Raw genomic sequence first — 54,261 nt, forward strand, 5'->3', positions numbered from 1 at the left:
CGATGAACGGGTGGAATTCGCCATGCTACCGGTGGCGGATGGTCTCACTCTGGCCATGAAGCGGTAGGTACGCTGCCAACCCGGGGGTCACCGTTCGCGGCGTCCCCCGGGCCCTTCAGGCATTCACCCGGGCGGGCCACTGCACAACATGTCCAGGGCCAAGCCATCCCTCGATGCCGCCGAGCACCTCCTCCACCCGCTCCGGGGTATCGAAGAACTCCACCACCAGCGGCAGATCGAAGGCGATGTCCACGATGCCCGCCCCGTGGACCTTCCCGGAGCGTCCGAAGCCGGCGGTGCCCCGGAAGACCGTCACCCCCATGACCCGCTCGGTGTCGTGGAGGTGGCCCAGCACCCGGTCGAGGAGCCGGTCGCCCTCGGTAAGGTAGATCCGCACCATGGTGACGTCGGTGTAGCTCATAGCTTGCGCCCCGCGGTTACCCCGGCCCACACGGCCAGGAGGCAGAAGGCCAGATTGGCGACCACGCTGGCCGCCGCCTTGCTGCGCGCGCCCCCTTCCAGGAGGTTCAGGGTCTCCATGGAGAAGCTCGAGAAGGTGGTGAAGGATCCCAGCAGGCCAACCAGCAGGGCCGCCCGCAGCTCGGGGCCGATCCCCGCCCGCTCCAGCAGCACCACGGACAGGAAGCCCATGAGCAGGCTGCCGAGGGTGTTCACCGCCAGGGTCCCGTAGGGGAAGCCGGTGCCCAAAAGGCCGTGGACGCCGGTCACCACCCAATAGCGCAGCAGGGCGCCCACTGCCCCGCCGGCGGCGATTGCCAGGGTTTGGCCCACAAGCTGTCCTTTCCTCGGTTGCCGTTGCCTCGCGATCCCCGACCGGGTCAGGCCTCCTCCAGCCAGACCAGGGTGGCCATGCGGCCGGTTTGGCCGTCGCGGCGGTGGCTGAAGAAGCGTCCCGCGTCGGAGAAGGTGCAGAAACCGCCCCCGGAGATGCGGTGGGGGGCCACGCCAAGGCGCTTCAGCCGCTGACTGGCGAGGATGTACAGGTTGGCGAGCCAGCGGTCGCCATGGGCGTGGAAGGCATGCTGGTCCTCCTCCGCCTGGTCCACGAAGGCGGCGCGCACCTCCTCCCCCACCGCGAAGGCCTCCGGCCCGATGGCCGGGCCGAGGTAGGCGTGCAGGTCGGTGGCGGGCCCCAGGGCTTCGGCCGCCGCCTCCACCACGCCGCCGGCCAGGCCCCGCCAGCCGGCGTGCGCCACCGCTGCTGCGGTGCCGTCGTCGCGGGCGAGCACCACCGGCAGGCAGTCCGCGGTAAGCACCACGGCCACCGCCCCCGGCCCCGCCACCATCCCGGCGTCCGCCTCGGCGTCCTCGGCCCCCTCCGGCCCGACCCGGGTGCAATGGGCGCCGTGCACCTGGGCGGTCCAGGCGGGCTCGGCGGGGAGGCCCAGCCCCGCCCGCAGCCGCCGGCGGTTCTCGGCCACCGCCTTGGCGTCGTCGCCCACGTGCCCGGCCAGATTGAAGGTGTCGTACGGGGGCCGGCTGACCCCGCCCCTGCGGGTGGTGACGAAGGTGCGCACGTTGCCGGGGGCGGTCCAGTGGGGCTCGAAACCGGGGACGGTGGTCATGGGGCGGTGTCCTCCAGAACGGTGAGGAGCCGTTGCAGGTCCGCGGGTGGGGGCTCCTCCCAGGTGAGCTCCTGCCCGCGGACCGGGTGGGTGAGGGTAAGGCGGCCGGCGTGCAGGGCCTGGCGGCGGAAGGCGGCCACCACGGCCCGCCCCTCCTCGTCCAGACCGGCGGGAAGGCGCGGCCTGCCGCCGTACAGCGGGTCCCCCAGCACCGGATGGCCAATGTGGGCCATGTGCACCCGGACCTGGTGGGTGCGGCCGGTCTCCAGCCGGGCCTCGATGCGGGTGGCGCCCCGGAAGCGGCGCTCCACCCGGTAGTGGGTGACCGCCCGCTTGCCACCCTCCACCACGGCGAACTTAGTGCGGTGGCGGGGGTGGCGGCCCAGGGGCGCGTCCACCCGGCCGCCGCTGGTGATCTCCCCCTGCACCACGGCCAGGTAGCGCCGGTCCACGGCGTGGGCCTGGAACTGCTTCACCAGGAGCTCCCGGGCGCGGGGAGTGCGCGCCACCACCAGCAGGCCGGAGGTGTCCCGGTCCAGGCGATGGACGATCCCGGCGCGCTCCACCTCCGCCAGCTCGGGGAAGCGGTACAGCAGGCCGTTCACCAGGGTGTCCTCGTGGTGGCCCACCGCCGGATGGACCACCCGGCCCGGGCCCTTGGCCAAAACGATCAGGTCGTCGTCGCAGTGGCGGATGTCGAGCGGCACCGGCCGGGCCAGCCACTCCTCCGTATCGGGCTCGGGCTCCGGGGGGTCCACCGTCACCCACTCGCCCCCCACCACCTTGGTCTTGGCGGCGGGGCGGCGGCCGTCCAGCTCCACCCGCCCACTGGCCAGCCAGTCCTGGATCTCAGCCCGGGAATGGCCGCCAAACAGGCGGGTGAGGGCCCGGTCCAGGCGCTCCCCGCGCCAAGCCGAGGGCAGCTGGATCCGGTGCGGGGACCGAGCCGGCTGCTCCGGGAATTCAGGGGTATCCACTTTTTCCATGTAAAGGATTCTCGTAAACTGGCCGCTTCCGCCGCCACTCCGCGGCGCCCTTTCCCACAAGGTCGCACGAGTACGCCATGCGCCGTTTTAAACGAATCCTGCTCGCCCTCCTCGCCGCAACGCTCCTCGTCGGCGGCTGTACCACCCTAGAGGTGGCGGAGGACGACGATCCCGAGGAGATCCTGGCAAAGGCCCGGACGGCCATGGAGCAGGGCCTCTACTCCCAGGCCGTCGACAGCTATCAGCGCCTGGAATCGCTCTACCCCTACAGCCGGGAGGCCCTCCAGGCACAGATCATGACCGCCTACGTCTACTACCTGAAGGGCGACTCCCTGGCGGCGGTCAACGCGGCGGAGCGCTTCGTCCGCCTGCACCCCAGCAGCCCGCACGTGGACTACGCCCTCTACCTCCAGGGCATCGCCGAATACCAGAAGATCGGCAAGGCCGACCGCGACCCGGAGCCCGCCCGCAAGGCCATCGAGGCCCTGACCCAGCTCATCCGGCAGCATCCGGAATCGGAGTACGTGGCCGACGCCCACGCCCGCATCCGCAAGGCCCATGAGATCCTGGCCGAGCACCACCTGCACGTGGCCCGCTTCTACATGGACCGGGAGGCCTTCCTGGCGGCGGCCAACCGGGCCCGCACCGTGCTGACCGAGCACCCCACCACCCCCGCGGTGGAGCCGGCCCTGGACCTGATGACCCGCGGCTACACGGAGCTGCGCCTGGAGGAGCTGGCCCGGCAGACCCTGGCCATCCTGGCCCACAACTATCCCGACAGCGACCACCTTCCCGCGGCGCGGGCCATGGTGGCCGATCGCTTCGGCGAACGCGCCGAGGAAAACTGAGCCCTCCGGGGCCAACGAGGAGACGCCCGGCACCATGTGGGACTTCTTCCAGACCGTCCGCCACCGCCACAGCGTCCGCCGCTATCAGAGTGACGTGGCCATCGAGCCCGAGGCCCTGCACGGCGTCCTGGAGATGGCCCTGGCGGGGCCCTCCGCCGGCGACCTGCAGGCCTACCACCTGGTGGTGGTACGGGACGGCGACCTGCGCGGCCGGCTGGCGGAACATTCCGGAGAGGACTTCCTGGCCGAGGCCCCCGTCAACATCGTGGTCTGCGCCGACCCCGAGCGCTCCGCCGCCCGCTTCGGGAAGCGGGGCCGCGAGCTGTTCGCCCTCCAGGACGCCACCATCGCCGCCACCTACATCCAGCTGGCGGCGGTGGCCGAGGGGCTGGGCTCGGCCTGGGCGGGCGGCTTCGAGGCGGGCACCCTGCGTGCGCTGCTGGAGCTGGAGGAGCACCTCCAGCCCGTGGCGGTGCTGGCCCTGGGCTATCCCGCCGAGATCCCGGAGCCCACACCGCGCCGGAAGCTCAACGAGCTGGTGAGCTACCGGTAAAGAGCCAGTCTACGCCGGTTGCATCCCCTGCAGGAGCCCACTTCCGTGGGCGATTGCCCATCAGCCATGGAGGCCTAACGGCGGCTCGCCCGCTGAAGCGGGCTCCTACAAAGGCCTCCGTCTATACACCGGGGCTCCTCAGATCGCCTGCTCGTCCTCCTCGCCCGTGCGGATGCGCACGATCCGCTCCACGGGGCTGACGAAGATCTTGCCGTCGCCGATCTTGCCGCTGCGGGCGGACTCCATGATGGCCTCGATGGCCCGGTCCACCATATCGTCCGCCAGCACCACCTCGATCTTCACCTTGGGCAGGAAGTCCACCACGTACTCCGCCCCGCGGTAGAGCTCGGTGTGGCCCTTCTGGCGGCCGAAGCCCTTGACCTCGGTCACCGTCAGTCCGGCGATGCCCATCTCCGAGAGCGCCTCGCGCACATCGTCGAGCTTGAACGGCTTGATGATGGCCTCGATCTTCTTCATTGATCCGCTTCCTTTCTGGGAGCTTTCCGCCGGGTTTCGCAAGCTCCGAACCCTGTCCACCCCCGGGAACGGTCACCGACCGCCACAGGGGGCTTACGGGGAACCTACCAAACCACGGCTAGAACCGGTACTTATTGGTGATCGGGTAGCGCCGGTCGGTTCCGAAGCCCCGCGGGCTGATGCGCACCCCGGGCGGCGCCTGGCGCCGCTTGTACTCGTTGTTCTCCACCCGGTTCAGCACCCGGCGCACCAGGGCCTCGTCGTAGCCGCGCGCCGCGATGGTCGCCGGGGAGAGGTCCTCCTCCACGTAGGCGTAGAGGATGTCGTCGAGCACCTCGTAGGGCGGCAGGGTGTCGGAATCCTTCTGGTCGGGGGCCAGCTCGGCGGAGGGCGGGCGCTCGATGATGCGCCAGGGTATCACCTCCTCCTCCCGGTTGATGTGGCGGGCGAGCCGGTAGACCAGGGTCTTGGGCACGTCCTTGAGGGCCGAAAAGCCGCCCACCATGTCCCCGTAGAGGGTGGCGTAGCCCATGGACATCTCGCTCTTGTTGCCCGTGGCGAGCACCATGAGCCCCTTCTCGTTGGAGATGGCCATGAGCAGGATGCCCCGGGCGCGGGCCTGGATGTTCTCGGCGGTGACCCCGTGGGGCTCGGCGCCGAACTCCCGCTGCAGGGTGTCGAAAAAGGACCGGTGGATGCCGTCGATGGGCAGCTCGTGCAGGGGGATGCCCAGATTGGCGGCGAGCGTGCGGGAATCCTCCCCGGACATGTCCGCGGTGTAGCGCGAGGGCATGAACACCGCCTCCACCCGCTCCGGACCCAGGGCCTCCACCGCCAGCGACAAGGTGAGGGCGGAGTCGATGCCCCCGGACAGCCCCACCACCACCCCGGGAAAGCCGTTCTTGTCCACATAGTCCCGGATGCCCGTGGTCAGGGCCCCATGGACCCCCTCCTCCAGCCCCTCCGAGGGGAGCAACGCCCGGGCGGCGGGCTGCAGAGCGTGGTCGGTGCGGTTCCACTCGGTGATCCGCAGCCCGGGCTCGAAGGACGGGGCACGGTCCACCACGTCCCCCCCGGCGTCCACCGCGAAGGAGGCGCCGTCGAACACCAGCTCGTCCTGGCCGCCCACCAGGTTCACGTAGGCGATGGGCACGCCCACCTCCCGGGCGCGGTCCCCGATCTCCCGCTCCCGGAGGTGCAGCTTGGTGTAGTCGTAGGGGGAGGCGTTGAGGTTCACCAGGATGCGGGCCCCGGCGTCGACGGCCTCGGACATGGGGCCGTCCTTGGCCCAGGCGTCCTCGCAGATGGTGACCCCCACCGGCACCCCGGCCACCTCCACCACGCAGGGCGCGGTGCCGGTGTGGAAGTAGCGCTTCTCGTCGAAGACCCCGTAGTTGGGCAGCAGGCGCTTGCGGTAGCGGGCCACCACCGCTCCGTTCCGGACCCAGCTGGCGCTGTTGAACAGCCCCTCCTCCGCGGGCTCGGGATGGCCCACCACCAGGTCCACGTCCCGCACCTGGCCCAGCAGACGGTCCAGGGCCGCCGCGCAATCCGCCACGAACTGCTGGCGCAGCAGCAGGTCCTGGGGCGGGTAGCCGGTTACGGCAAGCTCGGGGGTCACCACCAGGTCCGCCCCCGCCTCCCGGGCACCCTCCACGGCGCCCAGGATGCGGTTCACGTTCCCCTCCAGATCGCCCACCACCGGGTCGATCTGGGCCAGGGCGATGCGCAGGGGACGGTCGGTCACAGGTGGCTCCATTCGGACGACAAAATCAATTGTAGGAGCGGCGTCCTCGCCGCGACCTGGGAGCATCCCCCGTAGGGGCCCGCTTTAGCGGGCGATCCGGTTCCGGCATCCAAGCGGGCTCAAGCAATCGCCCGCTAAAGCGGCCTCCTACGGGTCCCAGCCGGCCTAGGCCGTGCCCTCCAGGGCCTCCTGGGCCCGCTTCCCGATCTCCGCCGGGGAGCGGGCAACGGCGATACCGGCGGCCTCCATGGCGGCGAACTTCTCCTCAGCCGTGCCCTTGCCGCCGGAGATCACCGCCCCGGCGTGGCCCATGCGCCGGCCCGGCGGCGCGGTCATGCCGGCGATGTAGCCCACCACCGGCTTGGTCATGCGGTCGCGCACGTACTCGGCGGCCTCCTCCTCGGCGGTGCCGCCGATCTCCCCCACCATGATCACCGCCTCGGTCTGCGGGTCGGCCTCGAACAGGGCCAGCATGTCCACGAAGTCGGAGCCGCTGATGGGGTCGCCGCCGATGCCCACGCAGGTGGACTGGCCGAGGCCGAGCTGGGTGGTCTGGTAGACCGCCTCGTAGGTGAGCGTGCCCGAGCGGGACACCACCCCCACGCCGCCCGGGGTGTGGATGGCCGCGGGCATGATGCCCACCTTGCTCTGCCCGGGGGTGATCACGCCGGGGCAGTTGGGCCCGATCAGGCGCGTGCCGCGGCCCTTGAGGTAGGCCTTCACCCGCATCATGTCGAGCACCGGGATGCCCTCGGTGATGGTCACCACCAGCTCGATGCCGGCGTCCGCCGCCTCCATGACGGCGTCGGCGGCCATGGCCGCGGGGACGTACTGCATGGACACCGTGGCCCCGGTTTCCTTGACGGCCTGCTCCACCGTGTCGAACACCGGCAGATCCAGGTGGGTCTGGCCGCCCTTGCCGGGGGTGACGCCGCCTACCATGCGGGTGCCGTAGTCGAGGGCCTGCCGGGAATGGAAGGTGCCCTGCTCGCCGGTGAAGCCCTGGCAGATGACCTTGCTGTCCTTGTCCACCAGGATGCTCATGCCGCGCCCTTTCCGGCGGTCACCGCCTTCTCCGCCGCGTCCGCCAGGGTGGTGGCGGTAATGAGGTCGAGGCCGCTGTCCTCCAGCAGCTTGCGGCCCTGCTCCACGTTGGTGCCCTCCAGGCGCACCACCAGCGGCACGTTGAGCTCCACCTCCTGCGCCGCGGCGAGGATGCCCTCGGCGATGACGTCGCAGCGCACGATGCCGCCGAAGATGTTGATGAGGATGGCTTCCACGTTGGCGTCGGAGAGCAGGATCTTGAAGGCCGCCGTGACCCGCTCCACCGAGGTGCCGCCGCCCACGTCCAGGAAGTTGGCCGGCTCGCCCCCGTAGAGCTTGATGATGTCCATGGTGGCCATGGCCAGGCCGGCGCCGTTGACCATGCAGCCGATGTTGCCCTCCAGGGCGATGTAGTTGAGCCCGTGCGCGGTGGCCTCGTGCTCCTTGGGCTCCTCCTCGTTGGGATCGCGCAGCTCGGTGAGGTCCTTGTGGCGGATCAGGCCGTTGTCGTCGAGGTTGAACTTGGCGTCCAGGGCCAGCAGGTCGCCCTCGTCGGTGACCACCAGAGGATTGAGCTCCACCAGGGAGGCGTCCTTGTCCACGAAGGCGCGGTAGAGGGCCATGAGGATCTTGGTGAACTGCCGCACCTGCGGCCAGTCCATGCCCAGGCCGAAGCCCAGCTTGCGGGCCTGGAAGGGCTGCAGACCCACCGCCGGGTCCACCGTGACCTTGAGGATCTTCTCCGGATTGGTGCGGGCCACCTCCTCGATCTCCACCCCGCCCTCGCTGGAGGCCATGAAGACGATGGAATCCACGTGGCGATCCACCACCGCGCCCACGTAGAACTCCTGGGTGAAGCCGTAGGCCTTCTCCACCAGCAGGCGCCGCACCAGACGCCCCTTGGTGCCGGTCTGCTCGGTGACCAGGGTCCGCTCCAGCAGGCCCTCGGCGCGCTGGCGCACCTCCTCCAGGGAATCGGCGAGCTGCACGCCGCCCGCCTTGCCCCGGCCGCCGGCGTGGATCTGGGCCTTCACCGCCCAGCGCTCGCCGCCCAGGTGCTCGGCGGCGTCCACCGCCTCCGCCACGGTGAATGCGGGCCGACCTGCGGGCACGGGCACGCCGTGCTCCTCCAGGATGGCCTTGGCTTGGTACTCGTGGATCAGCATATCCGGGTCGGTCCTTTCCTAGGACTGTCTCGCCGCGCGGGCCTCGGCGATCAGGTTGCGCACCGCTTCCACCGAGGCGTCGAACTGCTCCCGCTCCGCCTGGGTGAGGCGGATCTCCACGACGCGCTCCACGCCGCCGGCGCCGATGATCGCGGGCACGCCGATGTAGAGGTCGGACACGCCGTACTCCCCTTGGAGGTGGGCGGCAACCGGCCGGATGCGGCGCTGGTCGCGGACGATGGACTCCACCATCTCGGTAATGCTCGCCCCCGGGGCGTAGTAGGCGGAGCCGGTCTTGAGCAGCTCCACCACCTCGCCGCCGCCGTGGCGGGTGCGCTCCACGATGGCGTCCAGCCGGTCGGCGGGCAGCAGCTCGGTGATGGGGATCCCGCCCACCGTGGAGCTGCCGCGCACCGGCACCATGCGGTCGCCGTGGCTGCCCAGCACCATGGCGGTAACGTCCTTGCCGGAGACCCCCAGCTCCTCGGCGATGAAGCGGCGCATGCGCGCCGAGTCCAGCACCCCCGCCATGCCCATGACGCGGTGGGCGGGGAAGCCGGTGACCTCCTTCACCGTGCACACCATGGCGTCGAGGGGGTTGGTGACCACGATGACGTAGGCCTCGGGGGCGTGCCGGGCCACCTCACGGGCGATGCCGGCCACGATCTCCACGTTCTTGCGCAAAAGCTCGGCGCGGTCCATGCCCGGCTTGCGCGCCATGCCGGCGGTGATCACCACCACCTCCGAGCCGGCGATCTCGGCGTAGTTGTCGGTGCCGGTGACGGCCACGTCGAAGCCGTCCACCGGCCCCGCCTCGGCGATATCCAGCGCCTTGCCCTGGGCCATGCCGGCATCGACGTCCAGGAGCACCAGGTTGCCCAGCTCCTTCTTGGCGATCAGGTGGGCGGCGGTGGACCCCACCTGCCCGGCGCCGATCATGGCGATCTTGGGGAGATGCATCGGCTTGCTCCATTAGCGCGCCGCCCCGACGAGCCGACGAGCGGAGCGGCGGAGCCGCAGGGCGGCGTATAGCAGGGAGAGACCCACCAGGGCGAGCTTGACCGCGGCGTAAGCCAGGACCACGCCCGCCCCCAGCCAGACCGGGTAGTCGAACACCCGATCGTAGGCCCTCATCCATTCGAGCCGCACCAGGAGGCGATCGATCCCGTGGAAGAGCCCGAACACCGCTCCCAGCACCGCCTCCACCGGCCCCTCCCCCAGCAGGGCGGCGGCCCCGTCGTAGAGGGCGGGAAAGCGCAGGGACCGTACCGCCACCGTCCAGACCAGGACGGCCGCCACCGCCAGGTCCGCGACGGTTCCGAAGCGCCAGGCCAGGCCCAGGCGCCGGACCAGGACGAGGGGGCGGTCCATCCAGCCATGGTGCCCGGAACCGGGGTCGTGCCAAAGGGTCCAGGCGCGACGACCGCCGCGGTAGGCCGCCACCAGGGTCAGGCGCTGGCCCTCCCGGGGGACGGCATCGGGAGCCCGGACCGGCAGGTGGCGGGAGCCGGTGTCCAGCGAAAAGCCCCCCTCCGGGGCGCCCTCGCCACCGCGCACCCAGCCCGTCACGCGCCGGAGGTGCAGGCGCCGGCCGAGCACCCGGGTGCGCAGCTCCTTCGCCATGTGGGCTCCGGTCCGGGAACCGCTACATGTTGTCCACCACCGCCCGGCCGAACTCGGAGGTGGACAGCAGGGTGGCCTCGGGCATCTGCCGCTCGAAGTCGTAGGTAACCGTCTTGTTGGAGATGGCCCCCTCCATGCCCTTGATGATCAGGTCGGCGGCGTCGGTCCAGCCCAGAAAGCGCAGCATCATCTCGGCGGACAGGATCAGCGAGCCGGGATTGGCCTTGTCCTGGCCGGCGTGGCTGGGGGCCGTGCCGTGGGTCGCCTCGAACATGGCGTAGTCGTCGGAGAGGTTGCCGCCCGGCGCGATGCCGATGCCCCCCACCTCCGCCGCCAGGGCGTCGGAGATGTAGTCGCCGTTGAGGTTCATGGTGGCGATGACGTCGTACTCCGCCGGCCGCAGCAGGATCTGCTGCAGGAAATTGTCGGCGATGGCGTCCTTGATCAGGATGCGCCCTTCCTCCTCGGCGGCGTCCCAGGCGGCGTCGGCGGCCTCGGCGCCGTCCCGGTCGCGGATGGCCTCGTACTCCCGCCAGGTGAAGGTGCGGTCGCCGAACTCCTCCTCCGCCACCTCGTAGCCCCACTGTTTGAAGGCGCCCTCGGTGAACTTCATGATGTTGCCCTTGTGCACCAGGGTCACCGACTGGCGGTTGTTGTCCAGGGCGTACTCGATGGCCTTGCGCACCAGCCGCTTGGTGCCCTCCTCGGACACGGGCTTGATGCCGATGCCGGAGGTCTCGGGGAAGCGGATGCTCTTGACCCCCATCTCCTCGCGCAGGAACTTGATCAGCTTGCGCGCGTCCGGGGAGCCCGCCGGCCATTCGATGCCGGCGTAGATGTCCTCGGAGTTCTCGCGAAAGATGACCATGTCCACCGTCTCGGGCTTCTTCAGCGGCGAGGGGGTGCCGTTGAAGTAGCGCACCGGGCGCAGGCAGACGTAGAGGTCGAGCTCCTGGCGCAGGGTGACATTCAGGCTGCGGAAACCGCCGCCCACCGGGGTGGTCAGGGGGCCCTTGATGGCGACGCGATAGTCGCGGAGGGCCTGCAGGGTCTCGTCGGGCAGCCAGGTGTTGTTGCCGTAGGTGGCCACCGCCTTCTCGCCAGCGAAGATCTCCATCCAGCGGATCCGCCGCTGGCCGCCGTAGGCTCGCTCCACGGCCCCGTCCACCACCTCCCGCATGGCCGGCGTGATGTCCGCGCCGATGCCGTCACCCTCGATGTAGGGCAGGATGGGCCGGTCGGGGACGTTCCACTGCCCGTCCCCGCCCCGGGTAATGGGTTCGCCGTCTTCCGGTACCTGGATCTTGTCGTACGCCATCGAGCCTCGCACCCCGTCTGCTTTCACCATGACCCGCCGCCCCGGCGTGGGCTACCCCGGGGCGGCGGCTGTATTCGCGCGGCAATCAGGGAAAAGAGGCTACCTCGAACGGCCACTAGGTGCAATTTGAGCGAACCGTTAGGCAACCAGACTTTCCCGCATCGAACATGGGCTGATCCCGCTTGTCCATTTACGGGAGTTGCCTTACCCCCACAGGGAGGACAGGGTTGCATGACAACAAGACGCCTGGATTACCTGGAGCTTACCCTCCTCACCACCGCAGCCACCCTCTGGGCTTTCTATTACTACGTCGTCGGCCACCTCGCTCAGCGCTCCGGCATCGACTTCGGGGAATCCCTGATGACCCCCCTGGACGCGGCCATCCCGCATACTGACCTGTTCCTGCCTTTCTACCTGCTCTGGTACCTGATGCACTTCATCACCGCGGGGATGGTGGTACGGTTTTACGGGCGGGATCTCCCGATGCTCAGGCGCTTCTTCGGGGGAACCATTCTGTTGTGGGGACTTGCCTACGGCGCCTTTCTCCTCTTCCCGAACAGCATCGAGCACCTCCTCCACACCGGCTTCGAGGAAGGCCTGCGGGTTTGGAGCGGGGCCGAGACAGCCTTCTCCCAGCTTGTACCCTTTTGGAACGCCGCCCCTTCCTTGCATGTGGCCGCCGGCTGGTTTTATTACCGGGCCATCTGGCAGCATACCAAGCCAGAATGGCGGCGGTGGTATCTCTTCTGGGTTCTGCTCATGAGCCTCGCCACCGTCACCCTCAAATATCATTACCTGGTGGACGTCCTGGTGGGCGTGCTGTGCGCCGAATTGGCCTTTTCTCTCAGCATTGGCAAAAGGGACATCCTGCGAACCGAGCACTGGGACCGCCTCCCCCGCCGCCAGCTGCTTACCCTGCAAGGTGGTGCCGTCCTGGTCCTCGGTGGCGGGCTCGGGCTTTCGATGGAGGCGGGCTTTTGGCAGTTCTTCCGGGAGTCCCCTTGAAAAGGCGTCAATTCGCCCCATGGGTCCCGCTGGCCCCAGCCGCCTCACACCCGGCGGCAGGCATCAGGTCCGGGCCGACCGGAGCTCCGCCCATAAACCACAGGAGAGCCAGATGGTCACGCTTCCCGAGCGCGAGGAGCAGATCGTTCGCGCCCACGCCGGTCTGATCCACCGCGTCGTCCTGGCCTGCCACGACCGCAGCCAGGTGCCGGATCTGGAGGAGGTTCTGGAGCAGGCGGAGAACAACGGCTGGGTCCAGCTCGTGGTGGCCATCCGCCGCATCCTCGACGGCGCCCGCGGCGAGGACCTCCTGTACGGCCTGGATGACGAGGACCGGGTGGTGGTGGAAGCCATCCTCGGGGGCATCCAGGATCCTTCCGCCCTGCCCGACCCGCAGGCGGGGGCCGACCCCGCCATGGCCGCCAGCGGCCTGGCCTCCATCATCCACGCCGCGGGGACGGGGCAGAGCGAGGCCCTGCAGTGGGCGGCGCAGATGGCCGAACAGATGCACCAGGCCGGCGGCGACATGACCCGCCTCTCCGCCATCATCCGCCCCATGATCAACGGCGAGCGGGACCGCGGCCGACTCACCCGCGGCATGGGGGAGCAGGGCCGCCAGCTGGTGGACGGCATCCTGGAGGAGCTGGCCCGGCTGGAACGGCAGTAGCCGCGCCCGGAAGGCCCTACTGCAGGGGGGCCTCCGGGTCGTCCCCGCCGCCCCGCGCGCGGTCCATCTCCAGCAGGGTGAGCAGCAGCTGCGCCCGCTGGTTGAGGGTCTCCGCCAGGACCAGCCCCTGCTTCTCCCGCGCGCCCAGGGGCAGCATCACCGCCAGGGTGTTGACCAGGGCCTCGGCCCCCGCACCCTCCAGGGATTCCCAGTCCACCTCCAGGGATTTCCGCTCCAGGTAGGCCTCCAGGGCGCCGAACAGGCGCCGCCGATCCAGATCCGGCTCCGGGGCGGCATCCAGGTCCCCGGCGTAGTGGGCCCAGTCCGGGCGGACTTGGCGGAACGGCGTGCCCACCTCCGCCTCCTCCGCCACGGCGAAGCGGCACACTCCGGTCAGGGTGATGAGGTAGCGCCCATCCTCGGTCTCGCTGAAGGCGCTGAGGCGGCCCAGGCAGCCCACCCGCGACAGGTCGGGGTCGGGGGTATCCTCCTCCGCCCCGTTGACGGCGGGCTGGATCATGCCGATCACCCGGTCCCCGGCCAGGGCGGCGTCCACCATGGCCAGGTAGCGGGGCTCGAAAACATTGAGGGGGAGCCGCACGCCCGGCAGCAGGATCACCCCGGTCAGGGGGAAGACCGGGACCACCTCCGGCAGGGCGTCGACATGGGAATAGGGGCCCCGCGTGCTCATGGTCATCCTCGCTGGGGGGGAGGCGGGCCCGGAACGGTCCATTCCCGCCCCCGGTCCGGGATCCGGGCAGGCCGGGCAGCTAGCCGCGCCCACTCAGCAGGGCGGCGGCGATCTCCTCCCATTCCCGGTCCAGGGATTCGCTGGACATGGTCCGGGCCGCCCGGCTGTACCAGTACTGGGCGTTACCGAGGTCGCCCTCCTTGCGGTGCAGGTAGGCGTGGACCCAGGCCCCGTCGCGGTTGGGCTCGGCCTGGGCCAGCCGGTGGGCGCCCTCCCAGTCGCCCTGGGCATCCCACCAGAGAGCCTGCAAGGGGCGCCCCACCCCCTCCGGGGGATTTTCGTCCGCCAGGGTGGCCTTGAAGGCATCGAGATCCATGCTTCCTCCCTGCGAATTTCCTACCCTGGAAGGTGCGACTTGAGCCTCGCGGCCCCCACCCATCCGAGGGAACTGCTATTGTTGCATTAAATAAGAATCTTCAGGGGAGGGCCGCACTTTCCCGCCGGAGCCGCGCGACCCGCAGCCCCTGCCACCGCACCGGGGAGAAGCTGCCATGATGCATTCCGAGGACCGCCAGATGGTCAAGAACCTGGCCGCCGTCCTGGGCGGCCTCATCGGCATCGCCCTCGCCCTGATCATCGTCGCCAACCTCATCGGCTGACGCCCGTTCCGGGCCCCGGCCGCTAGAGAATCGCCCGGACGCTCTCCGGCGGGCGTCCGATGGCCGCGCGCTCCCCGTGGACCACGATGGGGCGCTCGATGAGCTTGGGGTTCTCGGTGAGAATCCGGAGCCACTCCTCGCGGGAGCGGTCGTCCTGCTTGGACAGCCCGAGCTCCTTGAAGAGCTTCTCCTGGGTCCGGGTGATTTCCAGGGGCCCCTTCCCCAGCATGGTGCAGATCCGGTCCAGCTCCTCCGCCGCCGGCGGGGTCTTCTGGTAGTCGACCACCAGCGGCTCCATCCCCTCCTCCCTGAGGAGCTCCAGGGTCTGCCGGCTCTTGCTGCAGCGGGGGTTGTGGTAGATGGTTGTGTCCGTCATGGCATCTCCCTGGCCGATCTCCGGTGTCCGGGACTATAGCATTCCGGTCCGCCCCCCCGAACGGCCCCGCCCATCTCAGACCGCCTCCTCGCCCTCGGGACGCAGGTAGAAGCGGCGCCGGATGCCCCCGTCCCCGGCGAGCTCGTAGATGCGCGGCACGGCCAGGGGGATGTTCAGGTGCGGGATGTCCTCGTCGGAGATGCCCTCCAGGTACTTCACCAGACCCCGCAGGCTGTTGCCGTGGGCGGCCACCAGCACGTCGTCGCCGGCGAGCAGGCGCGGCCGGATCCGCTCCCGCCAGCAGGGAAGCACCCGGTGGACGGTGTCGGCCAGGGATTCGGCGGCGGGGATCTGATCGGCATCCAGGTGGGCGTACTTGGCCTCGAACCGGGCATGGCGGGGATCATCGGGCTCGAGCAGCGGGGGCCGCACCCCGTAGGAGCGCCGCCACTGGTGGAGCTGCTCGGCCCCGTAGAGCCGCTCGAAGGCCGCCTTGTTCTCGCCCTGCAGGGCTCCGTAGTGGCGCTCGTTGAGGCGCCAGTCCTTGAAATCCGGGATCCACATCCGGTCCAGGTGGTCTTGGACCAGCCAGAGAGTGCGGATGGCCCGCCGCAGGTAGGAGGTGAAGGCGAGGTCGAAGGTATAGCCGGCCCCGTGCAGGCGGCGGCCGGCCTCCCGGGATTGCTGCACCCCTTTCTCGGAGAGGTCCACATCCGTCCAGCCGGTAAATCGGTTCTCCAGGTTCCACTGGCTCTCGCCGTGGCGGATCAGGGCGAGGTAGGGCATCGGGCTGGGCCTCCCTGGCTCGGGCGGTACGGGCACCCCGGCCGCCCACGCGTGTCCTATAATCCGGAGACTCTAGCCAATTCCCGGGGCGGACCCAATGCTTCTCCCGATCCTAGCTGCGCTGCTCCTGCTCGCCCTGCTTTTCGGCCCCCAGCTCTGGGTGCGGAGCGTCATGGCCCGATATGGCCGGGATCGGCCCGACTACCCGGGGACCGGCGGGGAGCTGGCGGCCCACCTGCTGGACCGCCTGGGCCTGGCGGACGTGCGGGTGGAGATGGCCGACCAGGGGGACCACTACGACCCCGAGCGCAAGGTGGTGGCCCTGCTCCCCGACCACTACCACGGCCGTTCGCTCACCGCGGTGGCCGTGGCGGCGCATGAGGTGGGGCACGCCCTCCAGGACCAGGCCGGGTACCGCCCCCTCCACCTGCGCGGCCGACTGGTTCGGCTCGCCCAGGGGCTGCAGCGCACGGGCTCGGTGGTGGTGATGGCCGCTCCCCTGTTCGTGCTCGTCAGCCGCTCGCCCTCGGGGCTGCTGCTGCCCCTGCTGGCGGGGTTGATCAGCGTGGGCGCCGCGGCGGTGGTGCACCTGATCACCCTGCCGGTGGAGCTGGACGCCAGCTTCCGGCGCGCGCTCCCGGTCCTCGAGCAGGGCGGCTATCTTCCCGCGGAGGACCGCAAGCCCGCCCGGCGCATCCTGTCGGCGGCCGCCCTCACCTACGTGGCCGCCTCCCTGTCGGGCATGCTCAACCTCTGGTACTGGCTGCGCATGCTGCGCCGCTGAGGTTGACGGTCTCAGTGGAAGAGGTGCCCCCGCCGCAGCTGGCCCTTCCGGTTGAAGTGGTGGTGCCCCTTCCGGCGCAGGAAGAGGCCCTTCTGCGCCCGCCTCGACCGGCGGGACATATACACGGGGATGGCAATGGCGGAGACCAGAGCGACCCCGATGGACCCCAGGTAGGCATAGCGGGGCATCCTGCTGCGTTCTTTCATGGTCCTTCCCCTATGGTTGCCGGACGGCCGAGCACCCCACGTAGGGGTGGAGGGTCCTTCCAGGGCTTCATTCATTGAGAGAATGCGCCCGAGGGGGGAGTTCCGGGTATAGGGGAGGGCGCCTAGGGAACCGGCTCCGGACGTCTCAGGACAGAAGCTCCTGGCCCACGGGCCGGCGGACCGTCGACGGGACCTTCCCTTCCACCAGCTCCAGGAAGCCCGCTCCGAAACGGGCCACCTCCTCCCAGTCCGTGAGCTCCCAGTCCCGGCTGGTGTCGGTGGGGCCGCCGGCCCGGGCGATGATGCGCCGCATCACCCAGCGCTTGAGGCTTCCGTACCGGGTATAGGGGATGGCCCCGGCGAAGGTGGCCCACCGGTCCGGCTGCCAGCCCTCCTCGGCGAGGAAGACCTCCACCAGCTCACGGATCTGGGCCTGGGCGGCGGGGTCGGAGCTGGCCGCCGACCCGCTCACCGAGTAGAAGGCGGAGGGGACGGCGCGCAGGTCCGAGAGATGCCGGCGGATGAAACGCCGAATGTAGGCCTGGTGGTGGCCGGCATGGAGGGAGGCGCCCACCAGGACACCGTCACAGGCGGCCGGGGACAGGCCCTCGGGGAGCTGGTCCCCCCGGTGCACCTCCACATGGTGGTCGGCGCGCCGGATCTGCCCGCCGAGCGTCTCGGCGATCTTGCGGGTCTGTCCCTCGCCGGTGCCGTACACGATCAGGATGCGCATGCCGCCCTCCCCCGCCTCGAACCCTGTTCCCTGGCAACCGGGGCTTTTCGGAGGCCCTGGGAAAACCATTAGCAGAGGTTGAGCGGGGGAGGCATGCGGGGATACCCGTACAGGTCAATAAACGGGCACGAGGTGGTAGCCCTGCTCCTGGTAGCCGATCACGGAGACGAAGCCATCCCCCACCACCTCCAGGCCGGAAAGGAGGCGGTCGGCGTCGGTGTCGGTGACCTCGAGCGCCACGTTGCACACCTCCAGGCGGACGTTGTCCAGGGAGCGCAGCTTGTCGATGCCCTCGCGGACCTTCTCCAGGGCCTCCGCGTGCTCCAGGGCCTCCAGGCTGTCGGGATCCTCCTCGGTAAGGAACTGCACGGAGGGGCCGATGAAGGTAAGGACGAAATCCGGCTCCACTCCCTGCTCCTCCAGGCTCCGGTAGGTATTCGGAATCAGGTTGAGGTAGAGGCCCAGCTTTTCCGGGTTCCCGATGTCGACGAGGAAGACCCCCTTGCCCTCTTCCACCCCCTCCAGGGCGGCGGCGTCATCGAAGTCCGCCGCCCCGGCGGCCGGCACGGCCAGGACCAGGATCCCCGCCAGAAGCGCCCGAACCAATGTCCGCATCGTGTCCTCCTGTAGAAAACCGAATGTGTGTTCGGCGCATTCATACCGGAATTGCTCGGTCCAGGAAAGGAAACACCCGGACACCGCGCGGACGACGAGCATGGGCCCCCAAGGCGCGGAGGGCCGTAGGCGGAGCCCACGCTCGCGTTGTATCCTGGCAGGATGCGCAAGGATCTCGACATCGACGCCCTGCGGGAACGGCTGCGCGCCCGCCTGGCCGAGCTGGAGGCCGGCCATGAGGCCCGCACGGAGGCCTCCCGGACCGTGGACCTGGACCAGGCCCGCACCGGACGGCTGACACGCATGGACGCCCTCCAGCAACAGGCCATGGCCCAGGAGAGCAACCGGCGCGCGCAGCTGGAGAAGCAGCGCATCCGCGGGGCCCTGCAGCGGATGGAGTCCGGAGACTACGGCTACTGCGTCCGTTGCGAGGAGCCCATCGGGGTGGGCCGCCTGGAGGCGGACCCCTCGGTCACCCTCTGCATCGACTGCGCCAGCGGCGAGGATTGAGCCCCCGCCCAGGAGCCCCGGCCGTGTTTCGCAAGGACCTGATCCCGATGCTGCGGGACAACCCCATGGGGGTCGGCGAGCTGGCCCGGACCACGGGACTGCGGCCGCGGGATCTGGCCGGGGAGCTGGCCGGGGAACTGGAGCACCTGCGCCAGAGCCTGCGCAACGAGGCCTGCCGGCTGGTGATCCTTCCGGCCACCTGCCGCAAATGCGGCTTCACCTTCGACGCCGACAAGCTCACCAAGCCCGGCAAGTGCCCCCGCTGCCGGGGGACCTGGATCCAGGAGCCGCGCGTAAAGATCGAAAAGGCCTGATCCCGGCTTGCGGCTTCCCTCTCAGCGGGCCGAAACGGCCCGCCGCGGGGTCCTCCGATTCGGCATCCCGGGCCGGGCACTGCCCGTCCTTCCGCAGGCGCCCTTCCCCGTCCACAAGCGGCAGGTCCCGGATGCGCCGGCCCGTGGCCGCGCACACCGCGTTGGCGGCCGCCGGGGCCAGAGGCGGCACCCCGGGCTCGCCCACGCCGCCCAGATCGCCGCCGCCCTCGAGGATGGCCACCTCCACCGCCGGCATCTCGGGCAGGGTGAGGATGGGCTGGTCCGCGTAGGTGGCCTCCACCGTGGCGCCGTCGGCGAAGGTGATCCCGCCGCGGAGGGCAGCGGAGAGGGCGAAGGCCACGGCGCCCTCCATCTGCGCCCGAATGCCGTCCGGCTGCACCGCCCGGCCGCAGTCGATGGCGACGGTCACCCGGTACACCGTCGCCCGGTCGGCGGCGTCAACGGCCAGCTCCACCACCTCGGCCACGATGCTGCCGAAGGAGCGGTACACCGCCAGCCCCTGGTGGCGGCCCGCCGCCGCCCGGCCCCAGCCGGCCCGCTGAGCCGCCTCCTCCAGCACCGCGCGGTGGCGGGGGGCTTCCGTCAGGTGGTCGAGGCGAAAGGTCAGAGGGTCCTGGCCCGCCGCGGCGGCCAGCTCGTCCAGGAAGGATTCGAGGGCGAAGGCATTGTTGGAGGCCTCCACGGACCGCCAGGGTCCCGTGGGGATCCCGGGGTCCGCCTCCACTCGCTCCTCGCGGTAGTGGTGCAGGTCGTAGGGTACCGAGATCCCCCCGAGCGCCATGCGGGGGCCGGCGAGGCGCATCCACCACGCCTCCAGCCGGTCTTCGTCGTCCAGGGCGGCGCGCAGGCGGGCGGCATGCCCCGGGCGGTAGAAATCGTGGCGGGTATCGTCGGCCCGGGTCCACAGCACCTGCACTGGACCGTCCACGTGCCGGGCCACCGCCACCGCCTCGCGCACGAAGTCCGTCTGCAGCCGCCGGCCGAAGCCACCCCCCAGGAAGAGGCTGTGCACCTGGACCCGCTCCGGGGGCAGGCCCGCCGCCTCCGCGGCCGCCTCCCGGGCATCCCCCGGGGCCTGGGTGCCCACCCACACCTCGCAGCGCTCCCCCTCCACCCGCGCGGTGCAGTTCATGGGCTCCAGCGGCATGTGGGCGAGGTACGGGGTGGCGTAATCCGCCTCCACCACCCGGGAGGCCACCCGCAGGGCCTCCTCAGCCCGGCCCAGGGGGGCCCGGGCCTCCCCGGGCCGCTCCAGTCCCTCCCGAAGGCGTCGGTGGACCGCCGTGCTCCCCAGCCCGGCCATCGGGCCGGGATCCCAATCCACGCGGAGACGGTCCCGGGCGGCCTCGGCGGCGGGGAAATCGGCGGCCACCACGGCCACTCCATGGTCCAGGGGCACGGCCCGATGGAAGCCCGGCACCCCGGCCGCATCGGCAACGTCGTAGCCCCGCAGCCGCCCGCCGTGGGTGGGGCTGCGCCGCACCACCGCCACCCGCATGCCCGGAAGGTCCACGTCCTGACCGTAGACCGTGCGGCCGGTCACCATGTCGGGGGCATCGAAACGGGGGATGGAACGGCCCACCAGGCGGAACCGCTCCGGGGACTTGAGGACGGGGTTCCGGGGCGCGTGCAGCCGGACGGCGCGGTGCGCGAGCTCGCCGTACCCGAGCCGGCGCCCGGTATGGGGATGGAGGACCCCGCCCGACTCGGCCCGGCAGCGGTTGGGGGCCACCTCCCACCGCTCCGCCGCCGCGCGCACCAGGACCTCCCGCGCCGCGGCGCCGGCCCGCCGCAGGGGGCCCCAGGCCCCGCGGACGGAGGTGCTGCCGCCGGTGACCTGCCGGCCCAGGAGGGGGTTGGTGTAGTCGGGGTGGGCCGGGGCCAGCTTCACCCGCACCTGGGCGGGGTCCACCTCCAGCTCCTCCGCCAGCAGCAGGGCCTGCCCGGTGAGGGCCCCCTGCCCCATCTCCGCGCATCCGACGGTCAGGGCCACCGTGTCGTCCTCGTGAACGCGCACCCACGGGTTCAGGACCACCCCGGGGTCCGGGGCCGACCCCGGACCCCGCAAAAGGGGGCCTTGGCCGGAGGGCGCGGAAACGCCCTCCCGGAGGTGGCGCGCCGCGCGGTGCACGGCCCGCCGGATGCGGAGGTAGGTGCCGCAGCGGCAGAGCACCGGCCCCAGGGCCGTATCCACCTCGCCTTCCGTGGGCTCGGGACGCCGGGCCAGCAGGGCGGCGGCCGCCATCTCCTGGGCCGGCTGGCAGAAGCCGCATTGGGGCACCTGCTCCTCCAGCCAGGCGCGGAGCACCGGGTGGTCGGGATCCGCCGCCAGCCCCTCGATGGTGGTTACCGCGCGGCCCCGGGCCTCGGCGAGGGAGGTGGTGCAGGCATGCACCGCGGCACCGTCCAACTGAACCACGCAGGCCCCGCACACCCCCACCCCGCAGCCGTACTTGGTGCCCTTCAGCCCCAGGTCGTGGCGCAGGGCCCAGAGGAGGGCTCGGTTATCCCCGGCCTCCACGCGGCACGGCCGGCCATTGACGGTCAGCTCGATCATGACGTCCCCCGGAGCGGCGGTTGCTCCCCCCACCTTGGCACCGGTGGGGGCCGGGGTCAGTCCGGGCGGGCCCCTCGCACGGGACGGCGAGGGCGGGACCGGTCCGGTCCGGGCCAGGAGGCAGGGGCGCGCCCCGAGCCGGACCGGGCCTCACCGGCAGAAATACCGCTTCTCCCGGGAATGGACGATCCCCAGGAACAGCTCCGCGTGCACCAGGGCCGCCACCACCACCCCCAGCCAATCGGGCCATCCCCGCATAAGGCTGTGGAACTCCACTCCCGCGTAGCCGAGCAGCAACAGCACAGAGGGATAGACGGCCACCGCCGCCACGAACAGGCTCCAGAAGGTCCAGCCGATCGCGGCCCGGACCTCCAGAAACAGGGGAACACTCAGCAGCAGGACCACGGGATAGGCCCCCAGCGCCCAGGCCGGTACCGGATCCTCGGGGGCCAGAGAGCTTCCGCCCCCGTCGGCCCAATCCAGGGCCATGCCCGAGACCAGCCAGACCATGAAGAACACGGTAACGCCCGCCAATGGACTGACCAGAAATGCGAAAATCGTGCGCATGGCACCGAACCTCCCGAGCTAGGGTTTGCACTCGGGACGGGTAGAGCAAAAGGCGGACCAACCCGCTATTGGGCTGAATCCCCTGGAGAAGGCCCCGAGGGACCTGGATGCTCTCCGGGCGCACTGGCGCCGGACGGCGACGCCCCGCACGCCCCGTGTACGGCAGATCCCTGAATGCGTAAGGGAATCCTCCCAGGACGTGAGGCGACAGCCGGGGTGCCGAAGGAAGATCCCCCCCCCCCGGGCCTAGCCCACGGCTCGGGAACCTGGACACGATCATTGAAGGGGGGGCGGTCCTTGCGGGTAAGCTGAAGGGAGGAGTCTCGCATCCCTCGAATCACCGGTTACGAAGGAGGGGGCCGGCCCCACCTCGAGCCCGGAAGGAACCGGAGGATTCCGGTGCCATACAAAGCCCCCCACCGCCCCGACGCGCCCCTTGCCCCGCTGTTCAACCGGGGGTTTGGTGTTTCAATCGATTGGATAACAGGCTATAAGGAGGGCATGGGCCTCGATGCCAGCCTGGGGAGGCCTCGTGGGTCCGCCCTGGCCAGAGGCGGCCGGCCGGCACGGCGGCCAATGGGTGCGCAGCAATAAAGGGGAGAACAATGGAGAGCGCTAGTGGGGACGAGCCCCATTCTTCGCCAGGGGCCTCCCTTTTCGACCAGCTTTTCCGCCACGCCCCCTTTCCCCAGGTCCTGGTCGACCCGGAACAAGGCACCGTGCTCCGGGCCAGCCCCGCCGCCTGCGACCTCCTGCAGGGGCCCGGCGAGGACCTGGAAGGCGTCCCGCTGGCCGACCTCTTTCCGGAGCCCGAGGACGACCTGGCCGAGTTCCTGGACCGACTCACCCGGGAGTGGTCGGCCTCGCTGCGCGCCCGGATCCCCCCGGCTCGGGTCCTTGAGCTGCGGGGCACGGCCCTGGAGACCGGGGAGGGCACCCGGGTCCACATCGCCCTGCAGGACGTCTCCGCCGAGACGGAGCTGACCGCCGCGCGCGGCTTCCGGGAATCCCTGGTGGAGCATTTTCCCGACGCGGTCTTCCTGAAGGATCGCCAGGGGGTGTACGAAACCTTCAACGCGGAGTTCCTGCGGCGGCTGGGCAGGGACCACGACGAGGTGCTGGGCGTCCGGGACCGGGAGGTGGTCCCTCCGGAGCTCGTGGAGCACTGCACCGCCACCGACCGCAAGGTGCTCACGGAGGAGCGCCCCTACGTCACCGAGCGCTGGCTGCAACGGGACTCGGGCGAATGGACCCTGCTGCAGATCCTCAAGCTCCCCTACCGGGATACCGACGGTCATCTGCACGGCGTGATCGGGGTATGCCGGGACGTAACCGAACTCCACCACACCGAGCGGCGCCTCCGTACCAGCGAGCATCAGCTCCGGGAGATCCTGGAGGCCTCCCCCGAGGGTCTGTGGATGGGCGACTTCGAGTCCCTGGAGACCGTGGAGGTGAACGGCGCCCTGTGCGAGATGCTGGGGCGCTCCCGGGAGGAGCTCCTGGGCACCCGCCCCGACGAATGGATCGAGCCGGCGGATCGTCCCGCCTTCTGGGAGGAGGCCACCCGGCGCCGGGAGGCGCAAACCCGGCGGTACGAGATCAGCCTCCTCACCCAGGCGGGGGATCGGGTTCCGGTGGTGGCGAACGTGAGCACCTCCTATGACCCGGAAGGCGCCCCGCGGTACTCGGTGGCCTTCGTCACCGATATTACCCACCTCAAGGAGACGGAACGCTCCCTGCAACGGGTCGCCGACATCCTGGAGGCCTTCCCCGGGCCCGTGATGCTCTGCAGCACCGATTTCAAGGTGCTCTATCAGAACCGCTTCGCCCGGGAGACGCTGGGCGACTACCAGCCCGGGACCACCCCGGTCAGCGCCCTCGCCGGGGACCACACGGCCCATGAGATCCTGCAGCGGCAGGCCGTCCCCACGGCCCGCGAGGACGGGTCCTGGACCGGCGAGGTCTCCCTGCTGGACCGGACGGGGCGCGAGCGGCCCTTCCTGATGACGGTGCTGGCCCACCCCGAATCCGATGGGCAGGTGGAGCGGCTTTCCGCGGTGGGGGTGGACATCGCCGGGGAGAAGGAGGCCGAGGCCCGGGAGAAGCACTACCTGGAGCAGCTGAACCGCGTGAGCCGTCTGATCTCCATGGGGGAGCTGGTCTCCGTCCTCAGCCATCAGCTCAACCAGCCGCTCACGGCCCTGAGCAACTACGCCACCGCCGGCACCCAGCTGCTCGCCCAGAAGAGCGCCATGCCCTCCCAGATCCAGGAGCTCCTGGAGGGAATGGGGAGCGAGGCCCAGAAGGCCTCGGGAATCCTGACCCACATCCGCAGTTTCCTGAAGGGTCAGGCCCCCGACCTCCGGCCCCTGGAGGTCAATCCCCTCATCCGGGAGCTGGTGCCCTTCATCTGCACCGGCCACTCGGGGAAGGTGCCCCCCATTGAGCTGGACCTCGACGAGGACCTGCCCCCGGTGAAGGCGGACGGCATCCAGCTGCAGGAGGCCGTCTTCAACCTGGCCCGCAACGGGATCGAATCCTGCCGGGAGCGGAACCCCGAAAGCCCCGGACCCTTGATCCTGCGCACCCGGAGGACCGAGGAAGGGGCGGAGATCCGCGTCATCGACCACGGCACGGGGCTGCCCGACGGCCTCGACCTGGAGGCCCTGGAGCCCTTCTTCACCACCAAGGAGAAAGGGCTGGGCCTGGGCCTCTGGATCGTCAAGTCCATCGTCCAGAGCCACGGCGGCCGGCTGGACGCCTGGAACCACCCCGACAGACCGGGCGCCACCTTCCGCATCGCCCTGCCCGCGGCCGCGTAGCCCACCGACAACCTACCGACCCCAAGGCCCCCGAACGTGTCCCGGGACGGCCCGGTTTGTCCAACCCTGTAGATCCCCCGTTTCACCTCCCCGGACAGCGAAACGACCGGACAGCACCCACCCCTTACCGGACAAGGTTTCAGGGGCTGAAGGGCTCCTGTATTTTAGTGGGTTCTAATCTACTCAAACCAAAAGGGGAATTCATGCGGAAGATTCTGCTGTCCGCCGTCCTAGCCCTCGCTTTCCTTGCCGCCCCGGCCCAGGCCATGGACATGGAGCTTTACTCCGGGGACACCTTCGAGTACGCCGAAACCAGCGAGGACGAGAACTTCGTCTACGCCGACCTGACCTTCGGCGGGGAGCTCCTGCTGCTGCCCTTCTTCGACGGCTGCTGCAACATCGACATCCTCGTGGCCGTGATCGAGCCGGAGTCAATGAGCTTTTTCTCCGACACTATCGAGAGCGGGGAGAACGTCTACACCGAAACCCTGTCCACGGGCGAAACCGTCTATATCGCCAGCCTCGAGGGGGTGCTCTACACGGAGGGGCAAATCGGCGTCATGGCCGACCGCATCGGGGAGATGGCGGACCGGATCGTCTACACCGAAGAGCTGATCGTGGAGACCGAGAACCTGATCGTGGACGTTACCCGCTTCTCCCAGGCCAACCTTCTGACCTTCGTGGACATGCTGAACCCGCTGAAGATTCTGGAATAGCCGGGATTCCCCCGCACGTCACCCGGGCTGCGCGCCCGGGTTCCGTTGCGGGGCCTGTTTGGCCTGGCCAGCCCCTCCGGCACCTTTCCTCAAACCACCAGACTCGGCTCCTTGCGGCCGGTGATGGCGGTCACCTCCGCCACCTCCCGCACCGCCTCGGCGACGTCCTTCAGCACGTCCCGGCACTCGTCGTTGTGCCGCAGCGGGTCGCCCTCCCGCTTCTCCAGGTAGATCCGCAGGGTGGCACCGGCGGTTCCCGTCCCGGACAGACGCAGGACGGCCCGGGCGCCGTTGTCGAACCAGAGGCGGATGCCCTGGCCCGTGGTGGTGTGCCCGTCGATGGGGTCGGTGTAACCGAACTCGTCGGCCTCGGTGACGCGGGGGCCGGCCGCTGTGGGAGCCCCCGCCAGACCGGGGAGCCGGTCGCGGAGGTGGGCCATGAGGCGCTCGCCCTGCTCCCGGGTCAGCCCCTCGTAGTCGCGGCGGCTGTAGAAGTCCCGCCCGTACCGGGACCAGTGGCCGCGCACCACCGCCTCCACCGACTCCCGGCTGGCGGCGAGGATGGAAAGCCACGCCAGAACGGCCCACAGGCCGTCCTTCTCCCGCACGTGGTCGGAGGAGGTGCCGAAGGACTCCTCCCCGCACAGCTGGACGCGATCGGCATCGAGGAGGTTGCCGAAGAACTTCCAGCCGGTGGGGGTCTCGAAGCACTCGTAGCCCCGGGCCTCGGCGACCCGGTCCACCGCCCGGCTGGTGGGCATGGAGCGGGCCACGCCGGAGACCCGGCCGCGGTAGCCGGGAATGGCGTCCAGGTGGTCGGCGATAACCGCCAGGCTGTCGGAAGGGTTCACGAAGAAATGCCGGCCCACGATCATGTTGCGGTCGCCGTCGCCGTCGGAGGCGGCGCCGAAGTCCGGGGCGTCGTGCCGGTACATGCGCTCCATGAGGTCCCGGGCGTGCACGGGATTGGGATCGGGCTGGCACCCCGCGAAGTCCGGCTTGGGCTCGCCGTTTATGACTGTCCCCCGCGGCGCGCCCAGGTCCTCCTCCAGGATGGCTCGGGCGTAGGGGCCGGTGACGCCGTGCATGGCGTCGAAGACCATGGAGAAGGTCCCGGAGCCGAGCAGGGCCCGCAGGGCGTCGAAATCGAACAGCTCGGCCATGAGGGCCCGGTAGTCGGCCACCGGGTCGATGACCTCCACGGGCATGCCCTCCACCTCGGTGGCCCCTTCCCGGGAAAGGTCCACCTCCGCGTGCTCCTGGGTGATGTGGTAGCCGTGGATCTCCAGGGAGCGGGCGTAGATGGCCTCCGTCACAGGCTCCGGGGCGGGGCCGCCGTTGGCGATGTTGTACTTCACCCCGAAGTCGCCGTCCGGGCCGCCCGGATTGTGGCTGGCGGTGAGGAGGATGCCCCCGGCGGCCCCACGCCGCCGGATGGTGGCGGAGACCGCCGGCGTGGAGAACAGCCCGTCGCGCCCCACCAGGACCCGGCCCACCCCGTTTGCCGCGGCCATGCGCAGGATGGTGTCGATGGCCGTCTCGGTGTAGTAGCGGCCGTCGCCGCCCAGGATGAGGGTGCCGCCCCGGAGCTCCGTGCAGGTATCGAGCACGGCCTGAATGAAGTTCTCCAGGTAGCGGGGCTGGGAGAACTGCTCCACCGTCTTGCGCAGGCCCGAGGTGCCTGGGCGCTGATCCTCGAAGGGGGAGGAGACTTCCTCGATGATGGTCATGATCACTCCCGGTGGCGGTCGGGGTCGGCGGGGTGGGAGGTCCGCCTCCCCGGGACCCTCCCATGATCCCATCATCCTTGCGGGGGAATTGGAAAGGCCCGGGGCATCGGGGATCCACACCCTGGACGCTCAAGGGTAGCGCAACGGGCCCGGGCCCTGAACCTCCCCGGGAGCGGCCCGCTCCGGGCCGGTGCATCCGCCCGGCGGGGCCTAGCCCACGGCGCTGGCCTCGGTTCCCCGGAAATACTCCCGGCTGATGCGGAACACCACCGGCGACAGCAGCACCAGCGCCACCAGGTTGGGGAGAGCCATGAGGGCCATGGTGATGTCCGCCAGGTTCCAGATGAGATCCAGGCTGGCCATCGCCCCCATCAGGATCCCCACCACCCAGATCAGGCGGAAGGCCTTCAGGGGCTTCACTCCCGCCAGGAACTCCAGGCACCGCTCGCCGTAGAAGGCCCAGGTCAGGGTGGTGGTGAAGGCGAAGACCACCAGCCCGAAGGCCACCACGAAATCGCCCGGGCCCGGCAGGCCCTGGCTGAAGGCGGTGGTGGTGAGGCCGGCCCCGGTCTCGCCGCTGTCCCAGACGCCCGTGGTGACGATCACCAGGGCGGTCATGGTGCAGACCACGATGGTGTCGATGAAGGTGCCAAGCATGCCCACCATCCCCTGGCGCACGGGGTCGTCGGTGCGGGCCGCGGCGTGGGCCATGGGCGCCGAGCCCAGGCCCGCCTCGTTGGAGAACAGACCTCGGGCCACGCCGAACTGGATGGCCGCCATCACCCCCGCCCCGGCAAAACCGCCCACCGCCGCGGTGCCGGTGAAGGCGTCGGTGAAGATCCGCGCCAGGCCCTGGGGGATGTCGGTGAAGTTGAAGGCCAGGATGGTCAGGGCCCCGAACACGTACACGAAGCCCATCACCGGAACCAGGGCCTCCGCCACGTGGGCGATGCGGCCGATGCCCCCCACGATCACGGCAAAGGCCACCGTGGCCATGACCACCCCCGTGAGCCAGTGCGGCGCACCCACGGCCTGGTGCAGGGAATCGGCCACGGAATTGGACTGCACGGTGTTGCCGATGCCGAAGGCGGCCACCACCCCGAACAGGGCGAAGGCGGCCCCCAGCCACTGCCAGCGCGGCCCCAGGCCGTTCTTGATGTAGTACATGGGGCCGCCCACGTGGAGATTCTGCTCATCCACCTCGCGGTATTTGACCGCCAGCACCGCCTCGGCGTACTTGGTGGCCATGCCCACCAAGGCGGTGACCCACATCCAGAACACCGCCCCCGGGCCGCCCAGGTGGATGGCCGTGCCCACCCCGGCGATGTTGCCGGTGCCGATGGTGGCGGAGAGGCTGGTCATCAGGGCGCCGAAGGGGGTGATCTCGCCCTCCCCTTTCTGGGCCCCGGGGCGGATCCCCGCCCAGAGCATGCGGAAGCCGTAGCCCAGCTTACGCAGGGGCAGCAGCCGGAGCCCGATGGTCAGGAAGATTCCCGTGCCGAGCAGGAGCACCAGCATCACCGGGGTCCAGAGCACCCCGCCGACGGACTCCAGGAAGGTGTTCAGTTGTTCCATGCGGTTTTCCCTTTTATCGCGTGCCGGGCCGCCGCCCCCTGGGCCGGGCCGCGGGGCATGGTAAAGTATCATGCCTTTGTTCACGAAGAAGGTCGTCGGAATGGAGCTTTCCGCGCTTACCGCCGTTTCCCCCCTGGACGGACGCTACGGGCCCAAGGTCGCCGACCTGCGGCCCTATTTCAGCGAATACGGCCTGATCCGCAACCGGGTCCGCGTCGAGGTGGCCTGGTTCAAGGCCCTGGCCGCCGAGCCGGCGGTGGCGGAGCTCGCCCCGCTGTCCGAACAGGCGGAGGCCTTCCTGGACCGCATCGTCACCAACTTCGGCCTGGTGGACGCGCAGCGCATCAAGGAGATCGAGGCCACCACCAACCACGACGTCAAGGCGGTGGAGTACTACCTCAAGGAGCGCGCCGCGGAGCTGCCCGAGGTGGACGCGGGTGCGGAGTTCTTCCACTTCGCCTGCACCTCCGAGGACATCAACAACCTCGCCCACGGCCTCTCGCTGGCGGAGGCGCGGGCCGAGGTCCTGCTGCCAGGGGTGGACGGCCTCATCGACCGCCTGCGCGAGCAGGCGCACGCCTGGGCCGAGGAGCCCATGCTCGGGCGCACCCACGGCCAGCCCGCCACGCCCACCACGGTGGGCAAGGAGCTGGCGGTTCTCGCCCACCGACTCATGCAGGCCCGCGCTGCCGTGGCGGAGAGCCCCGTGCGCGGCAAGATCAACGGCGCCACGGGCAACTTCAACGCCCACATGGTGGCCTACCCCGAGGTGGACTGGCCGGCCCTCGCCGAGCGCTTCGTAGAGGCCCTGGGCCTGGAATGGAGCCCCTACACCACCCAGATCGAGCCCCACGACTACATGGCCGAGCTGTTCGGCGCCATGAGCCGCTTCAACACCGTGCTCACGGATCTGTGCCGGGACGTGTGGGGCTACATCAGCTTCGGCTACTTCAGGCAGCGCGCCGTGGCCGGCGAGGTGGGCAGCTCCACCATGCCCCACAAGGTCAATCCCATCGACTTCGAGAACGCCGAGGGCAACCTGGGCCTGGCCAACGCCACCCTCGACCACCTCGCCGGCAAGCTGGCCGTCTCCCGCTTCCAGCGCGACCTCACCGACTCCACCGTGCTGCGCAACATGGGCACCGGCTTCGGCTACAGCCTGCTGGCCTACCGCTCCGCCCTGCGCGGCCTGGACAAGCTGGAGATCAACCGGGAGCGGCTGGCGGAGGACCTGGACGGGGCCTGGGAGGTGCTCGCCGAGCCCATCCAGACGGTCATGCGCCGCAACGGCGTGGACCGCCCCTACGAGCGGCTCAAGGAGCTCACCCGCGGCAAGGCGGTGGACGCCGACAAGCTCGCCGAGTTCGTGGAGAGCCTGCCCCTGCCGGAAAGCGAGAAGGAAAAGCTGAAAAGCCTGACCCCGGCCAGCTACCTCGGCAACGCCGCCGAGCAGGCCCGCGCCGTCTGAGCCCCCATCCCTTTCCAGCAAAAAGGCGGCCCCGCGGGGCCGCCTTTTTTTTCGACCTGCGCCAGAGCCCTAGAAGGCGTACTGGGCGGTAAAGCCGAAGTGGTCCACGTCGCTCTGCAGGATGGTGTATTCCACCACGCCCCGGATCTGGTGGGTGAGATCGAAGCCCACCCCGACGCCGAAGTCCAGGCCGAGGTCGGAATCGGAGCCGCCCCCGTCCACGTCCGCGGACAGGTAGGACAGGCCGAGGCGGCCCTCCAGCGTGATGGGGTCCACGGGGTAGACGTAGCGGGCGTAGGCCCCAAGGGTGGTGACGGAGACGTCGTATTCGGTGGTGTCGGTGGCCCCGGTTACAGGATCTACGACGGTGAAATCGTAGGAGGGCTTCACCAGCGTCTGCGTCAGCTCCCCCTCCACCCACAGGGAGCCCCCGCCGAGGTCCAGGTTGGCCCCGAGGTCGGACAGGTCGGCCCCGGCCCGCAGATTCAGGGCCACGCCGTCGTCGTCGGCGTAGTCCGGCATCTGCAGGGCCAGTCCAGCCGCCCCGTAGGAGCTGTCGGGCAGGCCCTGGGCCATGGTGGTGGCCGGCAAAGCCAGAGCCAGGGCGGACAGACCGCGGATCCACGTCTTCTCCATGGGGTTCCCCCTTTTTTCGTTCCCGGTGCACCGAAAAATGCGGCCTGATTATCCGGGAATCCTCCAAAAAATCAAGTTCTGGACAATTTTTCTACGGGATCTCCAAGGATTTGGACAATATTTGCCCTTTTCCGGGCCGAAACAAATCCCCTGCTTACCTCGCCCTCCTGGCCCGGTCCGGGCCTTCGCCGAGCCCTGCCCACGGAACCGCCAGCGCCCAAACCCAAAAAAGCGGCCCGGAGGGCCGCTTGGGTGGGTTCCGAATGGGCACGGCTCAGGTCAGGGTGTACCCGGCCAGACTGGGGCTTTCGGCGAGCACCTCGTTCAGGTTCTCCATCACCTCGCCCGCCACCACCTCGTCATCGGCGTAGATGCGGGGGAAGTGCTCCTTGGCGGAGCGGTAGAAGGCCGGCCGGTCCTCCTTCGCCACCCCCATCAGGTCCGCCAGGGAGGCAAGGGTCTCCCCGCCGCCGGAGGCCATATCCGCAGCCAGCTTGTTCATGTTGTCGTCGATGAACTTGGCGACCTTCTCCTTGGAGCGAACCACGCCGTCCTGGTCGCAGCCGAGCGTACCGGAGCTAATGCCGAAAGTCTGGTTGCCCAGGATCCCATTGGTGGTCACCGCCAGCACCTGGGGGGCGACGCCCTCCTGGCCGTCGAACAGCATGGTGCCGGCACCGCAGCCGGTGCTGTCCTTGGCAAGGGCGGACGATATCGGGAGCGCCGTAAGCGCAGCCATAAGAATAGTTTTTCTCCACATGGCCCCATCCCTCTATTATTGCAAGTGATCACTTTCACTTAGGCATTAGGACCACCGGCCTCACAGGGTGTCAATACGGAAACGGGGCATCCCGTCCTCGGTGCGGGGAGGCTCCCCGGACCGGCCAAAGCGCTGCCACAGGTAGGCGGCCAGCAGATCCCGCGCCTCCGGGCGGAGGAAGGTGGAGCCGTGCGCGCCCCCCGGGAACAGGCAGACCCGCTTGGGCTCCTCGGCGGCCCAATACAGGTCCCAGGCGTGGCGGACGGGGATGATCCGGTCGCCCCGGTTGTGGGTGATCAGGACGGGAATGGGGGCGATCTCCGCCATGGCATCCACGGGGCTGTAGCGGTCCGGCACATTCCAGGCCAGCCACTGGAAGGGCCAGGTGAGCCAGGTGGAAGCCAGCTTCTCGCGGGCGATTCCCCGGTAGCTTGCGAAGGCGCTATCCACCACCAGGGCCCGTACCCGGTCGCGGTGGGGGGAACGGCTGACGGCGTAGGGGGCGAGAGCCCCGCCGAGGCTCTGCCCCAGGACGGCCAGCGGGCGCTCCGGGGGCTCGCGCTCGGCCAGATAGGCCAGGGCGGCTTGCACGTCGGCCAGGGCGCCCTCCAGCGACACCGCACCCTCGGAGCGGCCGTACCCCCGGTAGTCGATCAGGAGGACGTTGAAGCCCCGCTCCGGGAGCCAGGCCACCCCGGGCAAGTGGTTGCTGATGTTCTCGGCGTTGCCATGGAGGAACAACACGCTTCCGGCGGCATCCTCCGTCTCCGCCGGCAGGTACCAGCCGTGCAGGGGCACCCCGTCCCCGGAGCGGAAACGGACCTCCTCGAACTCCAGGCCCAGGGTGGCGGGGTTCAGGACCAGTTCCCGGTCGGGGTAGAAGAACAGGCGGGTGCAGCCACCCAGAACCGGCAGCATCAGGACCAGCAGGAGGATCCGCAGCGTGGTGCCACGGGCCGAGGGCCCCGGCTCCGGCTGGGCACGCCCCCCGCCAGGCCCACGGGTCCCACTCCGAATCCCCCTTCCCACGCTCCGCCTCCGCTCAGACGCTGCCCGGGGCCGTCAGCTCCGAGACCACCCGGCGGACCCCGTCGATCTGCTCCACGGCCCGCACGGCCCGGGCCACCTGCTCCCAGTCCGTCAGCTCGCCACGCAGGGTGACCACCCCCTCGGTGACGTCCACGTCCACCGCGGTGAGACTGGCGGCCCCCAGCACCCCCGACAGGGTGGTCTTCACCCGCGCCTGCAGGGCGCGATCCTCCGCCCAGGAGCCCCCCTCCTCGGTCCATTCGCCGAGCTTCTCGCCCAGATAGCGTCCCTGCCTGCGGGTCTGCTCCTCGATCTCCCGGGCCAGCTCGCCGAGCTCCTTGCCGATGCCGTCGTCAGCCTCGTTGTCCGCCCCCTCCCCGGCCGCCCCCGCCGGGCCGGCCAGGAGGGGCACCAGCAGGGCCATTGCCAAACCGTGCTTCCAGCGCATGCGTCTGCCCCCCTGCGTCGTCCACCGTCTGTCGCTACCCCGACTCCGGGGCCCACGGACCAGCCTGCCCCAGAAAGGCGCGACCGTCATACCAGCGCGGGCCCCTCGTGGGGGAAGCGGTCCCGGTCGTGGGCTCCGGCGTAGTCCAGGAGCGGCCCCTTGGGAACGATGCCCGTGGGGTTGAGGGTCGGATGGCTGCCGTAGTAGTGGCGCTTGATGTGGTCCAGGCTCACGGTCTCTGCCACCCCGGGAGCCTGATAGAGGTCGCGCAGGTAGCCCGCCAGACTGGGGAAGTCGGCGACGCGCTGGCGATTGCACTTGAAGTGCCCGTAGTAGACGGGATCGAAGCGCACCAGGGTGGTGAACAGCCGCCAGTCCGCCTCGGTAAGGCGGTTGCCCACCAGGTAGCGGTGCTTGGCCAGCCGGGCCTCCACCGCGTCCAGGGCGGCGAACAGGGCGTCAAAGGCCTCCTCGTAGGCGTCCTGGGTCTGGGCGAAGCCGGTGCGGTAAACGCCGTTGTTGATGTCGTCGTAGACCCAGGCGTTCACCGCGTCGATCTCCGCACGCAGGTCCTCCGGGTAGAAATCCAGCCGGTCGTCGGCGATGTCGTCGAACTCCCGGTTCAGCATGCGGATGATGTCGGCGGACTCATTGCTCACCGCCGTGCCGGCCCGCTTGTCCCACAGCAGCGGCACGGTCACGCGGCCGGTGTAGTGGGGATCCGCCTGTACGTACACCTCGCGCAGGTAGGCGCAGCCGTTGACCGTGTCGGGGACGCAGCCCGGTCCCTCCGAGAAGTGCCAGCCCTCCTCGCCCATGATGGGGTCCACCACGGAGACGCTGATGGCCTCCTCCAGGCCCTTGAGCTTGCGAAAGATCAGGGTCCGGTGGGCCCAGGGACAGGCCAGGGACACGTAGAGGTGGTAGCGGCCCGGCTCCGCCGGAAACCCCGTGGAGCCGTCCCGGCTCACCCAGCCGCGGAAGGGGCTGTCCGGGCGGACGAAGCGCCCGCCCTCCGTCTCCGGCGCGAAGGCCTCCTTCTGCCAGACCCCGTCAATGAGCTTACCCATGATGGTATCCTTATCGAATCGGTCGGAAATTTTCGGCTTTGGCCCGGTCCAAGGGAACGGGTAGACTCTTGCGATTCAAGCGGGGATCGCACGTTCTGCCCCCATGGGGAAGCAAGGAGAACGCCGATGGATGCCACGATTACCATCCCCGAGGTGACCGACGACCAGCTTCCGGAGGGGCCGTCCACCGAGGATCGGGAGCGCGCCCTGTCCGGGTCCGAGCGTCGGGATCTGGTGGAACGGGCCAAGCGGCTCCTCGCCGAGCGGGACGCCGTCCTGGTGGCCCACTACTACACCTCGGGGGACCTGCAGGACCTTGCCGAGGAAACCGGCGGCCACGTGGCCGATTCCCTGGAGATGGCCCGCTTCGGACATGACCATCCCGCCAGCACGCTGGTGGTGGCCGGGGTCCGGTTCATGGGGGAGACGGCCAAGATCCTGAACCCCGAGAAGCGCGTCCTGATGCCCACCCTGGAGGCGGAATGCTCCCTGGACCTGGGCTGTCCCGCGGACCAGTTTACGGCATTCTGCGACGCCCATCCCGACCACACCGTGGTGGTGTACGCCAACACCTCGGCGGCGGTGAAGGCCCGGGCGGACTGGGTGGTGACCTCCTCCATCGCCGTGGACGTGGTGCGGCACCTGGTGGAGCGCGGCGAGAAGGTGCTGTTCGGGCCCGACCGGCACCTGGGCCACTACATCGAGCGGGTCACCGGCGCCGAGCTGCTGCTGTGGCCGGGCTCCTGCGTGGTGCACGACCACTTCAAGGCCCAGGAGCTGGAAGCCCTCATGGCCGAGCGCCCCGGCGCCAAGGTGCTGGTGCATCCCGAGTCCCCGGAGCAGGTGATCGACCTGGCCGACGTGGTGGGCTCCACTACCCAGCTCATCCAGGCGGCCCAGGACCTGGACGCGGACACCTTCATCGTCGCCACGGACCGCGGGATCTTCCACAAGATGCAGGAGGCGGCTCCGGGCAAGACCTTCCTGGAGGCGCCCAGCGCCGGGGCCGGCGCCACCTGCCGCAGCTGCGCCCACTGCCCATGGATGGCCATGAACGGCCTCTCCAACCTCGTCAGCACCCTGGAGCAGGGCACCAACGAGATCCACGTGGACCCCGATACCGCGCGTCAGGCCTGGCAGCCCCTGAAACGCATGCTCGACTTCAACGAGGAGCGCAAGCGGCGCCTCCAGGCGGGGAAGTGACTGCGGGGCGCTGGTACTGCTTGGTTCGATAAGGCGCATTTTCCCGTAGGAGCCCGCTTTAGCGGGCGATTGCTTGAGCCGGCTTGGATGCCGGAACCGGATCGCCCGCTAAAGCGGGCTCCTACCAGGCCATGACCGCTTTTAACACCGCACCGGCATACAAAATCGGGCCCCTTACCGGGGCCCGATTTTTGTCCGGGGACAGATCTGCTCTGGATAGAAGGCTCAGCCCTCGCCGCCTTGCTGCTTCTGCTGCTCCTCGATGTCCTTGCGGACCTGGTCCATATCGAGGTCGCGGGCCTGCTGGATGATGCTCTCCAGGCCCTCGCGCGGCAGCACCCCCGACTCCTGGAAGATGATGACCTGCTCGCGGAACAGCATCAGGGTGGGGATGGAGCGGATGCCGAAATGGCCGGCCAGCTCCTGCTCGTTCTCGGTGTCCACCTTGCCGAAGACGATGTCCGGATAGTCCGCGGAGACCTCCTCGTAGGTGGGCGCGAAGGTCTTGCAGGGCTGGCACCAGGAAGCCCAGAAGTCCACGAAGACCATGTCGTTGTTCATGATCGTGGACTCGAAATTGTCCTTGGTAAGGTCGACCGTTGCCACTATGCGCTCCTATGCTTGCCGGCAGCGGACGGACGCCGGCGGCGCCCGCGGAAAAACCTACGATCATCGCACGTCTGGTTGGCCCTGTAACCCGGGCCCGCTCAGCGCCCGCGGCCACCGCGTCGAAGAACCGGTTGCCTGGGCCGGGAAACCATTAGGCTCCCACGCCCCCACTCCGGTTCCCGGCCCCGGGCCGTTCTCAGTCCGCCCCCTCCAGGCCGGGGAAGCGCCCCGTCACATAGCGGCTGTGGCAGGCGACGCAGTCCCGGGTCATGCGGTTGTAGACCTCCAGCTGCCGGTCGGCATCCCCCTCCTCGGCGACCTCCGCCAGCTCCGCCGCGGCCGCGTGAAACCTCTGGTCCAGCCGCACGAACCCCTCCGGGACCGCTTCCCGGAGGTCCCGGCGGTCCTCCTCGGTCAGCGACCGTTTGAGGATGAAGCTGTCATGGATGCCCCGCGCTTCCTCGGCCACGGTGTCGTGGTCCCCGGTCACCAGGGCAGCGAATGCGGTGGCCATGGACTCCTGGATGGCCTGCATCTCCTCGCGGAGAAGGCGGTCCAGCTTGGGGGTGAGATCCTCGGTAACCGCCTGCGACTCGGCGCCGCCGGTCGCCGGGGCTGTTGCCAGAGCCATCAGGAGGAGGGGGAGCAGGATGCGGGGACGTCCCCGGGAGGGTGGTTTGGGCATTGGAGCGCTCCTGGCTGCGTCGTTGACGAAAAAGGAGCATAATTTTTGCACCTTTCTCGGTCAACGGGCATCTTCGATCCGAGGTCCGGCACCGGGCCACGGCGCCGCCAACATGCGCCGCGTCTGCCGCTCCCGGGCCGCCCGGTACTCCTCCATGGCCTGGGGCATCCATTTCCGGAGCCGCTCGATGCGCTTGCCGTGGGGCGGATGGGTGGAGAGGAACACCGGCGGTTCGCCCCCCGCCTCGGTGGCATTGTCCATGCGCTCCCAGAAGTCCACCGCAGCCCGGGGATCGTATCCCGCCCGGGCCAGGTAGAGCAGGCCGATGCGGTCCGCCTCCAGCTCCTGGCCGCGGCTGTGGGGGAGCAGGATGCCCACCTGGGCGCCGACCCCGTAGGCGGCCAGGAACAGCTGCCGGGTCTGGCCCGGCTTCTCGTTCAGGGCCTGGGCCAGGGCGACCCCTCCCATCTGCACGAGCAGCTGCTCGGACATGCGCTCCCCGCCGTGGCGGGCCGCGACGTGGGCGGCCTCGTGGCCCATGACCGTGGCGAGCTGGGCGTCGGTCTCCGCCACTTCCAGGATGCCCTCGTAGGCGCCCACCTGCCCGCCCGGCAGCGCGAAGGCATTCTTCTGCTCGTCGGCGAAGGCGACGAACTCCCATTCCCCCGGCTCCAGTCCCGTATCCTTGGCGGCTACCCGGGCGATGCGCCCGCCCACCTCCGCAACCCGGGCCCTGGCGGCGGCATCCTCGGAGACCGGCTCCTCCTCCTTGATCTGGTCAAAGGACTGGGCGGCCATGGACACCAGCTGCTCCTGGGGAACCAGCATCAGGGCACGCCGCCCCGTCTCCGGCACGGTGTAGCACCCCGCCAGCACCGCCAAAGCGGCCAGGACCGCCAGGGTCCACACCCTGCTCCTAACCCGGGAACGCATTCCCAACCTCCTCCCTGCTCCGCGGAATCGCTTTCCCATCCGCCCCCGAAGCGGACACCCCGCCCTCCCTGCAGCGTGCCGCCTTCCCCTCCCATAGGCAAACCGCTCTCCCTCCGGGCCCACCTCGATGTTCCGTACGTTTATCCCGAAAAAGGGGTCTACCCCTCCCCGGGCCGAGAAACCGCGGGCGGAATCGGATAGCCAGGGGCGGTCACCCGCTCGAGCCCACACACCACCGGCCGTACGGCTCCACATCCGGCGGTTCATGGTGAGCTCACAAGCCTCGGCTGCTCCCCCAGGAAGCTCAGGATCCGGGTGCCACCGCCCGGGTTGGGGAGGTCGACCTTCCGAACCGATTGCGGCTGGTAGCGGGCGGCAGACCCTACGGGACAAGGCCCGTGACCTTCACACCGCTCCCCCACATCTCCGTCCCGCCGGTCCGGGTGACATCGGGGGTAGGGATGCATGCCTCCTCCCCCACGACGGACCGCCTCGTACGCGGTTCCTATTCGTCGAACCGGTGCTTTCCTCCGGGTTCCTTCAGGCCCCGCCTCGCCGTGGCAGCCCTTGCCGTACGGCTAGGGATCCCGTCACCAGGACCCCTGGGGGCCTTCACCCCCAAGTTGCCCATCCCGGCTCGCCTTCGCTAACCGGTTGCTAGATCTCTCCCAATCCGTGCCATACCTGGCACACACGCAAGCGGGGCGGGCCTGCCGGCCCGCCCCGTATAAAGGAAGCGTAGGTCCGGGAGCCGGGCTACTCGCCCATGCCACCCCCACCTTCTTCCTGATCCATGCCGGTGCCTTCCTGGTCCCCGCCTTCCTGACCAGCGCCGGCCCCACCCGGGCTCTCGCCCTGCTCATCCGGATTTACCATGGGCTCATCATTGCCCTCCTGCCCGGCCTGATCGCAGCCGGCCAGGGCCAGCCCGCCGATTAGGCAGGCCGCGATGAGCAGAGGGGTGGTTCCCGGAAGTTGCCTGATCGTACGCATGCTCGGTTCCTTGCTCCTATCCTGTGAGGCGCCGCGGCGCTATTCCTCGACCATCTCCGTAACCTTCTGGGTAAGCTCCTGGTCCTGCCGCACGGCGTCGAAGATCTCCTTATACTCCTCCAAGCTGAGACCCTCGTCCTCGATGGCCTCGCCCATCTTGGTTTGCATCTCCTGCTGGATCTTGCGAGCCTCTTCCTCGTCGCCGGCCTCGCCCAGGTCTCCGGCGTGCTCTTCCTGGATGCGCCGGAGCTCCCCGTAGGCGGCCGCGAACTTCTCGACTTCTTCGTCGCTCACATCCTTCGGGGACGGGGCGGTCTGTGCGGGAGGGGCGGTCTGCTGGTCCGAGGATCCCTCACCGGCCGGACTCTGCTGCTGACCCTCCGGCTGCTGGGCCCCGGGGCCTTGCTCCTGCGCAACGGCCGCGGAAGAGAAACCACCTACCAAAAGAGCGGCCATTAGTACGGCGAGCGGCTTACGGTTCGACACTGTCTTCATAAAAGTACCCTCTGCTCTGCTCGCAAACGGGCTAGCTTATTCCCAGGTGGATTCGCCGTCACCCTCTTCACCTCCACCGGCTCCGGGGGCTTGGCCCTCCGACTCGTCGCCGGCACCGGCGCCACCCGGAGCCGGACCGCCAGCGGCGCCATCGCCGCCGGGGGCTTGACCGCCACCGCCAGGGGCCTGTCCGCCACCGCCGGGGGCCTCACCACCGCCGCCGGGGGCCTGTCCGCCACCGCCAGGGGCCTGACCGCTACCGCCGGGACCGCTACCGCCGGGGGCCTGACCGCCACCACCGGGGCCTTGACCGCCACCGGGGGCCTGACCGCTACCGCCGGGAGCGCCACCGCCCCCTTCAGGGGCCGAGGACTCCTCTTCGGCCTCTTCGCCGCCACCCATTCCGGGCTGCGCAAGAGCGCCCCCCGCCAGCATGGTGGCGGCCAGACCGGCGGCCAGGGTCGTCCCCAGGCGGAATCGCTTGTCTTCCTTCAAATCCGCTACCTCTTCTTGGGTTCGGAGTCACCTTACATGCGTAGACTTCCGCGGAGCAAAAGGCCAGGCCGGCTGTCCCCGGCCTGACCAAGCTCGGGGGGGAGCTTACATGCCGCCGCCGCTCTCCTCGGCGTCCTCGTCCTCGTCACTCTCCCCCGCTTCCGGGGCCTCACCCCCGCCGGCACCAGGGGCAGAACCGCCGGAGGCACCATCCCCGCCGGGGGCCCCGCCACCGCCGGGGGCCCCGCCGCCGCCGGGGGCCTCACCACCACCGCCGGGAGCGCCACCGCCCCCTTCAGGGGCCGAGGACTCCTCTTCGGCCTCTTCGCCGCCACCCATTCCGGGCTGCGCAAGAGCGCCCCCCGCCAGCATGGTGGCGGCCAGACCGGCAATCAGGGTCGTCCCCAGACGAAATCGCTTGTCTTCCTTCAAATCCGTTACCTCTTCTTGGGTTCGGAGTCACCTTACATGCGTAGACTTCCGCGGAACAAAAGGCCAGGCCGGCTGTTCCCGGCCTAACCAAGCTCGGGGGAGCTTACATGCCGCCGCCGTTCTCCTCGGCGTCCTCGTCCTCGTCCTCTTCACTCTCCCCCCCTTCCGGGGCCTCACCCCCGCCAGCACCAGGGGCAGAACCGCCGGAGGCGCCATCCCCGCCGGGGGCCCCGCCGCCGCCGGGGGCCTCACCACCACCGCCGGGAGCGCCACCGCCCCCTTCAGGGGCCGAGGACTCCTCTTCGGCCTCTTCGCCGCCACCCATTCCGGGCTGCGCAAGAGCGCCCCCCGCCAGCATGGTGGCGGCCAGACCGGCAATCAGGGTCGTCCCCAGACGGAATCGCTTGTCTTCTTGCATTGGGATCACCTCCCTTTGGGATAAATGGCTTCCCCCAGGGGGAAGCAATGGCCGTGCCAACCCGAATTTACGGCACCGATATCCACATAAGACATTGTTTCCACGGTAAGTATTCAACCGTTCAGCAGCACCCCAGAAGCTTTGGCGATACCCCTCTCCTTGTGCCAAAATTACACATGAGCCAAATCAGGCACAGAGGATTCCATGGACCTTCGCCTCGCCTTCCTCCTTTACGTCGCCCTCCCCCTGCTCCTGCTGATCGGCACAGTAGGCTCCGTGAGCATTGGCGCGCTCGAGGAGCTCAGCGAGAAGCGGCTCAAGGAGGACCTGGAGCTGATCGGTCGAACCCTGCAAAAGCCCCTGGGACGAGCCATGGAACAGGGCCGGGAAGGCACCCTGGAGAACGCTCTGGATTCGGCCTTCAGCTTCGGACGGGTCTACGGCGCCTACCTGTACGACGAATCGGGCGACCAAGTGGCGGCGGCGGGCGCCGCGGCCTACGCCAAGGAGCCCGACCAGGAGGACATCGCCGAACGCGCCGAAGCGGGCAGGGAAGGCGGTACCTACGGAGAGATGGGTGGGCGGGAGGTCTACAGCTACTTCGTGCCCCTGACGGACGCCTCCGGACGGAACAACGGCCTGGTTCAAATCACCCGACAGGCCAGCGAGATCCAGGGATATCTCCAACAGCTCCGCGGCTACGGGCTGGTGGGACTGGGGGGGCTAGCGGGGATCCTGCTACTGGTCACCATCCTCGGCCACCACTTCGCCGTGGGCCGCCCCCTTACCCGCCTGGCACACAGCATGAACCGCATTGCGGCGGGGGAGCGGAGCCACCGGGCCCCCGAGACCGGCCCTCGGGAGATCGCCGATCTCAGCCGAACCTTCAACGACATGCTCCAGCGCATGCAGGAGGATCAGGCGGAGATCCAGGAGCGCCGCATCAGCGAGGAGCGCCTCCAGTGGGAGCTTCAGCAGTCGGAGAAGATGGCATCCATCGGACGGCTTTCGGCGGGCGTGGCCCATGAGCTGGGCACGCCTCTGAGCGTGGTGGACGGCTCGGCCCAGCGCCTCCTGCGCGACGAGCGCCTGGATGCGGGGCAGCGGAAGCGACTGGAGCGTATCCGCGATCAAGCCGGTCGCATGACCCAGATCGTGGAGCAGCTCCTGGCCTTCGGCCGGCAGCCCGGCGGGGCGCCCCGCCCCGTCTCCACAGAGCAGCTGACCCGGGCGGCCATCCATTCGGTTCGGGAGCTGTATTCGGAGGCCGGTGTCGAGCTCGAATGGCATACGACCCAGCCCCCACCCATGGTGGAGATCGACCCCGTACGGGGAGAGCAGGCCCTCACCCATTTGCTCGCCAACGCCGCGCAGGCCACCCCCGGCGGCCGGGTGGGTCTGCGCTGGGAGCTCCAGGGGGACGAGGCCGTCCTGACCGTGGAGGACGACGGCCCCGGGATTCCTCCGGAGCGCCGGGAATGGGTCTTCGACCCCTTCTCCACCACCAAGCCGCCCGGGCAGGGAAGCGGCCTGGGGCTGGCCCTCGTGCACGGGGTCGCGGAGGAGCACGGCGGCTCAATCCACATCGAGAACAGTCCCCTGGGTGGGGCGGCCTTCGTCCTGCGCCTTCCCAGGGCCCACCCTTCTTCCGAGCCCGAAACGGGGGAAAACGATGGATGATCCCGGCCGCATCCTGGTGGTCGAGGACGATGCGGACCTGGCCGCCCTCCTGGCCGACGAGCTCGCGGAAGCCGGCTACGAGACGGAAGCGGTCCAGGAGGCCGAATCCGCCCGGCAGCATCTGGACCGGGACCCGCCGGACCTGATCCTGTGCGACCTCTGGCTGCCGGGGACCGATGGGGTGAGCTTCCTGCGGGAGGTGGCCGGGAGCCCGGAGCCACCGGCCTTCATCCTCATCACCGCATTCGGGACCATTCCCCAGGCGGTGGAAGCCCTCAAGGCCGGCGCCGACGACTTCCTTACCAAGCCCTTGGACCTGGACCATCTCCTGATCCGGGTGCGGCGCACCATGGAAGGCCGCCGGCTGCGTCAGGAGGTGGCGGCCTACCGGGAGGCCCGGGATGCCACCGATTTCCACGGCATTATCGGGCAGAGCCCACCCATGCGGGCCCTGTTCGAAAAGACCGCGCAGTTGGCCCAGGCCGGCGGACCCGTACTCATCGAAGGGGAGAGCGGCACCGGCAAGGAGCTGTTGGCGCGAGCCATTCACGCCGAAAGCCGGCGGGCCTCGGGGCCCTTCATTGCGGTGAACTGCGCCGCCATCCCCGCCGAGCTCATGGAGAGCGAGCTGTTCGGCCACCAGGCCGGGGCCTTCACCGGCGCCGTCCAGAGCCGCAGGGGACTGCTAGCCCAGGCCGACGGCGGCACCCTGTTCCTCGACGAGGTGGCCGACATGCCCCTACCCCTGCAGGCGACCCTTCTGCGGGTGCTCCAGGACGGCAAGGTCAGGCCGGTAGGGGCCGAGACGGAGCAGACCGTGGACGTCCGGGTTCTCACCGCCACCAACCAGCCCCTGGGAGAGAAGGTCAACGAGGGTACCTTCCGTGCGGACCTCTTCTACCGGCTGGAGACCTTCGCCCTGACCATCCCGCCGTTACGGGAGCGCGAGGACGACCTGGAGATCCTGGCCGGACGCTTCATTGCCCAGTTCAGCCAGGAGCTGGGGCGAGGGGACGTGGGAATCGCGGAGGAGGCCTTGCGGTGCTTGAAGAGCTACAGCTTTCCAGGCAACGTTCGCGAGCTGCGCAACGCCATGGAGCGGGCGGTCACCTTCTGTCGGGACGGCTGGATCCAGATCCACGACCTCCCCGACCGGATCCAGGAGGCCTCCCCGGCCCGGCCTCCAAGGGCCGCCGGGGCGAGCGACCCCCTGCTCGGCCCCGCCGAACTGCCCCCGCTAGAAGAGGTGCAGTACCGGTACGTGGACCGGGTTCTGGCGGAGACCGGCGGCAACAAGCGGCGCGCCTCGGAGATTCTCGGGGTGAGCCGGCGCACCCTTTACCGCTATCTGGAGCGGGCCGCGCCCGAGGACGAGTAGCCCGAACCGGACGGCACCGTGGATATACCGAAAGGACGAGCCGCATCTCCCATGCAGAAGAACATCGCTGATCGCATCGCCGAGGAGCTGGGCGTCAAGGAATCCCAGGTGGCGGCGGCCATCCGCCTGCTGGACGACGGCGCCACCGTCCCCTTCATCGCCCGCTACCGCAAGGAAGCCACCGACGGCCTCGACGACAGCCAGCTGCGCACCCTGGAGGAGCGGCTCGGCTACCTGCGCGAGCTGGAGGAGCGCCGCCAGACGGTGCTCGACACCATCCGCGAGCAGGGCAAGCTCACCGACGAGCTGGCCGCGCAGATCGCGGCCGCCGACACCAAGACCCGGCTCGAGGACCTCTACGCCCCCTACAAGCCCAAGCGGCGCACCAAGGGGCAGAAGGCCATCGAGGCCGGGCTGGAGCCCCTGGCCCGCACCCTGTTCGAGGACCCCACCCAGGACCCCGAAGCCCTGGCGGCGGAGTACCTGAACGCCGAGCACGAGGTCAACGACGCCAAAGCGGCCCTGGAGGGCGCCCGCGCCATCCTCATGGAGGAATTCGCCGAGGACCCCGAGCTGGTGGGCGAGCTGCGCGAATACGCCTGGGAGCACGGCGTGCTGCGCTCGCAGGTGGTGGAGGAGCAGCGCCAGGCGGGCGCCAAGTTCTCCGACTACTTCGACTACCGCGAGCCCATCAAGGACATTCCCTCCCACCGCGCCCTGGCCCTGTTCCGCGGCCGCAAGGAGGGGGTCTTGAAGCTCGACCTGATCGTGGGCGAGGAGGAGCCGGAAAACCCCCGCGCCTACGGCCCCGGCGAGAGCCACATCGCCGCGCGCTTCGGCATCCGCGATCTGGGCCGCCCCGCCGATGCCTGGCTTTCCGAGGTGGTGCGCTACACCTGGCGGGTGAAGGTGCTCACCAAGCTGGAGACGGAGCTCACCGGCCGCCTGCGCGAGCGCGCCGAGGAGGAGGCCATCCGCGTGTTCGCCGGCAATCTGCACGACCTGCTGCTGGCGGCGCCGGCCGGCACCCGCCCGGTGATCGGCATCGACCCGGGCCTGCGCACCGGCTGCAAGGTAGCGGTGGTGGACGCCACCGGCAAGGTGGTGGACACCGCCACCATCTACCCCCACGAGCCCAAGAAGCAGTGGGACCAATCCATCGCCGCGCTCGCCGCGCTGGCGAAGAAGCACGACGCCGCCCTGGTGGCCGTCGGCAACGGCACCGCCAGCCGCGAGACCGACCGCCTGGCCCTGGACCTGCTCAAGACCCACCCGGAGCTGGGCCTGCAGAAGGTGATGGTCTCCGAGGCGGGGGCCTCCGTGTACTCCGCCTCCGAGCAGGCCTCCCGGGAGCTGCCCGAGCTGGACGTCTCCCTGCGCGGCGCGGTGTCCATCGCCCGCCGCCTGCAGGACCCCCTGGCGGAGCTGGTGAAGATCGACCCCGGCTCCATCGGCGTGGGCCAGTACCAGCACGACGTCTCCCAGAGCCGCCTGGCCAAGGCCCTGGACGCCGTGGTGGAGGACTGCGTGAACGCGGTGGGCGTGGACGCCAACACCGCCTCCGTGCCCCTGCTGGCCCGGGTCTCCGGCCTGAACACCAGCCTCGCCGAGCGGCTGGTGGAGCACCGCAACACCCACGGCGCCTTCCCGGACCGCAAGTCCCTCAAGGCGGTGCCACGGCTCGGCGACAAGACCTTCGAGCAGGCGGCCGGCTTCCTGCGCATCCAGGGCGGCGACAACCCGCTGGACGCCTCGGCGGTGCACCCGGAGGCCTACCCGGTGGTGGAGCGCATCCTGGCCGACGCCGGGCGCTCCATGGACCAGGTGCTGGGCGACTCCAAGCTGCTCCGGTCCCTCAAGCCCGAGGCCTACACCGACGACCACTTCGGCGTGCCCACGGTCACCGACATCCTCAAGGAGCTGGAGAAGCCCGGCCGCGACCCGCGCCCGGAGTTCGAGACCGCCAGCTTCCGCGAGGGGGTGGAGAAGCTCGAGGACCTGGAGCCGGGCATGATCCTGGAGGGCGTGGTCACCAACGTCACCAACTTCGGCGCCTTCGTGGACGTGGGCGTCCACCAGGACGGCCTGGTACACATCTCGCAGATGGCCGACCGCTACGTGGAGGACCCCCGCGAGGTAGCCAAGCCGGGCGACGTGGTCAAGGTGCGGGTGCTGGAGGTGGACACCGAGCGCAAGCGCATCGGCCTGTCCATGAAGATGCAGGCCGAGGCCGGCGAGGGACAGCCCGCGGGCAAGAAGGCCGACCGGGGACCGGGGAAAGGCAAGCCCAAGGGCGGCGGCAAGAACCCGAAGGGCAAGGGCGGCAAGGAAAAGCCGCAAGCCGAGCCCCAGGGCGCCCTGGCCGAGGCCTTCCGGCGGGCACGGGAGGACCGGGACTAGGCCCGGGAAGGCGCCCCCGCTTCTGACCGGGGGCTACTCCTCCAAGGGCTTGGATCGCTCCTGCAGGTATTGCAAAAGGCCCATCTTGGCCGCCTTGCAGGTCTTCTCCTGGGCCGGAGTCCAGGCCGTCATGCTGATGCGGTCGCAGACGTTGTTGATCCAGCGGGACCTCTCGGGCCGTTCCCGGTAGTACTCCGGCCCATGGGGGGAATCGGGCCAGTCGTCCCCGGAGCCCACCTCGTAGCCGGCGTCCTGCCAGGCCGGGAAACCGTGGCGGAGGTAGTAGACCTCCTCCCACCCCCAGTGCACTGCCAGGGCCGCCGAGCCACTGGAGCGGGGGCAGTCCACGCCGTTGCAGTAGAAGACCACCGGCTCGTCCTTGGCCGCCACCTCCAACAGCGACTCCTCCGTGAGCTCCTCGAGCTGCTGGCCCGCCACCTCACCGGACTTCACCCAGCGTTCGTCGGGGTCGTTCCTCAAACGCGCGGCTCCGGGGATGTGCCCCACCAGGTAGTCCGCCTTGGTCCTGGGATCCACGAAGGGCACCCCCTCCTGCCAAAGCTCGTGGGCCCGCTCCACGGAAATGGTGGTGGCCCCCTCCACCCGCTCGGGACTGACGTAGTCGGAGGCGGGCTGGAAGGGGGCGTCCAGACGGTCGCCCATCGCCAATGTAGACACGGCCCAAGTGCACAAAACCAGGGCGGAGAGGCCGCCCATCCCCGGTAACGACTTATCCATGGCTGGCTCCTGGTTGCCCCTTTGGGCTCCCCAGGCAGGAAAGCTACCGCAATTTCCTTAGATTGAATAGGGGTTTTGTCCTCCCTACCCGCCGAGCAGGCGTTTCTCCGCCCATGCCAGCCGCTCGGAAGGCCCCCGCAGGACCAGGGCGTCGCCCTCCCGCAGCTCCAGGTTTGGAGTGGGCTCCTCGCCGCGGATACCGCCCCGCCGCACCGCGCTCACCTGCACCCCTTGCTCCTCCAGGCCCAGCTCGGCCAAACGCCGGCCCACGCTGGGGGCGTCCGCGGGCAGGAGCACGGTGTGGAGCCGCTCCCCGCCGGCCGGCACCCGCTCTCCGGCGTCCAGCTCCGCCCCCGTGAACAGCCCCCGCAGCTGGCGGTAGCCGCTGGAGCGCGCATTCTCCAGGAGCCGCATCACCTCCCCGGTGGGCACCCCCAGCGTCAGCAGCAGCTCCGTGGCCAGCATGAGGCTGGCCTCCAGGCTCTCGGGCAGGACCTCGGTGGCTCCGGCCTCCGACAGCTCCTCCATGTAGGTGTCGTCCCGGGTGCGCACCAGGACGGGGAGGTCCGGGTGCTCGCCGCGCACCCGCTCCAGGATGCGGAGGGCGGCGTTCACGTCATCGAAGGTCACCACCAGGGCCCGCGCCCGCCCGAGCCCGGCCGCCTCCAGCAGGTCGCGGTGGGTGGCGTCGCCGTAGAAGACTCGCTCCCCGGCGTCCCGGGCATCGCGGATGCGGATGGGGTCCAGGTCCAGGGCCACGTATTCCTGGGCCTCGTCGCGCAGGAACTTGGCCAGGTTCTGGCCCACCCGCCCGTAGCCGCACAGGATGATGTGGTCCCGGAGCTGGTGGGTTTCCTCCGCCACCTCCCGCTGGCGCTCCGTCCGCCGCTGCAGGTAGCTGCGGTGCAGGAGGCCCTTGGCGAAGGCGCCGTTGTAGCGCACCAAGAAGGGAGTGAGGGCCATGGAGACCACCACCGCGGTGAGCACCACCTGGCTGGTGGCCGGATCGAACAGTTCGTGCTTCATGGCCAGGGCCAGCAGGGCGAAGCCGAACTCGCCCCCCTGCGCCAGCACCATGCCGGTGCGCACCGCCACGCCGGCCTCGTTGCCCGCCACCCGGGTAAGGGCCGCCACGAGGAGCCCCTTGCCCAGCACCAGGAAGCCCACCAGGGCGAGCACCTGGGGCCAGATCTCGGGAAGCTGGAAGATGTCCAGCCGCGCGCCGATGGTGATGAAGAACAGGCCGAGCAGGACGTCGCGGAAGGGGCGGATGTCCGCCTCGATCTGGTGGCGGAACTCCGTCTCGCCGAGCATCAGCCCGGCCAGGAAGGCCCCCAGGGCCAGGGACAGGCCCAGCTCGTGGGTGATCCAGGCGGCGGCCAGGGCCACCATGAGCACGGTCAGGGTGAACAGCTCCGCCGAATGGGTGCGCGTCACCTCGCGGAACAGGGGCCGCAGGGCGTAGCGGCCCAGGGCGAACATGACGGCCAGGGCCAGCACGCCCTTGAGCAGGGCCAGGAGAATGGGCCACCACATGGATCCGGCGCCGTTTCCGGCCAGGATCGGGATCAGCACCAGGAACGGCACCACCGCCAGGTCCTGGAACAGCAGGATGCCCACCGCCGTGCGGCCGTGCCGGGACTGCAGCTCCAGCTGGTCGGCCAGCTGCTTCACCACGATGGCCGTGGAGGACAGGGCCAATGCCCCGCCCACCACCACCGCCCCCTCCCAGGAGACGCCGTAGAGCAGGGCGATCCCGGTCCCGGCCGCGGTCCCCAGCACCACCTGCGCCCCGCCCAGCCCCACCACGGTCCGGCGCATGGCCAGGAACTGGGGCAGGGAGAACTCCAGGCCGATGGTGAACAGCAGGAACACCACGCCGATCTCCGCCAAAAGCTCCAGGGCCGCGCTCTCGTGAATCCAGCCCAGGCCGTGGGGGCCCGCCAGGACCCCCGCCAGCAGATAGCCCAGCACCGGAGGCAGGTGGGCGCGGCGCAGCAGCGCCACCGCCACCACGGCCAGCGCCAGGAGGACCAGGAAATCCTGCAGGGGGTGGATCTGCATGCAAAGCTCATCCATGGGTTCGGGTAAACGGTCCGGACACTTCCGGACACCATCCGGCGCCCAGCTTACAGGGCGAGAACGGGTTCGCGCATACCGGCCTTTTGCCCGGGCCCCGGGCCTTTTATGGTGGGAAGAGCCCCTTGGGCGGACCCATTCTGCCACCATCCAACGCCAGGAGCCTTCATGCCCGGACCCCAGCCCCTGCCGCCGGAATCCCTGTACCAGCGGTGCGATCCCCGGGAGCTACCCTTCCAGACCACCGAGGAGCTGGAGGACCTGGAGCGGATCATCGGCCAGGATCGTGCCCTCGACGCCCTGCATTTCGGGGCGGGCATCCGCAGCGAGGGCTTCAACCTGTTCGTGCTCGGGCCCAACGGCATGGGCAAGCACACGGTGGTGCAGCATTTCCTGCAGGAGCGGGCCGCGGGCGAGCCCGTGCCCCCGGACCTGTGCTACGCCCACAACTTCGAACAGTCCAACCGACCCCTGCTGTTGGAGCTTCCCCCCGGCCGGGGCGTGCAGCTGCGCGACGACCTCGACCAGCTGATCGAGGAGCTGCGCACCGCCATCCCGGCCACCTTCGAGAGCGACGAGCACCAGAGCCGCATCCACGAGATCCAGCAGGAATTCAACCAGCGGCAGGAGGAGGCCTTCCAGGAGATCCAGCAGGAGGCCGAGGAGCGCGGCATCACCCTCCTCCAGACCCCGGCCGGGTTCACCTTCGCCCCCGTGCAGGAGGGCGAGGTGGTAGGTCCCGAGGAGTTCCAGAAGCTCGACGAGGAGGAGCGCAAGCGCATCGAGGCGGACATCGCCCACCTCCAGGAGCGCCTGCAGTGGGTCCTGCGTCAGATCCCCAAATGGCGCAAGGAGAGCCAGGAAAAGGCCCAGGAGGTGAACCGGGAGATGGCGGACTTCGCCGTGGGCCACCTGATCGAGGGCTTCAAGAGCGAGTACGCCGACCATCCGGACGTGCGGGCGCACCTGGACGCCATCAAGCAGGACGTGATCGACCACGTGAACACCTTCCGCCGCGGCTCCGCCCAGGCGGAGGAGAGCGAAGAGGACGGGGGCTACGAGGCCCTGCTGCGGCGCTACCGGCTCAATGTCCTGGTGGACAACGGCGGGCAGCAGGGGGCACCGGTGCACTACGAGGACCTGCCCACCCACCACCATCTCGTGGGCCGCGTGGAGCACCGCGCCGAGCAGGGGGCCCTGTTCACGGACTTCCGACTCATCCGGGAAGGCGCCCTGCACCGCGCCAACGGCGGCTACCTGATCCTGGACATGCGCAAGCTGCTCATGCAGCCCTTCGCCTGGGAGAGCCTGAAGCGGGCCCTCTACGCCAACGAGATCCGCATCGAGTCCCTCGAGCAGCTCTACAGCTTCCTCGCCACCGTCACCCTGGAGCCCGAGCCCGTGCCCCTGAACATCAAGGTGGTGCTGCTCGGCGACCGTTTCCTCTACTACCTGCTGTCCGAGTACGATCCGGACTTCCGGGAGCTCTTCAAGGTGCAGGCGGATTTCGAGGAGGATTTCGAGCGCAGCTCCGAGAACAACGCCCTCTACGCCCAGCTCATCGCCACCCTCGCCCGGCGCGAGGGCCTCCTGCCCCTCGACCGCACCGGCGTGGCCCGCGTCATCGAGCACGCCGCCCGCCTGGTGGAGGACGCCGAGCGCCTCTCCCTGCACAGCGGCAACCTCGCGGATCTGCTGCGGGAATCCAACTTCTGGGCCCGGGAGGCCGGGCAGGAGGTGGTGCGCGCCGAGGACGTGCAGACCGCCATCGACAAGCAGACCTACCGCTCGGCCCGCATCCGGGAGCGCCTGCAGCGCTCCATCCAGCAAGACGTGCTGATGATCGACACGGCGGGCAGCAAGATGGGACAGATCAACGGCCTCGCCGTGCTGCAGCTCGGCGATTTCGCCTTCGGCCGCCCCAACCGCATCACCGCCACGGCCCGCCTGGGGGACGGCCAAGTGGTGGATATCGAGCGGGAGGCCGAGCTGGGCGGCAGCATCCACTCCAAGGGGGTAATGATCCTGTCCAATTTCCTGGCCGCCCGCTACGCCCCGGAGCACCGGCTGTCCCTTTCCGCCAGTCTGACCTTCGAGCAGTCCTACGGCCTGGTGGAGGGAGATTCCGCTTCGGTGGCCGAGCTGTGCGCCCTGCTGTCGGTGCTGGCGGACGCGCCCCTCCGCCAGTCTCTGGCGGTGACCGGATCGGTGAACCAGCACGGCGAGGTGCAGCCCATCGGCGGGGTCAACGAAAAGATCGAGGGTTTTTTCGACGTCTGCAGCAAGCGGGGCCTCAGCGGGGAGCAGGGGGTGGTCATCCCCCGGGCCAACGTGGGCCACCTGATGCTGCGCGCCGACGTACGCCAGGCCGCCGAGGCGGGCACCTTCGCCATCTACCCGATCTCCCGCGTGGACGAAGCCCTGGAGCTGTTCACGGGCATGGAAGCGGGGGAGCGCGATCCCGAAACCGGGGGCTTCCCCGACAACACGATCAACCGCCTGGTGGAACGGCAGCTGGAGCGCTACGCCCGGATCCATCGCCAGGAGAGCGCGGACGGGGACGATCCGTCCGGGGACGGCCAGGAGAATGGCTGACTCCGAGGACAGCGGCGAGATCCGTCGCATCCTGGTGCTGGTGGACGCCTCCCGCACCAGCCAGGCCGCCCTGGAGGCGGCCGCGGAGCTAGCCGCCCGCCACGACGCGGAGCTGGCCACCCTCTACGTGGAGGACACGGACCTGCTGCGGCTGGCGGGCCTGCCCTTCGCCCGGGAGGTGGGCACAACCTCCGGGGTCAGCCGCCCGCTCAACCTGGAGCAGCTGGAGCGGCGTCTCAAGGGGCAGGCCGCCGAGGTGCGCCAGCGCCTGCGGGCCCTGGCGGCCCGGCACGGCGTCCGCTGGTCGCTCCAGGTGGCCCGGGGCCGCGCGGAAGCCGTGGCCCTGGCCCGGGCCATCCCCGGGGACCTGCTCGTAGTAGGGAAGACCGGGTGGTCGCGCCTGCCCTACAAGCGTCTGGGCTCCACCCCCCGGCACCTGATCCGGAAGGCGGATGTCGATGTCTCGGTAATGGTCTACTCGCCCCCGGCAAGCCCCCGGCACCATCCCATCGTTGCGGTGTTCGACGACCCGGACAGCGGCCCCCGCGCCCTTGCTTTGGCGGCCTACATCGCCCGTACCGAGGCGGATACCCTGACGATCCTCATCCCCGAGGAGGAGGCGGAGCGGCTCGTCCCCGAAGTGCGGCGATGGCTGGCAGGGCGGGGGGTGGACGCGACCCTCAAGCTTCTGCGGGGTCGGGAGCCCGAGGCCTTGACCAACGTCCTCCACCGCGAGCGCCTGCAGGCCCTGGTGATCCATCGGTCCAGCCCCCTGATCGCGGGGGCGGTCCGCCAGCGGCTCCTGGAAGCCCTGGACGTCCCGGTCGTCCTCGTTCCCTGAGCGGCCCCGCCGCCCGAACGGGGCCCTCCGGGCGTCCAGGCCGCCGCCTTCCGCGTCCCAGCCTGTTCTCGTTCCCCTCTGTGTATGGCCGATGGTGTCCCTGCTCGTCCCTTTATTCCTGGATTACGAATCCTTTCCTTTTTTGGGTGTCCTGAACCGCAAAAACAAAGGTGTCGCCTGCAGACGTCAATCCGGGCCGCCTTATTGCGTATGGACAGATTTAAGGCGATAGTTCCCCATCAGGTTGAACCGGGCCACGCAAACGGGGACAGAAGCCCCTTTGCAGGGCCCCACCAGGAAACCGAACGGGGCCGCTATGTCATTCGCCAATGTCTTCATGATTGTGCCCAGCCCGATCCTGTCGGCGCTGATCTGGATCGTTGTCCTCGCCGTCCTCCTCTACCTGGCGCGGACGCCGGTGCACCGTGTCTTCCAGTCCGCCAGCCGCGGCCTGTACCGGGTGCTGCGCCTGTCGGCCTTTTCCGTGCTGCGGGCCGAAAAGCGCATCGCCGAACGCAACCGGGAGGTGCTGCTGGCCCAGGGGCAGGAGGCCGCGGAACGCCAGATCGAGCGGGAATTCGACCGGATCGACCAGACCGTCCACCGCGAGCTGGCCAGCTATCCCGAGCTGCACCGCCGGATGACCGAGGAGATCACGGCCATCGAGGAGGAGCACAAGAACAGCCAGGAGGTCCCGCCCTCCCCGCCGGGCTGGACCGAGGCCGTGGACGCCGTGGCCCGCATCCCCGCCAACGGCGACCCCATGGTGAGCAACGTCCTCGACGACATCCGCAAGTCCCTGGAAAAGGCCCACGAGAAGGCCACCTCCGAGTACCGCCGGTCCACCGCGGAGCGGCACAAGCTCCTGGAGCGCATGCGTCCCCACTGGCGGAGCCTGCAGCAGCAGGTGTCCGACGTGGACAAGACCATCAAGAGCCTGCTGGACCGCAGCCGCGCCATCGACCGGCAGATGGAAGAGTACGAGGAAACGGTTCGCGGCACGGACCGGGCGGTTCGCCGGCTCTCCTCGTCCACCCTGACCCAGTTCTTCATCTCGCTGTTCGTGATGCTGATCGCCATCGGCGGAGCCATCATCAACTTCAACCTGATTGCCCGGCCCATGGCCGAGATGGTGGGCGGCACCAACGATCTAGCCGGCTTCCGCACCGCCGACATCGCGGCCATGGTGATCATCTTCGTGGAGGTCTCCATGGGGCTGTTCCTCATGGAATCCATGCGGGTCACGCGGCTGTTCCCGGTGATCGGATCCCTGAGCGACAAACAGCGCCACCGCATGGCCTGGATCACCTTCACCATCCTGTTTGCCCTGGCCTCGGTGGAAGCCGGCCTGGCCTACATGCGCGAGATCCTCATGGAACAGGAGATGGCCACCCAGGCCATGCTGAGCAGCGGCGCGGAGGAGAGCGCGGAGTCGGCGGCCGACAGCGTACGCTGGATCACCACCGCCTCGCAGATGGGCCTGGGCTTTATCCTGCCCTTCGCCCTGGTGTTCGTGGCCATTCCCCTGGAGACCTTCGTGCACTCCATGCGCACGGTGCTGGGTATCGTGGCCATGGGCGTGCTGCGCGTGGCGGCCTTCCTCCTGCGGGTCCTCGCCAGCGGCGCCCGCTACGCCGGCCAGCTCCTGGTGGATCTCTATGACCTCCTCATCTTCGCCCCCCTTTGGGTCGAACGCCGGCTGAGCGAGCAAGGGGACGGTAACGAGGGAGAGAAAGGGCCGACCCGGCGCAAGACCCCGGCCACCGGAACCAAAGCGGCCAAATCCGCCAGCAAGACCGAGAACGCAAAGGGGGAGCCCGCATGAAACGACTGCTACTCCTACTGCTCATCCCCACCATCCTGGTGCTGACCGGCTGCCCCCGGTCGGCGCCCCCGGAACGCGGGGTTTACCTCCTGCTCGACACCTCGGGGACCTATACCGAGGAGCTGGACAAGGCCCAGCGCATCATCAGCTACGTTCTGTCACGCATGAATCCGGGGGACCACTTTGCGGTGGCCCGCATCGACACCGGAAGCTTCAGCGAGAAGGACATCATTGCCCGGACCACCTTCGACGAGCGCCCGAGCCAGGCCAACCAGGAGAAGCGGGAGTTCCGGGAGAAGATCAACGAGTACGTGGAGGGTGCGGAATCCGCCCAGTACACGGACATCACGGGTGGCATGCTGCAGGGCA

General features: G+C 69.6%; 54 protein-coding genes (1 of these 54 only partly in view). 18 read left to right on the forward strand and 36 right to left on the reverse strand.

Annotated features, from left to right (window positions below):
• Positions 1 to 115: 115 nt before the first annotated feature.
• Genes ACLFRB_RS03985 through ACLFRB_RS04000 form a run of 4 tightly spaced genes read right to left on the reverse strand, consistent with a single transcriptional unit; the run spans position 116 to position 2,572 of the window.
• Positions 116 to 421 carry a DUF190 domain-containing protein gene (locus ACLFRB_RS03985; RefSeq protein WP_411067710.1) on the reverse strand — a complete coding sequence of 102 codons (306 nt, stop codon included), beginning with the start codon at positions 419 to 421 and terminating at the stop codon, positions 116 to 118.
• Positions 418 to 792 (reverse strand): fluoride efflux transporter CrcB, encoded by a 375-nt coding sequence (gene crcB / locus ACLFRB_RS03990; RefSeq protein WP_411067711.1) that lies wholly within the window; start codon positions 790 to 792, stop codon positions 418 to 420. The genes ACLFRB_RS03985 and crcB overlap by 4 nt, the downstream gene beginning before the upstream one ends.
• A gap of 47 nt (positions 793 to 839) precedes the next feature.
• Positions 840 to 1,586 (reverse strand): peptidoglycan editing factor PgeF, encoded by a 747-nt coding sequence (gene pgeF, locus ACLFRB_RS03995; protein WP_411067712.1) that lies wholly within the window; start codon positions 1,584 to 1,586, stop codon positions 840 to 842.
• Positions 1,583 to 2,572: an RluA family pseudouridine synthase gene (locus ACLFRB_RS04000; RefSeq protein ID WP_411067713.1), complete on the reverse strand. Its 990-nt coding sequence runs from the start codon at positions 2,570 to 2,572 to the stop codon at positions 1,583 to 1,585. Before ACLFRB_RS04000 ends, pgeF begins: the two co-directional genes overlap by 4 nt.
• A gap of 77 nt (positions 2,573 to 2,649) precedes the next feature.
• On the opposite strand from ACLFRB_RS04000, the gene ACLFRB_RS04005 reads away from it, so the two are divergent.
• Both ACLFRB_RS04005 and ACLFRB_RS04010 read left to right on the forward strand, forming a co-directional pair.
• A complete protein-coding gene (locus ACLFRB_RS04005) occupies positions 2,650 to 3,420 on the forward strand; it encodes an outer membrane protein assembly factor BamD (protein WP_411067714.1) in 771 nt (256 codons plus the stop codon).
• A gap of 34 nt (positions 3,421 to 3,454) precedes the next feature.
• Positions 3,455 to 3,973: a nitroreductase family protein gene (locus ACLFRB_RS04010; RefSeq protein ID WP_411067715.1), complete on the forward strand. Its 519-nt coding sequence runs from the start codon at positions 3,455 to 3,457 to the stop codon at positions 3,971 to 3,973.
• A gap of 138 nt (positions 3,974 to 4,111) precedes the next feature.
• Here ACLFRB_RS04010 and ACLFRB_RS04015 read toward each other — a convergent pair whose 3' ends face one another.
• The 7 genes from ACLFRB_RS04015 to icd form a co-directional block, all read right to left on the reverse strand.
• Positions 4,112 to 4,450 carry a P-II family nitrogen regulator gene (locus tag ACLFRB_RS04015; RefSeq protein ID WP_411067716.1) on the reverse strand — a complete coding sequence of 113 codons (339 nt, stop codon included), beginning with the start codon at positions 4,448 to 4,450 and terminating at the stop codon, positions 4,112 to 4,114.
• Positions 4,451 to 4,568: 118 nt separating this feature from the next.
• Complete coding sequence (locus ACLFRB_RS04020; RefSeq protein ID WP_411067717.1) at positions 4,569 to 6,209, reverse strand: NAD+ synthase; 1,641 nt, start codon at positions 6,207 to 6,209, stop codon at positions 4,569 to 4,571.
• Between the two features lie 153 nt (positions 6,210 to 6,362).
• Positions 6,363 to 7,241 (reverse strand): succinate--CoA ligase subunit alpha, encoded by an 879-nt coding sequence (gene sucD / locus ACLFRB_RS04025; protein ID WP_411067718.1) that lies wholly within the window; start codon positions 7,239 to 7,241, stop codon positions 6,363 to 6,365.
• Positions 7,238 to 8,407 (reverse strand): ADP-forming succinate--CoA ligase subunit beta, encoded by a 1,170-nt coding sequence (sucC, locus tag ACLFRB_RS04030; RefSeq protein ID WP_411067719.1) that lies wholly within the window; start codon positions 8,405 to 8,407, stop codon positions 7,238 to 7,240. The genes sucD and sucC overlap by 4 nt, the downstream gene beginning before the upstream one ends.
• 18 nt (positions 8,408 to 8,425) lie before the next feature.
• On the reverse strand, positions 8,426 to 9,367 hold the full coding sequence (gene mdh / locus ACLFRB_RS04035) for a malate dehydrogenase (protein WP_411067720.1): 942 nt from the start codon (positions 9,365 to 9,367) through the stop codon (positions 8,426 to 8,428).
• 12 nt (positions 9,368 to 9,379) lie between these two features.
• Positions 9,380 to 10,030, reverse strand: coding sequence for a hypothetical protein (locus tag ACLFRB_RS04040; RefSeq protein ID WP_411067721.1), 651 nt, complete (start codon positions 10,028 to 10,030; stop codon positions 9,380 to 9,382).
• Between the two features lie 22 nt (positions 10,031 to 10,052).
• On the reverse strand, positions 10,053 to 11,348 hold the full coding sequence (gene icd / locus ACLFRB_RS04045; protein WP_411067722.1) for an NADP-dependent isocitrate dehydrogenase: 1,296 nt from the start codon (positions 11,346 to 11,348) through the stop codon (positions 10,053 to 10,055).
• Positions 11,349 to 11,579: 231 nt separating this feature from the next.
• Between icd and ACLFRB_RS04050 the strand changes: the two genes are divergently transcribed.
• Both ACLFRB_RS04050 and ACLFRB_RS04055 read left to right on the forward strand, forming a co-directional pair.
• The gene (locus tag ACLFRB_RS04050; RefSeq protein ID WP_411067723.1) at positions 11,580 to 12,353 is read left to right on the forward strand and encodes a phosphatase PAP2 family protein; all 774 of its coding nucleotides are present in this window, start codon (positions 11,580 to 11,582) and stop codon (positions 12,351 to 12,353) included.
• A gap of 112 nt (positions 12,354 to 12,465) precedes the next feature.
• Positions 12,466 to 13,020: a hypothetical protein gene (locus ACLFRB_RS04055; RefSeq protein WP_411067724.1), complete on the forward strand. Its 555-nt coding sequence runs from the start codon at positions 12,466 to 12,468 to the stop codon at positions 13,018 to 13,020.
• A gap of 16 nt (positions 13,021 to 13,036) precedes the next feature.
• Here the strand turns inward: ACLFRB_RS04055 and ACLFRB_RS04060 are convergent, their stop codons facing one another.
• From ACLFRB_RS04060 to gpmA, 4 genes are all read right to left on the reverse strand, one after another.
• Positions 13,037 to 13,711, reverse strand: a complete 675-nt coding sequence (locus tag ACLFRB_RS04060) for an LON peptidase substrate-binding domain-containing protein (RefSeq protein WP_411067725.1) — start codon at positions 13,709 to 13,711, stop codon at positions 13,037 to 13,039.
• 79 nt (positions 13,712 to 13,790) lie between these two features.
• Positions 13,791 to 14,087 carry a hypothetical protein gene (locus ACLFRB_RS04065; RefSeq protein ID WP_411067726.1) on the reverse strand — a complete coding sequence of 99 codons (297 nt, stop codon included), beginning with the start codon at positions 14,085 to 14,087 and terminating at the stop codon, positions 13,791 to 13,793.
• A gap of 305 nt (positions 14,088 to 14,392) precedes the next feature.
• Positions 14,393 to 14,746, reverse strand: a complete 354-nt coding sequence (arsC, locus tag ACLFRB_RS04070) for an arsenate reductase (glutaredoxin) (protein WP_411067727.1) — start codon at positions 14,744 to 14,746, stop codon at positions 14,393 to 14,395.
• Between the two features lie 75 nt (positions 14,747 to 14,821).
• Positions 14,822 to 15,532, reverse strand: a complete 711-nt coding sequence (gene gpmA / locus ACLFRB_RS04075; protein ID WP_411067728.1) for a 2,3-diphosphoglycerate-dependent phosphoglycerate mutase — start codon at positions 15,530 to 15,532, stop codon at positions 14,822 to 14,824.
• Between the two features lie 97 nt (positions 15,533 to 15,629).
• Here gpmA and ACLFRB_RS04080 point away from each other — a divergent pair, with 97 nt between their 5' ends.
• Positions 15,630 to 16,316, forward strand: a complete 687-nt coding sequence (locus tag ACLFRB_RS04080; protein ID WP_411067729.1) for a zinc metallopeptidase — start codon at positions 15,630 to 15,632, stop codon at positions 16,314 to 16,316.
• Positions 16,317 to 16,327: 11 nt separating this feature from the next.
• Here the strand turns inward: ACLFRB_RS04080 and ACLFRB_RS04085 are convergent, their stop codons facing one another.
• From ACLFRB_RS04085 to ACLFRB_RS04095, 3 genes are all read right to left on the reverse strand, one after another.
• Positions 16,328 to 16,522 (reverse strand): hypothetical protein, encoded by a 195-nt coding sequence (locus tag ACLFRB_RS04085; RefSeq protein WP_411067730.1) that lies wholly within the window; start codon positions 16,520 to 16,522, stop codon positions 16,328 to 16,330.
• Positions 16,523 to 16,667: 145 nt separating this feature from the next.
• Positions 16,668 to 17,255: a flavodoxin domain-containing protein gene (locus ACLFRB_RS04090; RefSeq protein ID WP_411067731.1), complete on the reverse strand. Its 588-nt coding sequence runs from the start codon at positions 17,253 to 17,255 to the stop codon at positions 16,668 to 16,670.
• Positions 17,256 to 17,369: 114 nt separating this feature from the next.
• Entirely contained in the window at positions 17,370 to 17,870 is a 501-nt protein-coding gene (locus tag ACLFRB_RS04095) for a DsrE family protein (protein WP_411067732.1), read from the reverse strand.
• A 162-nt stretch (positions 17,871 to 18,032) separates the two neighbouring features.
• On the opposite strand from ACLFRB_RS04095, the gene ACLFRB_RS04100 reads away from it, so the two are divergent.
• Positions 18,033 to 18,380 carry a TraR/DksA family transcriptional regulator gene (locus ACLFRB_RS04100; protein ID WP_411067733.1) on the forward strand — a complete coding sequence of 116 codons (348 nt, stop codon included), beginning with the start codon at positions 18,033 to 18,035 and terminating at the stop codon, positions 18,378 to 18,380.
• A 23-nt stretch (positions 18,381 to 18,403) separates the two neighbouring features.
• A complete protein-coding gene (locus ACLFRB_RS04105) occupies positions 18,404 to 18,694 on the forward strand; it encodes a transcriptional regulator (protein WP_411067734.1) in 291 nt (96 codons plus the stop codon).
• On the opposite strand, the gene ACLFRB_RS04110 is transcribed toward ACLFRB_RS04105, so the two are convergent.
• Positions 18,618 to 21,272, reverse strand: coding sequence for a molybdopterin cofactor-binding domain-containing protein (locus ACLFRB_RS04110; protein WP_411067735.1), 2,655 nt, complete (start codon positions 21,270 to 21,272; stop codon positions 18,618 to 18,620). The two genes, ACLFRB_RS04105 and ACLFRB_RS04110, sit on opposite strands and share 77 nt — an antisense overlap.
• Positions 21,273 to 21,422: 150 nt before the next feature.
• Positions 21,423 to 21,839: a hypothetical protein gene (locus tag ACLFRB_RS04115; RefSeq protein WP_411067736.1), complete on the reverse strand. Its 417-nt coding sequence runs from the start codon at positions 21,837 to 21,839 to the stop codon at positions 21,423 to 21,425.
• Between the two features lie 605 nt (positions 21,840 to 22,444).
• Here ACLFRB_RS04115 and ACLFRB_RS04120 point away from each other — a divergent pair.
• Both ACLFRB_RS04120 and ACLFRB_RS04125 read left to right on the forward strand, forming a co-directional pair.
• Positions 22,445 to 24,661, forward strand: a complete 2,217-nt coding sequence (locus ACLFRB_RS04120) for a PAS domain S-box protein (protein WP_411067737.1) — start codon at positions 22,445 to 22,447, stop codon at positions 24,659 to 24,661.
• A 203-nt stretch (positions 24,662 to 24,864) separates the two neighbouring features.
• Positions 24,865 to 25,377 carry a hypothetical protein gene (locus ACLFRB_RS04125; RefSeq protein ID WP_411067738.1) on the forward strand — a complete coding sequence of 171 codons (513 nt, stop codon included), beginning with the start codon at positions 24,865 to 24,867 and terminating at the stop codon, positions 25,375 to 25,377.
• Positions 25,378 to 25,466: 89 nt separating this feature from the next.
• On the opposite strand, the gene ACLFRB_RS04130 is transcribed toward ACLFRB_RS04125, so the two are convergent.
• Both ACLFRB_RS04130 and ACLFRB_RS04135 read right to left on the reverse strand, forming a co-directional pair.
• Complete coding sequence (locus ACLFRB_RS04130) at positions 25,467 to 27,107, reverse strand: alpha-D-glucose phosphate-specific phosphoglucomutase (protein WP_411067739.1); 1,641 nt, start codon at positions 27,105 to 27,107, stop codon at positions 25,467 to 25,469.
• A 210-nt stretch (positions 27,108 to 27,317) separates the two neighbouring features.
• Complete coding sequence (locus tag ACLFRB_RS04135) at positions 27,318 to 28,682, reverse strand: alanine/glycine:cation symporter family protein (protein ID WP_411067740.1); 1,365 nt, start codon at positions 28,680 to 28,682, stop codon at positions 27,318 to 27,320.
• Between the two features lie 100 nt (positions 28,683 to 28,782).
• Here ACLFRB_RS04135 and purB point away from each other — a divergent pair, with 100 nt between their 5' ends.
• A complete protein-coding gene (gene purB / locus ACLFRB_RS04140; protein ID WP_411067741.1) occupies positions 28,783 to 30,150 on the forward strand; it encodes an adenylosuccinate lyase in 1,368 nt (455 codons plus the stop codon).
• Positions 30,151 to 30,219: 69 nt separating this feature from the next.
• Here the strand turns inward: purB and ACLFRB_RS04145 are convergent, their stop codons facing one another.
• The 5 genes from ACLFRB_RS04145 to ACLFRB_RS04165 form a co-directional block, all read right to left on the reverse strand.
• Entirely contained in the window at positions 30,220 to 30,786 is a 567-nt protein-coding gene (locus ACLFRB_RS04145; RefSeq protein WP_411067742.1) for an outer membrane beta-barrel protein, read from the reverse strand.
• A gap of 274 nt (positions 30,787 to 31,060) precedes the next feature.
• A complete protein-coding gene (locus ACLFRB_RS04150; RefSeq protein ID WP_411067743.1) occupies positions 31,061 to 31,525 on the reverse strand; it encodes a DUF3015 family protein in 465 nt (154 codons plus the stop codon).
• An 81-nt stretch (positions 31,526 to 31,606) separates the two neighbouring features.
• Positions 31,607 to 32,464, reverse strand: a complete 858-nt coding sequence (locus ACLFRB_RS04155) for an alpha/beta hydrolase (RefSeq protein WP_411067744.1) — start codon at positions 32,462 to 32,464, stop codon at positions 31,607 to 31,609.
• A 124-nt stretch (positions 32,465 to 32,588) separates the two neighbouring features.
• Positions 32,589 to 33,023: a BON domain-containing protein gene (locus ACLFRB_RS04160; protein WP_411067745.1), complete on the reverse strand. Its 435-nt coding sequence runs from the start codon at positions 33,021 to 33,023 to the stop codon at positions 32,589 to 32,591.
• Positions 33,024 to 33,109: 86 nt separating this feature from the next.
• Entirely contained in the window at positions 33,110 to 34,093 is a 984-nt protein-coding gene (locus tag ACLFRB_RS04165; RefSeq protein ID WP_411067746.1) for a glutathione S-transferase family protein, read from the reverse strand.
• Positions 34,094 to 34,219: 126 nt separating this feature from the next.
• On the opposite strand from ACLFRB_RS04165, the gene nadA reads away from it, so the two are divergent.
• The gene (gene nadA, locus ACLFRB_RS04170) at positions 34,220 to 35,296 is read left to right on the forward strand and encodes a quinolinate synthase NadA (protein ID WP_411067747.1); all 1,077 of its coding nucleotides are present in this window, start codon (positions 34,220 to 34,222) and stop codon (positions 35,294 to 35,296) included.
• A 225-nt stretch (positions 35,297 to 35,521) separates the two neighbouring features.
• On the opposite strand, the gene trxA is transcribed toward nadA, so the two are convergent.
• The 7 genes from trxA to ACLFRB_RS04205 form a co-directional block, all read right to left on the reverse strand.
• Positions 35,522 to 35,902: a thioredoxin gene (gene trxA / locus ACLFRB_RS04175; protein ID WP_411067748.1), complete on the reverse strand. Its 381-nt coding sequence runs from the start codon at positions 35,900 to 35,902 to the stop codon at positions 35,522 to 35,524.
• A 199-nt stretch (positions 35,903 to 36,101) separates the two neighbouring features.
• Positions 36,102 to 36,590 carry a cytochrome c gene (locus ACLFRB_RS04180; protein ID WP_411067749.1) on the reverse strand — a complete coding sequence of 163 codons (489 nt, stop codon included), beginning with the start codon at positions 36,588 to 36,590 and terminating at the stop codon, positions 36,102 to 36,104.
• A gap of 60 nt (positions 36,591 to 36,650) precedes the next feature.
• Complete coding sequence (locus ACLFRB_RS04185) at positions 36,651 to 37,499, reverse strand: M48 family metallopeptidase (RefSeq protein ID WP_411067750.1); 849 nt, start codon at positions 37,497 to 37,499, stop codon at positions 36,651 to 36,653.
• A 780-nt stretch (positions 37,500 to 38,279) separates the two neighbouring features.
• On the reverse strand, positions 38,280 to 38,516 hold the full coding sequence (locus ACLFRB_RS04190) for a hypothetical protein (RefSeq protein WP_411067751.1): 237 nt from the start codon (positions 38,514 to 38,516) through the stop codon (positions 38,280 to 38,282).
• Positions 38,517 to 38,555: 39 nt separating this feature from the next.
• Entirely contained in the window at positions 38,556 to 38,810 is a 255-nt protein-coding gene (locus tag ACLFRB_RS04195; RefSeq protein ID WP_411067752.1) for a DUF4168 domain-containing protein, read from the reverse strand.
• 801 nt (positions 38,811 to 39,611) lie between these two features.
• Positions 39,612 to 39,938 carry a hypothetical protein gene (locus tag ACLFRB_RS04200; RefSeq protein WP_411067753.1) on the reverse strand — a complete coding sequence of 109 codons (327 nt, stop codon included), beginning with the start codon at positions 39,936 to 39,938 and terminating at the stop codon, positions 39,612 to 39,614.
• Positions 39,939 to 40,041: 103 nt separating this feature from the next.
• Positions 40,042 to 40,356, reverse strand: coding sequence for a hypothetical protein (locus ACLFRB_RS04205; protein WP_411067754.1), 315 nt, complete (start codon positions 40,354 to 40,356; stop codon positions 40,042 to 40,044).
• A gap of 204 nt (positions 40,357 to 40,560) precedes the next feature.
• On the opposite strand from ACLFRB_RS04205, the gene ACLFRB_RS04210 reads away from it, so the two are divergent.
• Genes ACLFRB_RS04210 through ACLFRB_RS04220 form a run of 3 tightly spaced genes read left to right on the forward strand, consistent with a single transcriptional unit; the run spans position 40,561 to position 45,814 of the window.
• A complete protein-coding gene (locus ACLFRB_RS04210; RefSeq protein WP_411067755.1) occupies positions 40,561 to 42,036 on the forward strand; it encodes an ATP-binding protein in 1,476 nt (491 codons plus the stop codon).
• Positions 42,029 to 43,414, forward strand: a complete 1,386-nt coding sequence (locus ACLFRB_RS04215; protein WP_411067756.1) for a sigma-54-dependent transcriptional regulator — start codon at positions 42,029 to 42,031, stop codon at positions 43,412 to 43,414. The genes ACLFRB_RS04210 and ACLFRB_RS04215 overlap by 8 nt, the downstream gene beginning before the upstream one ends.
• Positions 43,415 to 43,465: 51 nt before the next feature.
• Positions 43,466 to 45,814 carry a Tex family protein gene (locus ACLFRB_RS04220; RefSeq protein WP_411067757.1) on the forward strand — a complete coding sequence of 783 codons (2,349 nt, stop codon included), beginning with the start codon at positions 43,466 to 43,468 and terminating at the stop codon, positions 45,812 to 45,814.
• Positions 45,815 to 45,847: 33 nt separating this feature from the next.
• Here the strand turns inward: ACLFRB_RS04220 and ACLFRB_RS04225 are convergent, their stop codons facing one another.
• On the reverse strand, positions 45,848 to 46,552 hold the full coding sequence (locus tag ACLFRB_RS04225; protein WP_411067758.1) for a rhodanese-like domain-containing protein: 705 nt from the start codon (positions 46,550 to 46,552) through the stop codon (positions 45,848 to 45,850).
• An 84-nt stretch (positions 46,553 to 46,636) separates the two neighbouring features.
• Positions 46,637 to 48,616 (reverse strand): monovalent cation:proton antiporter-2 (CPA2) family protein, encoded by a 1,980-nt coding sequence (locus ACLFRB_RS04230; RefSeq protein WP_411067759.1) that lies wholly within the window; start codon positions 48,614 to 48,616, stop codon positions 46,637 to 46,639.
• Between the two features lie 183 nt (positions 48,617 to 48,799).
• Between ACLFRB_RS04230 and ACLFRB_RS04235 the strand changes: the two genes are divergently transcribed.
• From ACLFRB_RS04235 to ACLFRB_RS04250, 4 genes are all read left to right on the forward strand, one after another.
• Positions 48,800 to 51,226, forward strand: coding sequence for a Lon protease family protein (locus ACLFRB_RS04235; RefSeq protein ID WP_411067760.1), 2,427 nt, complete (start codon positions 48,800 to 48,802; stop codon positions 51,224 to 51,226).
• Entirely contained in the window at positions 51,219 to 52,067 is an 849-nt protein-coding gene (locus ACLFRB_RS04240; protein ID WP_411067761.1) for a universal stress protein, read from the forward strand. Before ACLFRB_RS04235 ends, ACLFRB_RS04240 begins: the two co-directional genes overlap by 8 nt.
• Before the next feature lie 316 nt (positions 52,068 to 52,383).
• Positions 52,384 to 53,892 (forward strand): hypothetical protein, encoded by a 1,509-nt coding sequence (locus tag ACLFRB_RS04245; protein WP_411067762.1) that lies wholly within the window; start codon positions 52,384 to 52,386, stop codon positions 53,890 to 53,892.
• On the forward strand, positions 53,889 to 54,261 hold the 5' portion of the coding sequence (locus ACLFRB_RS04250; RefSeq protein ID WP_411067763.1) for a VWA domain-containing protein. Its footprint extends 278 nt past the window's final position; the window shows 373 of its 651 coding nt (coding positions 1–373); its start codon is at positions 53,889 to 53,891; its stop codon lies off the right edge, out of view. Before ACLFRB_RS04245 ends, ACLFRB_RS04250 begins: the two co-directional genes overlap by 4 nt.

Source organism: Thiohalorhabdus sp. (genome assembly GCF_046545655.1).
Taxonomy (GTDB): Bacteria; Pseudomonadota; Gammaproteobacteria; order Thiohalorhabdales; family Thiohalorhabdaceae; genus Thiohalorhabdus.

Excerpts from the sequence above, each read along its gene's own strand:
- ACLFRB_RS04115 (WP_411067736.1), bottom strand. The coding sequence starts at position 21,839 with ATGCGCACGATTTTCGCATTTCTGGTCAGTCCATTGGCGGGCGTTACC.
- ACLFRB_RS04015 (WP_411067716.1), bottom strand. The coding sequence starts at position 4,450 with ATGAAGAAGATCGAGGCCATCATCAAGCCGTTCAAGCTCGACGATGTG.
- icd (WP_411067722.1), bottom strand. The coding sequence starts at position 11,348 with ATGGCGTACGACAAGATCCAGGTACCGGAAGACGGCGAACCCATTACC.
- ACLFRB_RS04160 (WP_411067745.1), bottom strand. The coding sequence starts at position 33,023 with ATGCGCTGGAAGCACGGTTTGGCAATGGCCCTGCTGGTGCCCCTCCTG.
- ACLFRB_RS04000 (WP_411067713.1), bottom strand. The coding sequence starts at position 2,572 with ATGGAAAAAGTGGATACCCCTGAATTCCCGGAGCAGCCGGCTCGGTCC.
- ACLFRB_RS04190 (WP_411067751.1), bottom strand. The coding sequence starts at position 38,516 with ATGCGTACGATCAGGCAACTTCCGGGAACCACCCCTCTGCTCATCGCG.
- ACLFRB_RS04135 (WP_411067740.1), bottom strand. The coding sequence starts at position 28,682 with ATGGAACAACTGAACACCTTCCTGGAGTCCGTCGGCGGGGTGCTCTGG.
- ACLFRB_RS04150 (WP_411067743.1), bottom strand. The coding sequence starts at position 31,525 with ATGGCTGCGCTTACGGCGCTCCCGATATCGTCCGCCCTTGCCAAGGAC.
- ACLFRB_RS04100 (WP_411067733.1), top strand. The coding sequence starts at position 18,033 with ATGCGCAAGGATCTCGACATCGACGCCCTGCGGGAACGGCTGCGCGCC.
- mdh (WP_411067720.1), bottom strand. The coding sequence starts at position 9,367 with ATGCATCTCCCCAAGATCGCCATGATCGGCGCCGGGCAGGTGGGGTCC.
- ACLFRB_RS04220 (WP_411067757.1), top strand. The coding sequence starts at position 43,466 with ATGCAGAAGAACATCGCTGATCGCATCGCCGAGGAGCTGGGCGTCAAG.
- sucD (WP_411067718.1), bottom strand. The coding sequence starts at position 7,241 with ATGAGCATCCTGGTGGACAAGGACAGCAAGGTCATCTGCCAGGGCTTC.
- nadA (WP_411067747.1), top strand. The coding sequence starts at position 34,220 with ATGGATGCCACGATTACCATCCCCGAGGTGACCGACGACCAGCTTCCG.
- sucC (WP_411067719.1), bottom strand. The coding sequence starts at position 8,407 with ATGCTGATCCACGAGTACCAAGCCAAGGCCATCCTGGAGGAGCACGGC.
- ACLFRB_RS04245 (WP_411067762.1), top strand. The coding sequence starts at position 52,384 with ATGTCATTCGCCAATGTCTTCATGATTGTGCCCAGCCCGATCCTGTCG.
- ACLFRB_RS04205 (WP_411067754.1), bottom strand. The coding sequence starts at position 40,356 with ATGCAAGAAGACAAGCGATTCCGTCTGGGGACGACCCTGATTGCCGGT.
- ACLFRB_RS04060 (WP_411067725.1), bottom strand. The coding sequence starts at position 13,711 with ATGAGCACGCGGGGCCCCTATTCCCATGTCGACGCCCTGCCGGAGGTG.
- ACLFRB_RS04085 (WP_411067730.1), bottom strand. The coding sequence starts at position 16,522 with ATGAAAGAACGCAGCAGGATGCCCCGCTATGCCTACCTGGGGTCCATC.
- ACLFRB_RS04225 (WP_411067758.1), bottom strand. The coding sequence starts at position 46,552 with ATGGATAAGTCGTTACCGGGGATGGGCGGCCTCTCCGCCCTGGTTTTG.
- ACLFRB_RS04050 (WP_411067723.1), top strand. The coding sequence starts at position 11,580 with ATGACAACAAGACGCCTGGATTACCTGGAGCTTACCCTCCTCACCACC.
- ACLFRB_RS04095 (WP_411067732.1), bottom strand. The coding sequence starts at position 17,870 with ATGCGGACATTGGTTCGGGCGCTTCTGGCGGGGATCCTGGTCCTGGCC.
- pgeF (WP_411067712.1), bottom strand. The coding sequence starts at position 1,586 with ATGACCACCGTCCCCGGTTTCGAGCCCCACTGGACCGCCCCCGGCAAC.
- ACLFRB_RS04145 (WP_411067742.1), bottom strand. The coding sequence starts at position 30,786 with ATGGAGAAGACGTGGATCCGCGGTCTGTCCGCCCTGGCTCTGGCTTTG.
- ACLFRB_RS04010 (WP_411067715.1), top strand. The coding sequence starts at position 3,455 with ATGTGGGACTTCTTCCAGACCGTCCGCCACCGCCACAGCGTCCGCCGC.
- ACLFRB_RS04020 (WP_411067717.1), bottom strand. The coding sequence starts at position 6,209 with ATGGAGCCACCTGTGACCGACCGTCCCCTGCGCATCGCCCTGGCCCAG.
- ACLFRB_RS04120 (WP_411067737.1), top strand. The coding sequence starts at position 22,445 with ATGGAGAGCGCTAGTGGGGACGAGCCCCATTCTTCGCCAGGGGCCTCC.
- ACLFRB_RS04125 (WP_411067738.1), top strand. The coding sequence starts at position 24,865 with ATGCGGAAGATTCTGCTGTCCGCCGTCCTAGCCCTCGCTTTCCTTGCC.
- ACLFRB_RS04110 (WP_411067735.1), bottom strand. The coding sequence starts at position 21,272 with ATGATCGAGCTGACCGTCAATGGCCGGCCGTGCCGCGTGGAGGCCGGG.
- ACLFRB_RS04090 (WP_411067731.1), bottom strand. The coding sequence starts at position 17,255 with ATGCGCATCCTGATCGTGTACGGCACCGGCGAGGGACAGACCCGCAAG.
- ACLFRB_RS04130 (WP_411067739.1), bottom strand. The coding sequence starts at position 27,107 with ATGACCATCATCGAGGAAGTCTCCTCCCCCTTCGAGGATCAGCGCCCA.
- ACLFRB_RS04210 (WP_411067755.1), top strand. The coding sequence starts at position 40,561 with ATGGACCTTCGCCTCGCCTTCCTCCTTTACGTCGCCCTCCCCCTGCTC.
- ACLFRB_RS04235 (WP_411067760.1), top strand. The coding sequence starts at position 48,800 with ATGCCCGGACCCCAGCCCCTGCCGCCGGAATCCCTGTACCAGCGGTGC.
- ACLFRB_RS03985 (WP_411067710.1), bottom strand. The coding sequence starts at position 421 with ATGAGCTACACCGACGTCACCATGGTGCGGATCTACCTTACCGAGGGC.
- ACLFRB_RS04165 (WP_411067746.1), bottom strand. The coding sequence starts at position 34,093 with ATGGGTAAGCTCATTGACGGGGTCTGGCAGAAGGAGGCCTTCGCGCCG.
- ACLFRB_RS04055 (WP_411067724.1), top strand. The coding sequence starts at position 12,466 with ATGGTCACGCTTCCCGAGCGCGAGGAGCAGATCGTTCGCGCCCACGCC.
- ACLFRB_RS04230 (WP_411067759.1), bottom strand. The coding sequence starts at position 48,616 with ATGCAGATCCACCCCCTGCAGGATTTCCTGGTCCTCCTGGCGCTGGCC.
- ACLFRB_RS04005 (WP_411067714.1), top strand. The coding sequence starts at position 2,650 with ATGCGCCGTTTTAAACGAATCCTGCTCGCCCTCCTCGCCGCAACGCTC.
- ACLFRB_RS04155 (WP_411067744.1), bottom strand. The coding sequence starts at position 32,464 with ATGCTGCCGGTTCTGGGTGGCTGCACCCGCCTGTTCTTCTACCCCGAC.
- purB (WP_411067741.1), top strand. The coding sequence starts at position 28,783 with ATGGAGCTTTCCGCGCTTACCGCCGTTTCCCCCCTGGACGGACGCTAC.
- ACLFRB_RS04215 (WP_411067756.1), top strand. The coding sequence starts at position 42,029 with ATGGATGATCCCGGCCGCATCCTGGTGGTCGAGGACGATGCGGACCTG.
- ACLFRB_RS04065 (WP_411067726.1), bottom strand. The coding sequence starts at position 14,087 with ATGGATCTCGATGCCTTCAAGGCCACCCTGGCGGACGAAAATCCCCCG.
- ACLFRB_RS04180 (WP_411067749.1), bottom strand. The coding sequence starts at position 36,590 with ATGCCCAAACCACCCTCCCGGGGACGTCCCCGCATCCTGCTCCCCCTC.
- ACLFRB_RS04080 (WP_411067729.1), top strand. The coding sequence starts at position 15,630 with ATGCTTCTCCCGATCCTAGCTGCGCTGCTCCTGCTCGCCCTGCTTTTC.
- ACLFRB_RS04240 (WP_411067761.1), top strand. The coding sequence starts at position 51,219 with ATGGCTGACTCCGAGGACAGCGGCGAGATCCGTCGCATCCTGGTGCTG.
- gpmA (WP_411067728.1), bottom strand. The coding sequence starts at position 15,532 with ATGCCCTACCTCGCCCTGATCCGCCACGGCGAGAGCCAGTGGAACCTG.
- ACLFRB_RS04040 (WP_411067721.1), bottom strand. The coding sequence starts at position 10,030 with ATGGCGAAGGAGCTGCGCACCCGGGTGCTCGGCCGGCGCCTGCACCTC.
- arsC (WP_411067727.1), bottom strand. The coding sequence starts at position 14,746 with ATGACGGACACAACCATCTACCACAACCCCCGCTGCAGCAAGAGCCGG.